This window comes from Acinetobacter qingfengensis, assembly GCF_008693185.1.
GTDB classification, from domain to species: domain Bacteria; phylum Pseudomonadota; class Gammaproteobacteria; order Pseudomonadales; family Moraxellaceae; genus Acinetobacter; species Acinetobacter qingfengensis.
In genome coordinates, this window is sequence record NZ_VXKN01000009.1 from 1 (window position 1) to 57671 (window position 57671).

Genomic DNA, 57671 nt, shown 5'->3' on the forward strand with positions numbered 1-57671 from the left:
ATTTTTTATTGGCACGATTTATATTATGTCACTGGAAACCGATACATTTGAAGCGCTTAAAGTCAGTCCAATCTGGTTTATTATTCTGATTATTGGATATTTTGGCTTCTATAAACCTAGATTGAAAGCAGTGGTAGACTCAAAAATTTAATGGATTAATTGGCAATTTAAAAGGCCCAGTTTATATGGTACTGGGCTTTTTTATTTAACGATGAAATATGCGTGCTTTATCACGTTGCCAGTCTCGATCTTTCTCGGTTTGACGTTTATCGTGTAACTGTTTACCTTTAACCAGTGCAATTTCCAGTTTGGCTAAATGACCTTTCCAGTAGCAGGCTAAAGGCACACAGGAATAACCTTTTTGATTAACAGCTCCTAGCAAGGTGTCGATTTGGCGACGATTGAGTAGCAACTTTCGGGTACGATTGGCTTCGGCAACCACATGTGTTGATGCAGAGAGTAGGGGCTGAATTTGTGCGCCAAACAAAAAAGCCTCATTATTTTTAAAAATAATATAACTTTCGACTAGACTCATGCGTCCTGCTCGCAGGGATTTTATTTCCCAGCCTTGTAATGAAAGTCCGGCTTCAAATTTTTCTTCAATAAAATAGTCATGACGGGCCCGTTTGTTTTGAGCAATTGTGCCACCATTATTTTTTTTAACGACTTTCACATTGGACATAAAAACAATTTCTTCCGCAAAAATAAACCTGAATCATTTGAAATGACAATGAATCATCAGTGTATTGACCAAACATTGTTTTTCATCATATAACAAAACAATGCGGACTTTAGATAAAAAATCAAGTTTTTGCTAGAATAAACAGGATTTTTTAATGAGCACTCTAGTAATGGTTAAAACCAGAGTTATTTATCCAGGGACTTTTGATCCAATTACCAATGGCCATATCGATCTCGTTAGCCGTGCTGCCAGGATGTTCGATGAAGTGGTGGTTGGAATTGCCATTGGGCACCATAAAAAACCATTATTCAGTCTGGAAGAACGTGTAGAGCTTGCCAAACAATCGCTTAGTCATTTGTCCAATGTTGAATTTGTGGGATTTGATGGGTTACTGGTTAATTTTTTTCAGGAACAGCAGGCAACAGCGGTATTACGCGGTTTACGAGCCATGTCTGACTTTGAGTATGAATTTCAGCTTGCCAACATGAATCGCCAACTGGATAATCGTTTTGAAGCGGTATTTTTGACACCTTCTGAGCAATATTCTTTTATTTCTTCAACGTTAATTCGTGAAATTGCGCGTTTACAAGGAGATGTCAGTAAATTTGTCCCAAAAGTTGTCAGTGATGCTTTTGAGCAAAAACGTCAACAAGGCTGGTAAATTATGGCATTAAAAATTACAGAGGAATGCATCAACTGTGATGTTTGTGAACCTGTATGTCCAAATGAAGCCATTTATATGGGTGAGGAAATTTACGAAATTAATCCGGATTTATGCACAGAATGCGTCGGGCATTTTGATGAACCACAATGTTCAATGTATTGTCCGGTAGACTGTATACCACATGATCCGGATCATCCGGAATCTGAACAGCAGTTATTGCAAAAATATCAACGTATCATTGCAACGAAAAATTTAAGCAATTCCTGAAAATTTTTGTTAAGATGTGCGCCGAAGTGAGCCAGACGGTCGCTGCTATGAAGGTCTTCGTGACTGAAGTAGGAGAGGAAAGTCCGGGCTTCAAAGGGTAAGGTGCCAGATAACGTCTGGGCGGCGTGAGCCGACGGCTAGTGCAGCAGAGAGTAGACCGCCTCCCATTTTTGTGGGCGGTAAGGGTGAAAGGGTGCGGTAAGAGCGCACCGCATGTCTGGTAACAGTTCATGGCTTGGTAAACCCCACCTGAAGCAAGACCAAATAGGGATCCTGAGGCGTGACCCGCGCTGGATCCGGGTAGGTTGCTTGAGCATGTGAGTAATTGCATGCCTAGAGGAATGATCGTCTTCGACAGAACCCGGCTTATCGGCTCACTTCACAGATTTTTTGAAATTTTGGTGTAGATTTTTCTTGACGAAAGTTTTGGAAATCAAGATAATGCGCCAACAGTTTTTGGCTATGTAGCTCAGTTGGTTAGAGCACAGCACTCATAATGCTGGGGTCACAGGTTCAAGTCCAGTCATAGCCACCATTTAATAGATCATGCACCTGCATGATCTTTTTTTATGTGCAAAAAATGAAGCAAAATTACTTCATCGTAAGGGCATTCAACAGCATGTAATATTTCCAGAATGAATGCCCCTAATTTTGCTGTAGTTTAAATTGTTTTGTTAGGGAGTGTTCACAATACAATTATTGTGGATGTGATGGTGCATGTGTTGTATTGCTGTCAGTGGAACCTTGAGATGTGTCACCACTTGCAGGTTGCGCAGTTGCTATAGGAGCTTCAGAAGTATTAACGATAGTACCTTGCTGATCTGCTGCTTGAGAAGCATCGGTTGTCTGTGATTGAGCAAAAGTAGCAAAAGAAGTTGCAGAAAGTGCAGTGATTAATAAAGCATGAGTAAGTTTCATAATGGCATCCTTAAATTTCATTGTATAAAAATGAGTCAAACTCCAAATTGGCATAAATTGGAAATAAAGACTCTTTTGATATTCAGCGATTTTTGGCATCAACGCTGAATACGTTGCAAATGCTATAAAAGATACAGGAAATGATGAATACTTTTGACATGGGATTAACATAAAGGCATTGTAAAAATACAAAATACCCTGATTTGTTTTTTTACTGTGAAAAAATCATGATAATGTTTCCTTAAGTTTGTTAGTAAATATAACGATATGTTGAAAAAATAATCTTTTGTTTTACTAATGGATTACATTTTGCTTAAAAATCCATGTAACTTAATTTATCTTGTTTTGTGTATTTGTAAAAAGCAAGTGATCAAAATCACAAAAGCTATAGAGAATAATGATTTTTGTAGAGTGCTAAAATATGCTTAAATGTATTTTTTAAAATGTTTAGTATTCAAGACGAGTCACTTAAGGGAAATCTTATGCGTGCCTATAATTTCTGTGCAGGACCTGCTGCATTACCTACCGCCGTATTGGAAAAAGCGCAACAAGAGTTGCTAGATTGGCATGGTAAAGGCCTTTCCATTATGGAAATGAGTCATCGCAGTAAAGATTTTGTCGCTGTGGCAGAAAAAGCTGAAACTGATCTACGCCAATTACTGCATATTCCAGAAAATTATAAAATTCTATTTTTACAAGGTGGAGCTTCATTACAATTTTCAGCAATTCCATTAAATTTGCTAGGTAAAAATAATAAGGCAGATTATATTCATACTGGTATTTGGTCTGAAAAGGCTTTAAAAGAAGCCAGGCGTTATGGCGAAATTAATGTGATTGAAGCCGGTACTGATGTTGATGGTAAAAAAGCCATTACATCTCCAGAAACTTGGGCTTTATCAGATAATGCTGCTTATGTGCATTATGCCGAAAACGAAACGATTGGTGGTATACAATTTCCATTTATTCCAGATGTTCAGGCACCTTTAGTTGCAGATTTATCTTCAAGTATTTTATCTGCACCATTGGATATTTCTAGATTTGGTTTAATTTATGCGGGCGCACAAAAGAATATTGGTCCAGCAGGTTTAACCATTGTGATTGTCCGTGAGGATTTACTTGACCAAAGTAAGTTGGAAATTCCAAGTATCCTAAAATATGCAGATCAGGCAAAAAATGGTTCTATGGTCAATACGCCTGCAACTTATTCCTGGTATTTATCTGGTCTGGTTTTTGAATGGTTACTAGAACAAGGCGGTGTTGATGCTATTCATAAAATTAATCAGCAAAAAGCCGAATTACTTTATGGTTATATTGATCAAAGTGAGTTTTATCAAAATCCAATTGCGTTAGATTACCGCTCAATTATGAATGTGCCATTTACTTTGGCTGATGCAGCACTTGAAAAAACCTTTCTTGTTGAAGCAGAAAAACATCATTTACTTAATTTGGCAGGGCATCGTTCTGTTGGTGGTATGCGAGCAAGTATTTATAATGCTGTATCTTTAGACGGTGTACAAGCATTGGTTGATTTTATGCAGGATTTCGCTCGTCAACATGGTTAATTAAAAATTCTTTTGAAAAAATATCTATGCATTAAATTCCTTCTTATTAGTGGGGGAATTTAATGGATTTTACAAAGATGATAAATTATATCTGTAAAAAAAAATCGGCATATTGCCGATTTTTTATGTTTGCTGTTGATATAGAGTTTAAAAAATAAACTGATGTAAAAACCATGCACATAAAATACTACCTAAAATAAAAAATAAAACAGAAAACTTATCCAGTTTTAGATCAGATAGAAGTAGCGAAGTCATATTGCTCTGTGGCTGTTGGACATTACTTTTCATTGTTATGCCTTTTTTAATTGCCTAAAAAGTGTGCTTAGTTTTCAATTTTGTCATATATTTTAAATTGAATCCAGATATTCCCACGAATATATTGCCCAATTTTAAATTGATTTTTCGCTTCTGGATAAGCAAGGCGTAAAATAACAGGTTGACTATTTTCTTCTCGCATAATGGCAACATCATATAAGATAAATTTTTTATCCATAAAGACGCTTGAAGTTTTACCAACAATATCACCCTGAAACCAAGCTTCATCTTCCTGTCCAATACTTTCACCATATAAATAGGCGACCATTTTGGATATATCCAGTGTGACAGGCATTTCATCTTCAGGACAACTAGGTTGCCATGCTGCCAATTGGTCCTGTAAATCATCCGGTGTTTCACCATGATTTTTGGACAAAATATCATTGAGCGCACGATGATGGCGAATAGCGGCAGGATCTTCGATCAGCATAGTTTCTTTATCGGGCACTTGTTCCAGATTATATGCCCAAGCATTAACCTCGATATTATATGAGATGTTGCGTTGATATTGTTTTTGATTAACCGCATATAAGGCATCATAACCATAAATAACGCTGCCATTGTCCAATTCCAGTCTTAATACTGCTTCACAATTTTCAGGACAAGATAGTATTCTGGAAATTTTCGCACTTAATCGATAAGGACTTTGTAATACTGGAAATGCGGTAATTAAATGTTTAGGTTTATGATTTTTTACTGCAATTAGCTGAGTGATTTGAATGGTGTCTTGCGGCCCCTGTAACAGCCAGATATTTTGTGGTAAATCTTGCTCATCCTGACATAGTCCGAAAGGAAAATTGGCTGCATCCAATGCAGTGTGAAGCCATAAACCAACATCCTGATCAGGTTGTGATGTGAGAATTTTCCAGTGCTCTGCATGACCACCAAAATTATCACATTTAATTTCGATCATTTCTGGTTGTTGCTTTATGTTCATAATGGTCCAGTTTAAATAACTTGTTATATTTTATATAAAATAAGGAAAAGTCTGTTTTTTTCAAGGGGCAAAGCGTAATTTAAATGCTTGACTAATTTAAAAATAAAATAAAGTACTTAAAAAATTAGCTTTTGGGGTTGATGAGTAAAGGTCTGAATACTGAAATTCAGCTATAATATAACCTGCCAACCGTAATAGAAAACAATGATGTCCCTTTCCCCCGCGTTTCAATTATGGGTAGATGCTGATGCTCTGCCAAATCTACTTAAAGATATTATTTTGCGTGCTTCTGATCGTTTTCAGCTTAACGTGGTTTTTGTCGCCAATCAGACCCTAAATATTCAAAGATCCCAGCGTATTCAGTGTTTACAGGTTATGGCTGGTGCAGATGAAGCAGATAAAGCTATTGTGGAAAAAATGCAAGCTGAAGATATTGTGGTGACTCAAGATATTCCGCTTGCAGCACAGGTCATTGAAAAAGGTGGAATCGCAATTCATCCTCGTGGAGAGATTTTTACCCAGTTCAATATTAAAGCTCGATTACATTTAAGGGATTTTATGGATACGTTGCGTGGTGCAGGTGTGCAGACTGGTGGTCCTGCGGCAATGAATGAGCGAGATAAACGGGAGTTTTCCAACGCACTGGAACAAACGATTCGTAAACAATTACAAAAACAAAAAAATTCTCGGAATTTTTCATGCAAATGAGTCAACGTAATGCCATTGTTACCTATGGTTTACTGATTTTAATCTGGTCTTCTACACCACTGGCGATTGTCTGGAGTACAGAAACGATTCCTGCTTTATGGGCAATGGTGATCCGTTTTTTTCTGGCAGCACCTTTGGCAATGCTATTATTGTTGATTTTTAAAACACCAATTCAACTTGATAAACAAGCATGTCTAAGTTATCTCGCTGGTAGTTTAAGTTTGATTGGATCGCAATTTTTTACCTATCTTGCCACGGAATATTTATCTTCTGGCATGATTGCATTAATGTTTGGTTTATCTCCGATGATTGCGGGCTTAATCGGGGTCATTTGGTTTAATATACATCTATCAGGATTACAGTGGTTTGGCATGTTGGTATCTCTGATCGGGCTGGCGAGTGTATGTTTACTAGCACAACAATCCATGCATTTTAGTATTTTTGGCATTATTTTAATGTTGCTGAGTGTATCGGTATATTGCTCTTCAATTTATTTTGTTAAAAAAATTGCCGCAGATGTAAAACCGTTTGTGCAGGCAACAGGCTCAATTGTTTGTTCATCATTATTGGCTTTGTTGTTGATTCCTTTTATCTGGCATGATCTACCCGTTACTTTGCCATCATTTAAATCCATGTTTGCAGTGGCTTATACCGTCATTATTGCCTCTTTGCTGGCTATGTTTTGTTATTTCAAACTAGTACAAAATATTTCGGCAACTACAATTTCTTTAACCAATGTACTTACACCAATTTTGGCATTGGTCGTGGGGGTGACTCTGAATCATGAACATTTATCGGTGTCAGTATATTTTGGAGTAGCGGTGATTTTCTTTGGACTAGCTCTATATTTCTGGCGAGATATTCAGATGATGTTAAGACAGCGACTGGATCGTAGCAGCATCAAAAATTAATTCAACATGGTCGATGGCAAATCGTGAATGATGAATTTGTTTAAATTGTGCAAGTATGGGGAAATCTCATGCTAACATGCTGCTCAATGCGTATGCTGTGGTTTTTTAAACAATAATGACCACATTATGAAAGACGATAAGCCTTGCAGTGTCATGTCAGTTGCACTGCAAGAACATTTGATTATTTCGGATAAGGTCGTATGTTTAAACCGATCTCATTATTTATAGGGTTACGTTATACACGGGCTCGAAAAAGCAATCACTTCCTGTCTTTTTTTGCAGTGGTGTCAACCATTGGTTTGATGCTGGGTGTTGCCGTCCTGATTACAGTGTTATCTGTGATGAATGGTTTTGATCGCGAATTAAAAAATCGTATTTTGGGTATGGTGCCACAGGTAACGATTTCATCTAATCAGATCATCACGGATTGGCAGCAACAAATTCCACAATTGGAAAAATATTCACATGTGGTTGCTGCTGCACCATTTACACAATTGCAGGGTATGATCACCGCACAGGGACAGGTTGCCGGAATGGTGATCAATGGTATTGATCCCAAATATGAACCTAAAGTTTCAGTCATTCAAAACTTTATGGCACAAGGTTCCCTTAATGATCTTAAGCAAGGTGAATTTGGGATTGTGCTGGGTAAAAAAATGGCAGATGCCATGGGTTTACAGCAAGGTGACAAGGTGACGGTTGTTTTACCGGAAGCCACGCCAACACCTGCCGGTGTTGTACCACGATTCAAGCGATTTACGATTGTCGGAATTTTTGATACTGGTGCTGAAGTAGATGGCATGATGGCTTATGTCGATTTAAATGATGCTGCCGCCTTATTACGTTTACCAAATGGTGCGCAAAGTATTCGTTTAAAGCTGGATGATATTTTTGCTGCCCCAGAAGTCGTACAGGATGTACTAAAAGACAGACCAGCTTCTTACTATGGTTCTGATTGGACCTATACACATGGTAGCTTGTTTAGTGCTATTCAAATGGAAAAAGCCATGATTGGCTTATTACTGTTTATGATTGTATTGGTTGCAGTATTTAATATTGTGTCCTCTCTGGTTATGACAGTTGCCGATAAAAAAGCTGATATTGCCATTTTGCGAACATTAGGTGCATCACCCTCAACTATTGTTAAAATTTTTATGGTACAAGGCACTGTAATTGGTGCGATTGGAACGTTATCCGGTGCAGTATTGGGTGTTATTTTGGGATCATCCATCAGTGCCATTTTAGGCTGGGTGAATAATGCTTTTGGTTTAAACTTATTTGCGGCTTATTTTATTAATTATTTACCTTCACAAGTTGAAGTATCAGATGTATTAACGATTGTTGTTGCTTCTTTATTATTGAGTTTTGTTGCAACAATTTATCCAGCAATGCGTGCAGCAAAAATTCAGCCAGCGGAGGCCTTACGCTATGAGTAACATTGTACTGGAAGGTCAAAATTTGCATCGTAGCTTTGATGATGGACGTAATAAAGTTGATGTCTTGCGTGGTATTCAGTTACAGGTACATCGTGGTGAATTTGTTGCGGTGATTGGTGCCAGTGGTTCTGGAAAAAGCACTTTACTGCATGTACTTGGTGGGCTGGATAGTCCGACAGAAGGGCAGGTTTTCTTGAATGGTCAGCGTTTTGATCATTTGGATGAAACTACACGGGGAAATTTACGTAATCAGCATTTAGGTTTTGTTTATCAATTTCATCATCTTTTACCGGAATTTACTGCACTGGAAAATGTGGCAATGCCTTTAATGTTACGTGCCGATAGCCAGTTTAAACAGGTCAAGCTCAAGGCAGAAAAGTTATTGGAACAGGTGGGTTTGTCACATCGTATGGATCATAAACCCGGTGAATTATCAGGTGGTGAACGACAACGTGTGGCATTGGCTCGTGCATTGGTAACAGATCCTGATCTTGTACTGGCAGATGAGCCAACAGGTAATCTGGATGTAGATACGGCAAAAGGAATTTTTGATTTATTACGTGATTTACAGAAACAGCGTAATATGGCCATGCTGATTGTGACTCATGATCAATCACTAGCGCATTCAGCTGATCGAATTCTACAAATGCGTGACGGTGTTTGGGATACGCTGTAAAAAGTCATATAAAACACTGAAAAAATTGGGTTAATCTTGTTTCATTCAGGATTAACCTTTATAACATCAAATAACGTGGAAAAAATAATAAAGATGTTCAATGATCAGATGCTTTTTACTGGCCTGGATTCTGGGGATCAGTGCAATTGGTTTAACGGATGAAAGCTTAAATCGTTTAACATCCGTTTGGTGGTGGCCTGTTGCAATTCTGACCGGATGTGGTTATTACTTCTTGTGGTGTAAAAGCTTGCTTCAGCCACATGCCATGTTACGTATTATGTTACAGATGATTATGATTTGTAGTGTATTTCTGGCAGGGTGGAGTTATGCCGATCAGCAGCTAAAACAATATTTAGCTTCAGAGATAAAACAAAAACAACAGATTGAAGGCATTGTTTATATTCAACAGTTAAGTGAAGGCAAGCTTCAGCAGCAACGGCAAGTTGCACAATTATTGATTCCACAACAACAGCGCAGCTTAAAGATATTACTTTATCCAAAACAAATTTATGATGAGCAAGGTGAATTACAAGGAACAACAACTGAAAATCTACAAATTGGACAGTTTTATCAGGTGACCGTGGAATTAAGGCCACCACAGGGTAATGTTAATCCGGGCGGTTTTGATACAGAACGTTGGTTATTACAGCAAAATATTCAAGGAACAGCCAGCGTACGCTTTAGTCAGCCCATCAGTGTCAGTGAAATTGAACAGCGAGGATGGTATCAATTTGTACAACAACAAAAAAGATTATTACCTCGTTGGCAATTATGGATTGAACGATTACGTCTGGACTATCGTAATTATTTGACATTAAACCAGCAGGATCAGGAACGAGCCTTGTTATTGGGGCTATTAACAGGTGACCGTATTGGAATAAATAAAGATACGACACAATTATATCAAACTATGGGGATTAGCCATTTATTGGCCATTTCCGGCCCACATGTGTTGCTATTGGCAGCGATGTTAAGCTGGGTTTTATTACAAGGGCTACAAGTATTGATGCGTTTGGGGCATTTACAAAAATTGTATCTGAAGGTTCCCAAACAATGGGTCTATTTACCAGTTTTTTTGTTAACCATTAGTTTTTATGTAGCATTTACCGGCTTTGAAATTCCTGCAATCCGTACATGGTTGATGGCGACTATTTGTAGTTTGGCGTTATTGTTAAATATTCATATTTCCCGATTTACTTTACTGTTATTTGCTGCATCGTGTGTATTGTTGTGGGACAGTTTTGCCATATTGTCGGCTGCATTCTGGTTATCATTTGGAGCCTCGGCAGTGATGCTGTTTATTTATCAGGGATTGCAGCAGCCTTCTATTATGTATTCATGGTGGGAAAAATGCATACAAGCTTTGCTGATTTTATGGCAATCACAATGGCGAATTTTTTTGGCTTTATTACCGATTGTATTATGGCAATTTAAAGCAGTATCACTGGTTTCTCCTTTAATTAATTTAATTGCTATTCCGTTTTTAACACTTGTAATTGTGCCTTTGGATATTGTGGCTGCATGTGTCTGGCAAATCTGGCCGGGACTGGCAAGCTTGGTCTGGTCATGTGCTGCGTTGGCATTGTATGTTTTTAATATGCTATTAACGTTATTTGAACCAGTTGCCAAATATCTATATTTAAGCAGTTTTCTAACATTTAATAGTTTGCTGAGTCTAAGCATGGCATTACTATTGATTTGTTTACCTTCAGGTTTAATTCCACGCTATTGGGCTATTTTATTTTTGATTCCGATTTTATTTCAGCAACAAGCACGACCAATGCTACAACTGGATGTGTTAGATGTTGGACAAGGTCAGGCGGTATTATTACGTACACAACGACATCAAATGTTGATTGATACAGCTAAAGGTAATCGTTCATCTGCAATGGCTTCAATGGCGCAACAACAAATTGTCCCTTTTTTGCGAGGTCAGGGTATTTATCGTTTGCATGAAGTGTTGTTGTCGCATTTGGATGATGATCATAGCGGTGGGCTCGCAACTGTCGTTGAGCAGATGAAAGTACAGCGTATTCGTGCCAATGTTGCCAATCCAGAGATTACCGATTTCCCTGGGATTCCGTTTAGTCAATGTTATCAAGGACAAAACTGGCAATGGGAGCAAGTGAAAATTGATATTTTGCATCCTTCTACCGATGATTCACGTCAAGATCAGAACGAATCTTCCTGTGTCGTATTGATTAGCGTACCTATGCAGCAAACACTATTTCGGATTTTAATTATGGGCGATGCTGGCTGGGAAAGTGAATATAAACTGCTGCAAAGATATCCTGATTTACAAGTAGATTTAATTGTACTTGGGCATCATGGTAGTAAATACAGTTCAGCCTATGAATTTTTGCAGGCACTTAATCCTAAAATGGCCATGATTTCTGTCGGTGCAGAAAATCGTTATGGTCATCCAACAGCGGAAGTCTTGGCAAGATTACAGGATTTAGACATTTATATGGTAGATACGATTAATGCTGGTGCAATCCATATTCAGTTGAACGATCCACAACATATCTGGCAATGGTCTGCTGCACGTGATGAAAAGCAATGGTTATTGCCCTGACAGGTAATGGTTGTCTGCCTGCATTTTTCGAATAATTGTAATGGCTTGCTCGTAAGGTAGATCGTAAATTCTGCGTAAGTCAGGATTTGCCTTAAAACGTTTATAGCTCCAATGGTAATGTTCAGGATAACGGTGGATTAAATTCTCCATCGCTTCATGGATCAAAGCTGTACCATTAGTCTGACGATCTTGAATTTGTTCAGGCAACGATTCAATAAACATGTCAAACCCACCGTTGTCATTACGAAAAGCATAAAGCAATAACGCAGAGGCTTTGGTTTTTTGTACCATTTTTGCAATTAAATGGCTGGAATATAACGGTATACCAAACCAGTTGGTAAAATCACCTTCAAAATCCGGACTATGATCTGGCAAAATTGCTGTTGTACCACCTTGTTTTAAAGTTTTAAAAACCTGTTTGACACCGGTTTCGTCCGTCGGCACTAGATTTGCTTTTTGACGACTACGCGCTTCTCGTACAAATTGATCAACAGCAGTATTTTTTAATGGCTTATACATGATGGTCATGGGTGTATATTGACTTACCCATGCATTCATGACTTCCCATGTACCAAAATGTGGAATGACCAGTACAACACCATGACCTTTTTCTATTGCATCACGCAGATACTTCTCACCTTCAACATAATGAATTCGATCAATATTTTGCTGGGTAGAACTGCCCCAAATTTTAAAAAATTCAAAATAAGCGGTCATTTCATTAATGGCAGCCTGCTTTCGCAGTTGTTCATTTTTTTGTGCAGAAATATCTGGAAAAGCAATATCCAGATTCAGGCGGGCAGCATGAAGTGTTTTTGCTTTGGTCAGATTAATCAGTGTATAGGTCAGTCCCTTGGCAATACCCTGCAAAAAACGAATCGGTAATTTGCTTACAGTTTTAATTAAGGTGACAAGCCCTGGCGGTTGTTTGTGCATAACAAAAATAAAATTAAACAAGTCAGAAAAATAAATATGTGTTGGGTATTATATGCTGTAATGTGACAGATATAAAATATGTACGTGTATAGCATTGTATCGATTAACATATCTGTCAACAATTAAGCACATTGATTAAATCAGGATCATTTTATGTCTGAATGGCCACCCAAACCTCCCGTGGACTCACAAAAATCAACAGAAACATCACAACCTACTGGGCAAGAATGGAAAATTCTGGAAAAAGCGGTTCTTTCTTCTGTTGAAGAGCAGCGCCGCGCCCGCCGTTGGGGAATTTTCTTTAAGTTATTGACTTTTATTTATTTATTGGTGATGGTGGTATTGCTGGGGAGAGGGTGTAGTACAACAACTGAGGAAAATAGCTCGGGAGTGACTGCTGCACACATTGCCGTGGTTGATATTCAGGGTACTATTGGTAGCGATAAAAATAGTGTAAATAGTGAAGATACCAATCGTGCCTTAAAGCGTGCTTTTAGTGCTTTAGGTAGTCAGGCGATTGTTCTTAATATTAATTCTCCTGGTGGTTCTCCTGTACAGTCAGATGAAATTTGGCAAGAAATACGTTATCAAAAACAACAATATCCGGATAAAAAAGTATATGCCGTGATCAGTGATATGGGGGCATCGGGTGCGTATTACATCGCATCAGCGGCTGATCAAATTTATGTCAATCCATCCAGTATTGTTGGTTCAATTGGCGTAATCATGCCAAATTATGGTGTTTCAGAACTGGCTAAAAAATTAGGTGTAGAGGATCGAACCTTGACTTCTGGTGAGCATAAAGCCGTATTGAGTATGACCAAACCGATTAACCCTGATGAAAAAGCACATGTACAGGCTTTGCTGGACAATGTACATCAACATTTTATTGATGCGGTTAAAGCTGGGCGTGGAAGTCGTCTGAAAACTAATACACCAGATTTATTTTCAGGTCTATTCTGGACAGGTGATCAAGCCATCAAACTTGGACTGGCGGATAAAACGGGTAATCTCACCACTTTATCCCGTGAATTGAAACTCAATAAAAAAGTTGACTATACAGTACAACGTAATCCGCTAGAGGCAATTTTAGGTAAAATGGGAACAGCTGTTGGACAGGGAATCGGTCAATCGATTAGCCAGCAGGTTGAAGCACAATCTCAGGTCACTTTACAATGAAACCAGTCATTCACTTTGCGCATGCCAATGGTATTCCATCGCAGACTTATCAACCTCTATTTGATGCATTATCTGATCAATACGAGGTAATTTATGTGCCATTACTGGGGATTAATGAGTTGTATCCAGTGGATGACCAATGGAAATTATTGACGCAGCAAGTGATTGACAGTATTGAGTTACAAAATCAGGGACAGCAGGTCATTGCTGTCGGTCATTCTCTGGGTGCCTTGTTAAGTTATCAGGCAGCACAGTTACGTCCTGATTTGATAAAGCAAGTGATTATGCTTGATCCGCCATTAATTATGGGAACAGCTTCTCTGGCATTACATTTGGCTAAATATGCTGGAAGTGGATTTATGGATAAGTTTACACCGGCTGGCTTGTCCGCTCGCCGGCGAGATCACTGGCAAAATCGTGAAGATGCAGCTATAAGACTACGTCAGCGTGGCTTCTTTAAAGAGTTTGATCAGGATTGTTTCGATGCCTATATCCGTTATGGATTATGTGATGATTTACATCAAGGTGGAGTGACCCTGACCATTCCTAAACGGGTAGAAGTCGAAATTTTTCGTAAGATGCCATCTTTATGGTGGTTACCTGGGATAGTATCGAGTAAAGTAACGGTAGATCAAGTGGTGGGAAATCAAAGTCCTTTTCTAAAGCAAAAAAATCCACAAAAAGCACAGAAGAAACTTGGGATCACATACCATCTTGTTGAAGGTGGGCACATGTTTCCTCTGCAATATCCCAAACAAACAGTACAAACAATTAAGCAGTTAATTAAATAAAAATTATTTTTAATGCATTAAAGATTGTTGAGAATTAATTACATATTAAATTTAATGCTCGAATAAAAAATTTTACCTTTTATTTTGTCTGAAAATGGCTAAATGGGGAGGGGCTGCGTTAACCAGCTCCAATATGCTCATATTGGTTTCACTGCTTGCTTTGCCTAAGGGATAATTTTTCTCCTTTTTCATTGTAAAGATCAAATTGCAGCAAATCCTGATTTGTTTATTTTTATATTGTAATATTCATGACCATGACACAATTCTGTCATGGTTTTTTCTTTTTTATGTTATGGTGAAATTTAAACAGGTATAACTTAAAAATCGAATGATGAATAAGGTCATCAAAAATTTATATTAAAATTTTAGCAATCAAGGAGATGATGTGCTTGCAGTTGTCCTTCAATTAAGCGGTGGTATTGGTTTATTTTTATTGGGTATGACTTTATTGACCGATAGTTTAAAGGCATTGGCTGGGGATAGCCTGCGTCAATGGTTGGCTCGATTTACAGGATCTTCCTTTAAAGCGATGCTTTCCGGTATTGGTTTTACACTGGTGGTACAATCTTCCACAGCCACTACATTAGCAACAATTGGCTTTGTTAGTGCTGGCGTGCTTAGTTTTAGCCAAGCAATTGGTATTATTATTGGCGCTAATATCGGTACAACCAGTACAGGTTGGTTGGTTGCTTTTCTGGGATTAAAATTTTCCATTGCAAATATTGCATTACCCTTAGTGGCATTGGGTGCCATGCTTAAATTATTGGGACGAGATCAATTGGCCTTGTCCGGTCTGGCCTTGGCTGGTTTTGCGTTGTTATTTATGGGAATTGATCAGTTACAAGTTGCTATGGCCGGTTTTGCTGAGCAAGTAAATTTATCACAATGGTCCAATGATGGTTTTGCAACACGATTAATTTTGATTCTGATTGGACTGGTAATGACCATTTTATTACAGTCTTCCAGTGCAGCTGTGACAGCTACTCTTGCAGCGTTAGCAAGCCAAGCCATTGATTTACCACAAGCAATGGCACTGGTGATTGGACAGAATATTGGTACAGTGGCCACCGCAGTATTGGCGGCAGTTGGTGCAACTACCAGTGCAAAACGTACTGCTGCGGTACATGTGGTTTTCAATATAGTGACAGCTATTTTTGCTTTATTTGTATTAATGCCTGTTATGTTGTGGTTGTTTCAGCATACTGTGCTGGCAGATTGGGATCATGTGGTGATGCTTGCAGCATTTCATACGGCATTTAGCTTAATGGGTGCATTATTGTTTATGCCATTTATTCCACAATTTCAGCAATTGATCATTAAATTAATTCCTGAGAAAAATCAAAATAATACACGTTATCTAGATGAAACTTTATTTGCAGTGCCAGCATTGGCAATTTCTGCAACAGAGCAGGCGATTCGCGATAGTTTGGCAGATTATTACCGTATGATTGTCAAGGCCTTGCAAGGGCAAGTTTTGGCTGTAATGATGAGCAATCGTGAGCTTGACCGGGTTCTGACTACAGTAGAACAGTATCTGCAAAAAATGCCTGTTCCTCAGGCACAAGTTGATCAGCAGCACCTTACAACTTTATTGCGCTTGATTATGTATAGCAAAGTATTGCGAGATGATTTTCAATATCTTGAATATGTTGATGTTTTACCAAAATACTTGAAACCAGAAGTTCTACAACCCTTGATTATTCATCTACAAAGTATGGTGCTTGGTCTAAAACAGCAGCCGATGGAAAAAATGAATAGTGTTGATCTGATTGCTTGGCAAAATCTGGTACAACAGCTAAAACAACAACAACCACAATATCGCCAACATATTGTTGAAAATTCGGTACATGCACAATTAAATGCGGCTGAAGCATTAGATGCCATGATTGCAGAACGTTGGTTAGAGCGTTTACTGGAGCATAGCATCAAAATTGCTTATTTATTACAGCATCAGGATGAAGTCATGAGCTAATCAAGGATGTAATTGATGTCTGGCATGTTTCAGTGCGGTGCGTAAACCTTCTTCCATTGTAGGATGATAAAACGGTTTATCCAGACAATCTGTCAATGTCACTTGTTCAGTGATCATCCAATTTAATAAATGTGCAAAATGTTCTGCTTGATGAACAAATAACTCTGCTCCCAGAATTTTTTCGGATTGTCGATCTACGTAAATTTCTACAGCGCCCTGATTTTTGCCTAAAACCAATGCACGACCTTGTTTTTCAAAAGATACAAAACCTGTGACAAAATCAGTTTTATCTTGCTTAAGCTGTTGATAATTGCGTCCAACACTGGCCATTTCTGGAGAGCAAAATACAATGGCAAGTGGTGTTAGGGTTTTTACAGCCTGAATCTGTGGATAATTTAGGCAGTTATCCACGAGTTTTTTGCCTTCATGTGCTGCTTCATGTTGTATTGGTGTGTTGGTATATGCATCTCCTGCAACAAAAATTGGCAATTGTCCCAACTGCTTGGTTTTTGAATCAATGGGTAAATCTTTTATATCTTTAAACCTAGAATCTATTTGATAAAGTTTTAAACTTTCCAGTAATGAATGACGTCCAGTCGCAACCAGTAGATAATCGACTAGCAGATCTTGTGGTTTATTCTGAGCATCTTTAAAACTTAACTGCACCTGTTGATCTTTTCGTTGTACTTGGTACGGTAAAGTCTCAAAGCGAATATCCAGTTCCTTGGTTAAAATATGCTGTGCCAAGCCTTGTAATTGTGGTGAGCTAAGAGAACCGACTTTTTTACTCCGGGCAAAAATGCTGACTTGAACGCCTAATCGATGCAACGCTTGCGCCAACTCAATCGCAATCACACCGCTACCAATCACAGCGATACGTTCTGGAAGTTGTGGTAATTCAAAAATCTGATCTGTGGTGATCAAACGATCACCTAATTGTTTTTTCCATTGCTGATCATAATTCGGTGTAGAGCCTACAGCCAGAATAAAACTTCTTGCCTGATAAGATTGTCCATTCACTTCTATGGTATTCGCATCTACAAAATGAGCTTTACCAGAAACCTTATGCTTTGCCGGCCAGTTTTCCACATCTTTGAGTGTGGCAGCAGTAAAACGATCGCGTAATTGCCGTACATGCGACATAACTTTTGATGTATCTGCATTGAGTTCAATGTCAAGACCTACAGCGTTTGCGGTCTTGGCATCATGTAAACGATTTGCTGTAGAAATCAGCACCTTGCTCGGCATACAGCCAACACGGGCACAAGTGGTGTCCCAAGGACCGTCATTAATAATGAGTATATTTTGCGTATCACGAACAGCTTGTTTATATGCATTAATTCCCGCAGTGCCCGCACCAATAATAATCAAGTCATACATATTGTTATCCAGTAAAGTTATTGTCTATGTTGTTTTAAATATAACTAAAGACAGAGAAAGACATTGCTGACTTTATCAATATAATTGTAATAAATTGATATCTGGATCAATTAAATCGTATTAAAAAACAAAATTAATGATTTTTATGTTCCCATCATGATGGTTGCTGTAGGGCGTATCGGCATAGATTGACATGCACTTAAACAAAAAATAAACATGATGATCAATAAAATATTTTTCCTCATTAAAAACTCCTATGAATGAATAAAAGCCATAGTTAAACTAAAAGAATTCACTATGGCCATTGGGGGTATTTTAGAAATTAATAGAGTCTAAGCATTAGTCATCAAGCAAATCCATTTGTTTTGCAAGTTGATAAAGATTGTTGGAACGATTGCCTGTTCTACAAAACATTAGGATAGGTTTTGGTAATTCGTTAAAATGATTAGCAAAAGTGCGCACATCAATTTCACTAATTTGTCCGGAAATGACAGGTTGATAAACATAGTCCAGACCTGCTGCACGGGCAGCCTCTTCAATTTGTGCAGAGGTCGGTTGTTCAGCGCCACCTTCCAAGTCAGGACGATTATTAATAACCGATTTAAACCCTTTTTCAACCACCTGAGAAATTTGTTCCGGAGAAATTTGACCTGCGAAACCAACGTGTTGATCCATAACGATTTCCTATTGCTTTGATCGGGATACCATCATCATACCACTCTGATTAACTTTATAAAGTAAACTTTAGCAATGCAATGATCTGACAACAGAAATGCGCAGTAGAAACATAGTCAAGTATGGCATGAAAGCGTTACAATCTTTTTTCATGGAACAATCAGGTTGAGGGCTGAAAAATGATCATTGTTTGTCCAGCATGTATGAAAAAAAATAATTTACCCACAGATATTCCTGTGGCTGAAGCGCAATGTGGGCAGTGTGATCATGATTTATGGTCTGCCAAACCGATTAACTTAAATGATGATAACTTTATGCAATTTGTACCCAATACTGAAATTCCAGTATTTGTGGATTTTTGGGCTGAATGGTGTGGACCATGTAAATCTATGGCACCACATTTTGAACAATTAGCACAACATTATCCTCAGTTACAATTTGCAAAGGTGAATACTGAGGCTGCGCCAAGATTAAGTGCATTCTTTCAGATCCGTAGTATTCCCAGTCTGATTTTATTTAAACAAACCACACAACTGGCACGAGCTGCCGGTGCAATGAATACATCGCAATTGCAGGCATGGCTTGCACAACATGGAATAAGGAATTAGGAGTTATTATGGTTGCTGAACCAAGAGGTAATTTATCATTACAAACCATTGCTATGCCATCAGATACCAACTGGAGTGGTGATATTTTTGGTGGCTGGCTGGTTTCACAAATGGATATTGCCGGCGCAATTCACTGTGAACAAATTACCCGTGGACGTTGTGCGACCATCTCAATTCATGAGATGACCTTTTTGGTGCCGGTAAAAATTGGTGATGTAGTGTCTTGTTATACCGATGTGTTAAAAATTGGTAACACTTCCATTCAGGTTCATATTGAAGTCTGGACAAAAAGCAATCGGGTGGATAGTCCAGTACGTGTAACGCATGGAATTTTTACTTTCGTTGCGGTGGATGTTGATGGTCATAAGCGTAAAATTCCTGAGGATGTCAAAAATCAATATCGTATTGATTGATCAATCATGAAAAAAAAACGCCTCATTTCTGAAGCGTTTTTATTTATTTCTTCTTTTTAGGCAGCCATGCCCAGATCATTTGACATTGAATCGGCTGTTCACCGGAGTCATCAATCACCTGAATAGGAATGTCTAGTTCACCTTTTTCAGTATTTTGAATAAACTTCTGTTGTTCAGCCGAAAGCGTTGCAGTTGCAGTCAAACCGCCTTTAACGATTTTTAAATAATCTACATTTAAAGTTTTGATCAATAAAATATGATCATCAGGTACATTTAAACCGGTTACAAAACCAGTTGCAGTTTCTGCCAGCAATGCCATTGCAGCAGCATGTAAGCCTTTGATATGATTTTGTATATTACGCTGATTGTCCAGTCGAACCACAACCTTTGATTGGCTCACCTCGAGATAACGAATATTTGCTGTTCCTACCATTGGCACAATTCTGCCAAATGCCTTTGACCATAACGTACTACGCAATGATTTGGGCAATTTATATGTCGCCTGTACTACTTTAAATAAACGATTACTTTTTGCCATACCGACCTCAAAAGTGTTCAATCACTGGATGATGTCATACAGGATATATCAGCATATTTAGTCTTTAAAGTTGTTAAATTGCAACGGTAAACCAAACTGCTGTTCTTTTAAAAATGCCATGATCGTTTGCAAGGTATCTCGTTTTTTATCGGTTACTCGAATTTTATCTCCCTGAATAGAAGACTGAACCTTAATTCCACTTTCCTTAATGGCTTTATTAATTTTTTTAGCACTGTCAGAATCCAGACCATCTTTAAGTTTAATGACCTGTACAATATGTTTACCGGAAGCAGCCGCTTTTTGTGGATCTAAAGCCTGTACATCAATTTTTCGTTTGTAAAAATGATTTTCCAGCATGTTATACACTTGCTCACACTGAAAGTCACTTTCGGTACTGATTTTGATTTCCTTGGATTTTTCATTTAATTCAATAGAAACATCCTGACCACGGAAATCAAAACGTGTGGCAATTTCTTTCTGTGTGTTTTGTACAGCATGATTTACTTCAAAAAGCTCAAGTTCTGACACAATATCAAACGATGGCATAAGATTAGACCTTTACATTATGATTTAATATTGAGATGCTAAGGGGGTTTTCTTTTTTTGCCAAGTGCTGTTTTTATCAAAGGAGTGCATAATGATCCGCAAGCAAGAAATCACCACCTTTGAATTCCCTGAAGGTGCTGTAATTTGGGATGTCCGTGATCCGAAATCGTATCAACAAGGTCATATTCAAGGTGCAATTAATTATCCGATTGATACGCTGGATGACCAGAAATTACAACAGGTGCAGACGGGCGAACCGATTTATATTCTTTGTGGTGGCGGCAGTAAAGCACCACGCGCAGCGGAGTTGCTTAATACATTTGATGATCGGCGTGAATACGTGATTCTCATGGGGGGAACACGTGCAGCACGTGATGCAGGCTTACCAATGATTTCGGAGTAAGTAGATTGAGGCATCATTATGAATATGGTGCCTTAATTTAAAGGAGAGAAATGTCATTGTGCTTAAATTAATCGCAGAAGATTTTATTAAAAATGATCAGATTGATCAGGTTTTACCTCTCTATCAAGAGCTAATTGAAAAAACCAGACAAGAATCTGGTTGTATAGCTTATGATTTATATCATGATTTGCGCAATACAGGGCATTTTGTTTTTATTGAAGAATGGCAAGATCGGGCTGCACTGGATTTGCATATTCAATCTGAACATTTCCAAAGACTGGTTCCATTGATTGAACAATATCAACGGGAAGATAATATTTTTACACATATGCAGCATTTTCAGGATATTGTTACACAATATCAAAATAAAAAATAAATAGTATGTATTTTCTAGAAGATACACTCTTAAATTAAACATATTCTGAGATGTATTTAAAATATAAAATCTTATTCATGGATTAAATTTTTTTCTGCTGATTACTATAACCATTTTGTTTTATATATTTATAAAATAAGAAAAATTGCATATTCTTCAGAGAAAATACAAAATTAAACTATCTCACCATTCTATGAAAGATATTAAAAAACAGCCTGATGTTGAGATAAAAATACAGGCTGCTAATTAAAAAAAATTAAAGCTGTTTAACTTTTTTCTTAAAGCGTTGAACACGTAATCGTTGTGCCAGCACAGATGGGATAGGTAAGGCTTCCCCCAAAATTTGTGCTGCAATAATTTCACTACACAATGGTGAAAATAAAAAACCTTTAGAACCTAATCCTGCTAAAGCATGACAGCATGGCTGTTCAGGTGTAATCTGTCCAACCAGTGGTAAATAATCGGGACTTTGTGCCCGTAACGATGCTCGACCTTGCCAGTTTTTTATATTGGTTAATTGTGTAGCCAGTTCAGGCAAAGCATGTTGCATCAATTCAAAATTATGTTGATGATCAGCAATGCGTACATCGGTTTCAGTTTGATTTTGTAAAAACGATGCGCCAAAAATCAATGTATTGGCATTATATGGAATTGCATATCCACCATAACTAAATCCTGTAGTCAGGTGTTGATCCGATAAAGGCGTCTTTAAATCTGTCCAGGATATCTGTCCACGAATGGGTTTAAGTTGAACCGTTTCGGGAAACAGCTGTTGAAGTGATAGGGCATTACAGGCGATTAAATGGTCAGCAGTATAACCTTGTTGCGTGTCATGTAGCGTAACATGGTTCTCTGTAGAGGTAATAGATTGAATTTCTGTAATTTTTAAATCAATTAAAGGATGGGCTAAAACTTGTTGTGCAAATTTATGAGGAAATAATCCTCCGGCGAAATGTAATAAACTGGCAGGAAGTACACTGAGATCCGTAGATTGCCATGCATAAATATCTTGTGGATAGTCATTCACCATTTGTTCTATCTGCTCAATATTTTTGTCGTGTAACTGATACACTTGTAGTGAGCGAAAAGCTTGAAAATTTTTATAAAAATTGATGGCATATTGCCAGCTAACACTCATTAAATGTGTGGCAATATTGTCAATTGAACCCAGCTTGGGATTGAGTAAAGCAAGAGGATTGCCCGAACCGCCAGCCAATGGTTGTGTCTTTTCAAAAATTGTGACTTGAATTCCACGTTGTGCAAATGCCCATGCACAATTTAAACCTGCAATACCTGCACCAATAATGGCAATATTTTGCGGAACTTTAACAGTATTTACCGGTGTTATTTGAACAGGAGAATCTTCAGTCGCATGTTGCCAGACGGCTTTCAGCATTTCCCGTTTGTGTCCAAAACCCTTGGGACGCGTAATTTTTACACCATAACTACGTAAAGCACGTTTAAGCACACCGGCAACACTAAAGGATGCAAAGGTTGTTCCTTCGGCAGATAAACGCATGATGTGTTGGAAAATTTGTTCCTGCCATAATTCAGGGTTACATGAGGGTGCAAAGCCATCCAGAAACCAAGCATGAACAGGTTGGGTACTTTGAATAAGTGGAAAACAATGAGCCGCATCGCCCAGCCACAAATCCACTGAAATCCGTTCATCAGGAAAATTTAGGCGATGGCAACCGGCCAGTGGAAGAGGGTAGTGTTCGATGAGTTGGTCGGCAAGTGGCTTTAATTCATTCCATACCGTTAAAGCGCGTTTTAAATCCTGTAAACTTAGTGGATATTTTTCTACAGAAATAAAGTGCAAATGACTTTGATTGTCTGGTCGTACCTGTTGCCACAATTGCCATAATGCCAGAAAATTAAGTCCTGTGCCAAATCCAGTCTCGCCTACGGAAAAATATTGTTGAGGTTGTAAATTGGCTAGCCGTTCGGATAAGTCATTACCATTTAAAAATACATGTCGTGTTTCCAGCAAGCCATTGGCTTTAGAAAAATAAACATCGCCGAATTGTCTGGAAACAGGAATTTCAACCTCATCTACAGTTTGCCACTCCGGATCGGCAAGGGTAATGGCTGGAAATTTTAAATTTATCATGATGAAAAAACTGCATTAGTCACCATTTACGGCGACGGCGAGTGTAAAGTAAGTGGTAAATAATAATCCCAATAAATACACCAATAGCGATGGTTGCTGCACCATACAAAAACATTTGTGCGCTACGTTCGCTTTGTAACACCTGTACTTGAACGGTAAGATTATCGTTTTTTAGTTGCAATGTTTGATTCTGTGCCAGTGCTTGTTGATTGGCCTGTTCGAGTTGTTGCAAACGTTTTTGCTGTTGTACCAATTCCTGTTTATGCATTTGCTGCATTTTGCTGATTGCAGTGGGAATATCTGTAATTGGTGCAGCCGTACCGGGTTGACGTAAGGGTGGATTTTGTTGTGGTGCAGGTGAAGTAGTAGGGGTTGCTGCTGTGGCAGGCTGCTGAGCAGTAGGTACTGCCCAGATTGAAGTCATCATAAGCCCTGTACACAGTGCAAGGCTGATGCGATGATTTAACATGCCTTATTCGTCCTTTGGAAAAACTTTAACAAAAGGCTTTACATCTACCTGTTTATATACACCAGCATGCACATAAGGTTCATCAGCCAGCCATTGATCTAGTGCTTCGCGGGAATCAAATTCAACGATGATGGTACTGCCATAAAAACCTTTAGCAGGATCATTGATATCTTTAGGTATTGGGCCGGCAGCCAATATGTGCCCTTGTTCATGCAAGGTCTGCAATCTGGCAAGGTGTGCAGGACGGGCATCCAGACGTTTTTGTAGAACATCATCGTGATCGATACATTGAACAACAAAGAATGGCATGATCGTACTCTCTTGATTTAGATGAACATATATAAAATTTAAGCTGAAAATTTTTGTGTATTCAGGATACTTAATTTTCAGGTGTTTTAAAGTGTTTACGCAGAATGACAAGCTGAATAATGATAAACGAAAACATGACAATCATATCGCCAAAGGCAGTGAATTCACCCCAATATTTGCCATTCATAAAAATAAAAGCAAAAAAGGTATGTAAACCAGCCATCACCACAAACAGACCTACCCATGCATAGTTCAGTTTTTTCCATCCACTTCGGCTAAGTTCCATAAATGGACTAAACATTCGTTGGATTAATGGAATCTTTTCTTTACCAAACAATGGACTGAGTAAAAATGCCAGACCAAAGCCCAGATTGAGTAAAATGGCTTTATATTTAATGTAATCAATATCGCTAAAAGCCAGCGTCAAACCACCAAATATAATGGTGCTGGCAACAATAAACCATTGTTGTTTTTCCAGTTTAAACTTCTGAAAAATAAATAGACAGCCATAAACAATCAGGGTCGCAATTAATAAGGCGCAAGTGGCCACCAGAATATTATTCTGATCAGTATTGCCATCACTACCAACTAACTGTAACAATGGATGATGATTATCTTTTGGGTCTGTAGTTTTATAAAAATAGAAGAAGATAATCAGTGGAAGATAATCTAATAACGCTTTCATGATACAGTAGCACGGTGAATTGAGAGAGATAGCATAATACAAACCATGATCGGTGTCGATTTACATACACATAGTTCTTTTTCAGATGGTGAATTATCACCAGAATTTCTGCTGCAAAAAGCTGCTGAACATAATATTCGGATGCTTGCCCTGACAGATCACGATACCATGCAGGGCAATGATATCGCAGCACAACATGCTAAAGCCTATGATATTGATTTTATACAGGGTGTCGAAATCTCAAGTTGGTGGCATCGTCCTAATACCAGAAAAACTTATTCAGTACATATTGTGGCATTAAATATGCAGAATTTGCTGCCAATGCAGAAATTACTGATCAAGCAAAAACAATTGCGGGCAGAGCGTGCGTTATTAATTTGTGAAAAATTACAAAAAATTTTAAAAACAGATTTTTTACCTGATGTCCGAGCTTTAGTTGATGGACATGATGATCGAATTACCCGTAGTCATATTGCCAAAACATTACTCAAGCACAGGGTCGTGAGCCGTATGCAACAGGCTTTTGACCGTTTTTTAAAAGAAGGGAAAGCAGCTTATGTGCCATTTATGGGGGTGGAGCTGCCAGAAGCGATTGAAATTATTCATCAAAGTCAGGGTGTTGCAGTATTGGCACACCCTACCAAATATGATTTATCGGCAACCAATATTCGTTATTTGATCGAATTGTTTGCCCAAGCTAACGGAGATGCTGTGGAATTACCTCCTGTAAATGAAGCAATATCTAGTCGTCAGATGATTGATCGGGAAGTGGAAAAGTTTGGATTAAAGGTATCGATTGGCAGTGATTTTCATGGGAGTCATATGCCATGGTTGACATTAGGTAAAGTTCCTCAATTAAAAGCAGGACAACAAGGGATCTGGGAAAGTTTTCGCTTGGATGGATGAAGTAGAATGTATTGGCGAGAGCAACGAGTTTATTAGAAGGTATCAAAATTTTCTTGTTTGGTATGCTACGAGAGAATTTCGACTGTTTTAATTAAGCCAAAATAAGGGATAAGTTTAGGCTTATCCCTCTTGCTATTTAGGCAACATTGACTTTCGGTTGCGTAACATGAAACTGATCTGGACTGAGAACAGTATCCCGAAGTTCATGGGCAGTTTCTGGATAATCCAGCGTATAGTGTAAACCACGAGATTCTTTACGTTGTAAGGCACAGCGTACAATCATTTCAGAAACCAGTACCAGATTACGTAATTCAATCAAATTCTTACTGACTTTATAATTCTGATAATAAGCATCAATTTCAGATTTTAACATTTCTATGCGGTGTAGTGCACGTTCCAAACGTTTAGTTGTTCGGACAATACCAACATAGTTCCACATACAGGTGCGTAATTCATCCCAGTTTTGTAGGATGACCACATCTTCGTCAGAATCTTCAACTTCAGAAGCATCCCAGTGCGGGACAGCGGGAAGTCTGGATTGTTGTGCATAATGGCGTTGGATATGTTTTGCAGCACTCATGCCATAAACAAAACACTCCAGTAAAGAATTGCTGGCCATACGATTGGCACCATGTAGTCCAGTACACGATGTTTCACCAATAGCATATAAACCTTGAACATCGGTTTGACTAAATTGATCAACCACAACACCACCACAAGTATAATGTGCAGCAGGAACAACCGGAATTTTATCTTTTGTGATGTCAATGCCCAGTTCCAATAGGCGGGTGTACAAAGTAGGAAAATGCGATTTAATAAACGTTTCAGATTGATGTGTGATGTCTAGCCAAACATGACGTAATCCTAGACGTTTCATTTCAAAGTCAATTGCTCGTGCAACAACATCACGTGGTGCAAGTTCGGCTCGTTCATCAAAGCGCAGCATAAAACGTTCGCCATCCGGTAGACGTAAATGTGCACCTTCACCGCGCATGGCCTCGGTAATTAAAAAAGACCTTGCCTGTGGATGATAGAGACATGTGGGATGAAACTGATTAAATTCCATGTTGGCAACACGGCAGCCAGCTCTCCATGCCATGGCAATACCATCACCTGTAGCAATATCTGGATTGGAAGTGTAGAGATAGGCTTTCATGGCTCCCCCGCAAGCCAAAGCAGTAAAAGGGGCTAGAAAAGTTTCAACTTCATTGTTGCATTGGTTTAAGGCATAAACTCCCAATGCACGTTGTTTTTGATCCGTTAAACCGATTTTGTCACTGGTAATCACATCAATTGCGACGTAATTTTCAAAAATATGAATATTATTTTTTTCTTTGACACGTTGTACCAGTGTTGTGGAAATCGCTTGGCCGGTTGCATCAGCAGCATGAATGATGCGTCGCTGAGAATGGCCACCTTCGCGAGTTAAATGCAGTTGATTGTCTTCATCAAGAGTAAATTGCACGCCTTGTTTAAGTAGAAAATCTACAGCCTCCTGACCTCCTTCAACAGTAAATTGTACAGCGTTAAGATGACAAAGCTGTCCACCGGCAATCATGGTGTCCTGTACGTGTAACTGATGGGAGTCTTGTTGATCCAGTACTGCTGCAACACCACCCTGTGCAAAATAAGTACTGGCATCATGAACACTGGATTTGGCCAAAATTGCGATTTGATAATGTTCTGGTAATGATAATGCAAGTGTTAATCCGGCACCGCCACTTCCTATGATTAAGACATCGAATGGATGTGCTGTGTTTTGATGATGTTCCATGATTATTTTATCAATCAAAAAATAATCTAATTAAAATACTCCAAAATAAATTGTTTTGCACGAATTGCATTTGATAAACATGTTGTGGATAGGATGAATTGTTAGATTATTTTTGCAGGGTAATCAATTCATATATGGATGGTTGTTTTTATCTTATTGAAATATTTAATTAAAAGTACCAAATTGACTAATTTGATACTTTTAAATGAGAAATTTTTACGCTGTGGCTTGAATGAGTGCGCTGATTTCAGCAACTTTATCCTGTACACGTTGCGCTGCATTTTCGCCTTGTGCTTCAATATTTAAACGTAATAGAGGTTCTGTATTTGATGCGCGAATGTTGAAACGCCACAAATCAAACTCACAGGAAATGCCATCCATTTTGTCCAAGCGAGGTTGTTGATCCTGATATTGTGACAGTACGTGCTGGATAGTGGCTTGAGTATCTTTGACTTTGAAGTTGATTTCCCCGCTACATGGATATTTTTGAATCATATCGTTGACCAGTGTTGATAGTGATTGTTGTTTTTTTGATAGTAAATCAATGACAAGTAACCATGGAATCATGCCACTGTCGCAATAACCAAAATCCCTGAAATAATGGTGTGCAGACATTTCGCCACCATAAATGGCATTTTCTGCGCGCATAACTTCTTTAATAAACGCATGTCCAGATTTGGATTGTACAGTTGTTCCTTGATATTGTTGTACAACATCAATGGTATTCCATGTCAGACGTGGATCGTGAACGACTTTTTCCTGACCAGATTTATTTAGGAATGCAGCAGCAAGTAAACCAACAATGTAATATCCTTCGATAAATTGACCAGTTTCATCAAATAGGAAGCAGCGGTCAAAATCACCATCCCATGCAATGCCTAGATCTGCTTGATGTTGTAATACGGCATCATGAGTTACACCCTGATTCTCTAATAAAATAGGATTAGGAATACCATTTGGGAAGTTTCCATCAGCTTCGTTGTGTAATTTAATGAATGTCACAGGAATTTGATGCTGTTTAAAGCGGGCTTCAATGGCATCAATCACATGTCCTGCAGCACCGTTTCCGGCATTTACTAGAAGCTTTAGCGGACGTAACGTATTGATATCAATATAGGAAAAAAGATGGTCTACATATTCATCAAGGATGTTATAAGATTTTGTTGTGCCTTTTTGTAACGGTGTTTTAAAATCTCCAGATTCAGCAATGTGTTGGATATCGCGTAAACCTGTTTCAATGCTGATCGGTTTGGCATTTTCTCGTACCAGTTTCATGCCATTATAATTCATTGGATTGTGGCTAGCCGTGATTTCAATCCCCCCCTGAACATCCAGATGAAATGCTGCAAAATATACTTCTTCAGTACCTGTCATGCCTAAATCTAGAACATTGACTCCAGCATCATTTAAGCCCTGAATGGTGGCTTGTTTTAGTGCTTCGCTTGATAGACGGATATCACAACCTACGGCAACCGTTTGAGGCTGATAGAGATCACCATAAGCCCGGCCAATACGATACGCAACATCTTCGTTTAATTCGGTACCCAGTTCACCACGAATATCATAGGCTTTCACACAATTAATTTTCATTCAATATCCTTGAGTTTTGATGGCGTTGTTAATAAAACAATAAGTATATCTAATCTTATGTATACCTTGTGTAAAGAAGATGAATCTATCACTATGAATGGTTATTTTTCTTGAAAGGTTATTTTGTTAGGATATAAATAATTTCTTAGTCTAACAATCGTGAAAATATGATGAATGTAAAAAAAGCAATTTTGCCTGTTGCCGGTTTTGGTACTCGTTTGTTACCAGCAAGTAAATCTATCCCAAAAGAAATGATTACTGTAGTTGACCGTCCAGCAATTGACTACGTTGTTCAGGAAGCAGTAGCCGCAGGCATTGATACCATTATTTTAGTGACTCACCCGGCAAAGCATTCTATTGAAAATTATTTTGACCGTAATAAGGAATTGGAAGCATTACTTGAGCAAAAAAAGAAAGATAAAATTCTTGATGAAGTCCGTCGCATTATTCCAGATCATGTGAGTGTGATTGCTGTACGTCAGCCTGAACCACTAGGTTTGGGACATGCAGTATTATGTGCAGAAAAAATTATTAACAACGAACCGTTTGCTGTTCTTCTTCCGGATGTTTTGGTTGATTCAACAGACAAAAACAACTTACAGCAAATGATTGAACAATTTGACGCAAGTCAGGCATCACAAATTATGGTTGAAGATGTGGAACCTTCCCGTGTCGACCAATATGGTATTGTGGCGCTGGAACAAAATGCAGGTCAGCCAACAAATAATATTGTTGCATTGGTTGAAAAACCTGCTGTAGATCAAGCTCCATCAACTTTAGCTGTGGTCGGACGTTATATTTTTACGCCGGAAATCTTTACTTATTTGCATCAAACCCAAGCAGATAAGTCTGGTGAAATTCAGTTGACAGATGCAATGGCTAAATTACTGGAGATACAAAAAATTCAAGCCTTTACATTAAAAGGTTATACTTATGATTGTGGTAGTAAAATTGGTTATCTAAAAGCAGTTGTTCATTACGCATTGAAACGTAGTGATCTTAATCAGCAATTTTCTGAGTTTTTAGCCACGATTAATCACAAGTAGATATATTCATGCATATTCAAGTTTTAGGTGCGTCGATCAATGCCGCTGTTATGGCATATCATTTGTCAGAGGTTGGGCACAGTATTGTGTGGTTACCTCAAGACGAAAGTTTATTTAAAAAATTGGACAGCCGCCGAACTATTTTTGATGATCTTAGATTGACGTCAGTTCTTCATGATCAACTTGATGCTGGCCGTATTACGTTGTCACCTAGCGAAACGCAAGTCAGTGATATTTGTATTTTAGCTTTTACTGCAGAACAATACATGTTGTTTGAATGTCAGCAAGATAATGATCTTTCTGAATTTAAACTGATTATTAATTATTCTCATGTGGGTCTGGGTAAAACTAATCTTTTAAAAAGTTTAACCAAAAATGCGAATGTTGTTTATATTCCTGATTTTTTACAGGAAGGTAATTTAATCCGTAGTTTTGTTTCGTCAAATCTGATTGTCGGATGTGAATCGGGTAAAGCTGTAGAAGCATTGGTACAGGAAGCATTTAGACCGATTTTTCCATTGGAAAGTCAATATAATTTCATGTCAATTCTTTCCGCAGAATTTACAAAACTCTCCATATCTGGTTTTTTGGCAACCAAAGTCAGTTTTATGAATGACTTATCTAATGCGGCAGAAGCATTAGGGGTTGATATTGAGGAAGTACGGATTGCCATGGCAACTGATCCAAGAATCGGTAAACAATATTTATATCCGGGATGTGGGTTTGGTGGCGGAAATTTGACACGGGACGTTTTAACATTAAAACAAGTGGTACAGCAAACAGGTAATACTACTGGCCTACTGGAAAAAATCTGGGATATTAATGAGTATCAGAAAGAAATTATTTTCAGGAAATTATGGAATTTATTTCATTGCCAGTTAAAAGATAAAGTTATTGCATTTTGGGGTGCTGCATTTAAACCCAATACAGCCAGTCTGGCACAGGCACCTATCCTTAAAATTCTTGAAGCATGCTGGGCACAGGGTGCGATTACACGAGTACATGATCCACGTGCTTTAACAACTTTAAAAGAACTGTATCCTGATCAGCCATTATTACAGTTGTGTACAGATCAGTATGAAACCGTGATTGATGCAGATGCATTATGTCTGGTGACAGAGTGGAAACAATATTGGAGTCCGGATTTTAATGAACTTAGACGACGTATGCGGCAATTACATTTAATTGACGGACGTAATATTTATCGTCCTGAATATGTTGAACAACAAGGCTTTTCCTATCAGGGGATTGGGCGTACAGGGGTGCGTAAACAATGAATGTAGAACAACAATTAAAAGCACTTGCAGTACGGTATCAAACTGTACACATCCATGATTTATTTAAGAATAACCCAAAGCGATTTGAGCAATTGCATCGCAAGCAGGATGGTATCGTTTTTGATTTTAGTAAACAGCGTCTGGATCAGGATGTACTGGATCAATTAATTGCTTTGGCCAAAGAAAAAAAGCTTGATCAATGGATCAAAACTTTGTTTTCTCAAAGTGAAGTTAATCATACCGAACATCGTAGTGCCATGCACTGGGCATTAAGAATGCCGCCGATCACTAATTTGGATGATCCGAATTATGCAGTCAACCATCTGGTACATAGCCAACTGGAAAAAATGTCTGCAATTGTGGAAAAAATTCAGAAAGGGCAATTTCGTGGTGTGACAGGTGAGAAAATTACCAATATTGTCAATATTGGTGTTGGTGGTTCTGATCTTGGACCATTGATGGTCTGTCATGCCTTGGCACCTTATCAACTAGATTTGAATGTTAAAGTCCATTTTGCATCAACAATGGACGGAAGTCAGTTGAGTCAGATTGCAGAAAATCTTAATCCTGCGTCTACATTGTTTATTATTTCCTCTAAGTCATTTACTACAATTGATACCTTACTTAATGCACAAACTGCAAGAAAGTGGTTAACAGATGCATTGGGTGATCATCAGTCAGTGATTGATTGCCATTTTATTGGTGTATCGACCAATATTACAAAAATGAATGAGTGGGGTATTTCTCCCGATTTGCAGTTAAATTTATGGGAATGGGTGGGTGGTCGTTATTCGCTATGGTCTGCGATCGGCTTACCTATAGCGATTTCAATAGGTATGGACCGGTTTAAAAACTTTTTGGCTGGGGCGTATGCAATTGATCAGCATTTTCAACATACTGATTGGTTGGATAATTTACCGGTATTGCTTGGTCTGATTGGTGTCTGGAATAATAATTATCTCGATATTCATACACATGCAATTCTACCGTATGATGGTCGTCTAGAATATTTCACTTCTTATTTGCAACAATTGGAAATGGAATCAAATGGTAAATCGGTGAAACGTGATGATTTACCAGTTTCAGGACAAACCTGTCCAATTATTTGGGGTGAAGTAGGGCCTAATGCTCAGCATGCTTTTTACCAATTACTTCATCAGGGAACAGCAACAGTATCTAGCGATTTTATCATTGCTCAAAGTCGTTACCGAGGTGTAGTAGAGCCTAAAGTCGGAAAACCATTTGAAGCCTTTCAGCAACAGCATCGTTTATCCGTTGCTAACTGTCTGGCACAATCCCGTTTGTTGGCTTTTGGTAGTTATGCTGTTGAGGGGAGTGAGACATTACCGATTTATCGCCAATATCAGGGTAATAAACCGAGTACTACCATGATTATTCCAAAACTTGATCCATTTTATCTCGGTGCATTGATCGCAATGTATGAGCACAAAGTTTTTGTACAATCAGTAATCTGGGATATTAATCCATTTGACCAATGGGGTGTGGAAATGGGTAAAACCATTGCTAAAGAGTTATTACCCGTGCTTGAAGGTCAAACATTGGAACAGCAATTTGATGTTTCTACTCAAGGGTTGCTCAATGAGTTTTTGAATTAATCAACAGTTTTATCAATCTGGGTAAATAAATATGAGCCAGTTATTTCAGCGTAATATTTCTGTTGAAGCACAGCATATTGATCAGTTGGGACATGTAAATAATCTGGCCTATATGCAGTGGATGCAGGAAATTGCACTGGCACATACTGAACACTTGGGACTGGGATTAAATGATTACCTTCAAATGAAGCATGCTATGGTCGCTAGCGAACATCATGTGAAGTATCGTAAAGCCTGTGTGCTTGGAGATAAACTTATCTTGCGCACATGGCTGGGTGAGCTATCAGGTTTTTCCTCTGTTCGACATTATTTATTTTACCGTCCTCAAGATGATGCAGTGGTATTTCAGGGAACCACATTATGGGTGTGTGTAGAATTGGCCACAGGACGAGCAAAACGACTGTCACCAACATTTAGCCAAACCTATCAACCTTTGAATGCTGACATTGATCCGACTGACTTTAGGATTGAAATCGTTTAGATACAGTATCAATTAGTATTGAATTTGATTATACTGCTGTCAATTTTATACAACAGAAATTTAATCCTTTGTTGTACATTTCACCGCATTAAAATGTATTAAGGTCATTCATGGCAGCAGCTAAAAAATCTACGCCGATTAGTAACATTCGTAACTTTTCCATTATTGCCCACATTGATCATGGTAAATCTACCCTTGCTGATCGTTTTATTCAAATGTGTGGTGGCTTGCAGGATCGTGAAATGCAGGAACAGGTTCTCGATTCCATGGAATTGGAACGTGAACGTGGCATTACCATTAAAGCAGCCTCTGTGACCTTATACTATACACACCCGAATGGACAGGAATATCAACTTAACTTTATTGATACGCCAGGACACGTGGATTTCTCCTATGAAGTGTCTCGCTCTTTGGCCGCCTGTGAAGGTGCCTTGTTGGTTGTAGATGCAGCGCAAGGAGTTGAAGCTCAATCTGTTGCCAATTGTTATACTGCTATTGAGCAGGATCTGGAAGTTTTACCTGTATTGAATAAAATTGACTTGCCACAGGCAGAACCTGAGCGAGTTATTCATGAAATTGAAGAAATTATTGGTATTGAAGCAGTTGATGCACCAACTTGTTCAGCAAAAACTGGTTTGGGTGTGGATAGTGTTTTAGAGCGTCTGGTTGATGTGATTCCAGCACCAAAAGGTGATCGTGATGCACCATTACAAGCCTTGATTGTCGATTCGTGGTTTGATAATTATCTGGGCGTGGTTTCACTTGTGCGCATTAAACAGGGACGTATCCGTAAAGGCGATAAAATGCTGGTGAAATCTACTGGACAAACTCATCCGGTGACCTCAGTTGGTGTATTTAATCCTAAACATACCGAAACCGATATGTTAGAGGCGGGTGAAGTTGGTTTTGTGATTGCTGGAATTAAGGATATTTTTGGCGCACCGGTTGGAGATACGATTACTTTGTCTGCAACGCCAGAAGTCACGGCATTACCAGGATTTAAAAAAGTAAAACCACAAGTTTATGCGGGTTTGTTTCCAATTGACTCCAGTGATTTTGAGCCATTTCGTGAAGCATTGCATAAATTACAAATTAATGATTCTGCATTGTTTTTTGAACCGGAAAGTTCGGATGCACTGGGTTTTGGATTCCGTTGTGGATTTCTTGGTATGTTACACATGGAGATTGTCCAGGAGCGTCTAGAGCGAGAGTACGATCTTGATTTGATTACTTCGGCACCGACAGTGGTGTATGAAGCTGTGACCAAAAAAGGTGAAACGATCTATATTGATAGTCCATCGAAAATGCCGGATGGCAGTACAGTAGAAGATTTGCGTGAACCGATTGCCGAATGTCATATCCTTGTGCCACAAGAGTATTTGGGTAACGTTATGACACTGTGTATAGAGCGTCGTGGCGTGCAAAAAGATATGAAATTCTTAGGAAATCAAGTTTCTATCAGTTTTGAAATCCCAATGGCAGAAGTGGTCATGGATTTTTTTGATCGCTTAAAATCCTGTTCACGTGGTTTCGCATCACTGGATTACAATTTTGTACGATTTGAAAGTTCAAGTTTAGTTAAAGTAGATGTTCTGATTAATAGTGAAAAAGTTGATGCTCTTGCCATGATTTGTCATCGTAATGATGCTAGACATCGTGGTATTGCACTGGTTGAAAAAATGAAAGATCTGATTCCTCGTCAGATGTTTGATGTTGCTATTCAGGCTGCAATTGGGGCACAAGTGATTGCACGTTCCACAGTAAAAGCCATGCGTAAAAATGTTTTGGCTAAATGTTATGGTGGTGACGTAAGTCGTAAGAAAAAATTACTTTCCAAGCAAAAAGAAGGTAAAAAACGTATGAAACAGGTCGGCAGTGTGGAAATTCCACAAGAAGCATTTCTGGCAGTACTCAAAGTAGAACGATAAGCACATAGAGGATCTTATGGATTTTGATTTTAACTGGATACTTGTTCCGGCTACCCTAATTTTCTTTTTTATCTGGTTGCTGGATAAGCTGGTTTTTAAACAGAACACGCAACTGAAACAAAAAAAACAGGCAGTTGTACAGGCTGATCAGCAAGTTATTCAGGCACAACAGCATTTTGAGCAGTTAAAAGCCAAATATCCAGAGAAGGTCATTGCAGATTCTGTTCCACAAGCTGATGATCCTGCCGAAATTATTCAGGCACGTGATCAGCTTGGTCAAATCAAGGTTCGTGCTGCACAGGCGCATAATGATCTTAATGTACACAAAACTAATCCACTAATTAACTGGGCTTATGATTTTTGGCCAGTATTAGCAGTTGTTTTGGTATTACGTTCATTTTTTTATGAGCCTTTTAATATTCCATCAGAATCGATGAATCCGACATTAGAAACAGGAGATTTTATTCTGGTGCAAAAGTATGCTTATGGCATTCGTTTACCTTTGTTAAACAACAAAATTATCCATACCAGCGAACCGGAAAATGGTGATGTAATTGTTTTTCGCTATCCGGAAAATCCAAGTATTAGCTATATCAAGCGAGTTATTGGCGTCCCTGGGGACAAGATTGTTTTCCAAAATGGGGTGTTATACATTAATGGCGAAAAACAACCTTATCAGCTTGGTAGTCAGGTGTCCTTACCTGTGAAACTTGAAAGTGTGTCTGGTCAAGCCGAAAGCATTAATGTTCAAGCACAACAATGGGTGGTTAACATTGGTCAACATCGCTTTTTGACGCAATATATAAAACCTGAACAGACTGCGGTAGATGCACAACAATATATTCAAAACTATCAGGCACAATCTTCTTTACCTTTATCACTGAATCAGAATTGGCAGGTTACTGTTCCACAGGGACAATATTTTGCGATGGGCGATAATCGTGATCAAAGTGCAGATAGCCGTTATTGGGGATTTGTCCCTGAAGCGAATTTGACAGGTAAGGCAACTTATATCTGGATGCATAAAGACCCGGGATTACACTTGCCGTCATTTAAACGCAATGGGAGTATTCCATAAACTGGAGTCATCAATCATGTTAAAAAAACAGCGTGGCGTTTCTTATATCGGGATATTTATTGGTATTTTACTGGCAGCATTGGCACTGAAAATCATGATTGCCATTTGGCCAGCTTATTGGGATGATCGTATCATTAATTCTGAAATAGAAAAATCATTGCAGAATTTATCTAAAACTAAAAATTCTGAAAGATTTAAACAAGATTTAATTAGTCGATTGTCCATTAATAATATTCAGGATATTGATCTGGATAAGGTACTTAATGTTGATGATAGTGATGGTATTACCATAAAAAAAGACTATGAAGTGCGTAAGCACTTTATTGGCAATATTGATTTAGTGCTGACATTTAAGCAGAATTTTTCTACACAAGGCTCAACCTCAGGTGGTCAATAGTAAACAGGTGAAAGACGATCGGTTAATGTTGCGATTGGGATATCAATTTCAACAGCAGGAATTACTTAAACAAGCGCTGACTCACCGTTCGGTAAGTCAGCGTCATAATTATGAGCGATTAGAGTTTCTGGGTGATTCTTTACTTGGTATGATTATCGCAGAATATTTATATTTACGTTTTCCTTTGGAAAAAGAAGGACGTCTGACCCGAATGCGAGCAACACTGGTAAGGCAGGAATCACTGGCAAAAATTGCCAAGGATTTAAAGCTCAGTCATTCTTTGATATTGAGTGTTGGCGAATTGAAATCAGGCGGTCATAATCGTGAGTCTATACTGTCTGATGTGGTAGAAGCGATTATCGGTGCGATTTTCCTTGATTGTCAGCAACTGGAAATTTTAAAGTCAATTGTTCTAAAATGGTATCAGCCTTATCTTGAAGAAATTGAACCGGGCGATCAGTTAAAAGATCCCAAATCCCGCCTGCAGGAATATTTACAGGCAAAAAAATTACCCCTACCGATTTACGATGTGGTCCAGATTCAGGGCGATGCACCGAATCAGCATTTTACCATTCATTGTCAGGTCGAAGGTTTATCTATTGTTAAAGGTGAGGGTGCCAGTCGCCGTTTTGCCGAACAAGCTGCAGCCGCAGAAATTTTAAAGTTATTGGAGCACGTTGAGTGAGTACTCAGGACCATCAGGATCAATCGCAAGAACAGGACGTTATTGGCCAGTTCTTTAACAATGAACAACGTGAAATTCCAAGTGATTTTCGCAGTGGCTTTGTTGCGATTGTTGGACGACCAAATGTGGGCAAATCCACCCTCATGAATCACTTGCTAGGTCAAAAACTTTCAATCACTTCCCGAAAACCACAAACCACTCGACATAAAATTATTGGAATTGATAGCCGTGAAAAAATGCAGGCTGTGTATGTTGATACACCCGGAATGCATAAAAAAGAAGTGCGTGCAATCAATAAAATGATGAATAAAGCAGCTCATTCTGCTTTACGTGATGTTAATCTGGTTTTATTTGTGATCGATAGTCAAAAATGGACACAAAATGATGAGCTTGTTCTGGAAAAACTGCGTAATGCGGAAATGCCAGTAATTTTAGTGATCAATAAAGTTGATACACTGGATGATAAAAAAACAATTTTGCCATTGATTCAAGAACGTACCAAACTCATGAATTTTGCTGAAATTGTTCCAGTTTCAGCATTACGAGGTGCCAATCTTGATCATTTGCGTGGCACCATTACCAATTACTTACCGTTTTCACCACCATTATATGCATTTGATCAGTTGACGGATCGTTCAGAACGCTTTTTGGCAAGTGAAGTCATCCGTGAAAAAATTATGCGTCAGTTAGGTGAAGAATTACCTTATGATTTAACAGTACAAATTGAAAGTTTTAAGACGGAAGATTCAACTGTTCATGCAAAAACTGGAAAAATGAAACCTGCATGTACATACATTGATGCAACAATTTTTGTAGAACGCCCGGGACAAAAAGCAATTGTAATTGGTGATAAAGGTCGTAAGCTTAAACAAATTGGTATGGATGCACGTACAGACATGGAAAAAATGTTTGAGCAAAAAATTATGTTAACACTCTGGGTAAAAGTCAAAGGTGGCTGGTCAGATGATGAGCGTGCATTAAAAAGTTTGGGTTATAGTGATATATAAGTGGTGATAATATGAAAAAAATATTGATTTTATTAAGTTTATCATCAGTATTACTATTACAGGGCTGTATCACTAAAGTTGTAACCGTTCCTGTGAAAGTTGCTTATAAAACCACTAAAGGTGTAGTGAAGGGTACTGCCGCGGTCGTAGGTGCTGTAATTCCTGATGGTGACGAAGAGAAAAAAGAAGAAAATCAAGAACGGGATCAAGACTAGACATATTTATGCGCCATCAGGCTTTAACTGGTTTTGCACTGCATCAACGCCGTTATCGTGAGCGCAGTCACATTTTGCATTTTTTTAGCCTTGAGTTTGGACGGGTGGATGGCGTAATTCGTCAGACACCGCCTTCGCTTTATCACTTTGCAACATTACAAGCCAATGGTAAATCAGAACTAAAAAATTTTAGCCAACTTGATGTACAGGGTCAGCCTTTTTATTTACAACAAAAAGCTTTATTTGCTGGATTTTATCTCAATGAAATTTTATTGAGATTGTTGCCTTTGGAAGAAGCTATGCCTGCTACCTATGCAGCATATATATTGGCTTTGGAGCATTTGAAAATCTTGGCAAGTGATGATCCGCATGATTTTCAATTGAAATTAATTTTGCGACAGTTTGAACATACCTTTTTAAATGAATTGGGTTATGCCGTGGATTATTTTCAAGATAGTTTTGGGCAAGCGATTCAACCAGAAAGTTATTATCAATTTATTCCACAGGATGGTTTTCAGCCGCAGATCACGCCACAGGGTTTTTTAGGGCAGGATTTAATTCAAATGGGGCAGAGTACCGAAATCAATTCGGCAAATATCACATTACTTGCTAAACTATATCGTATTATTCTAACTGAGCTGTTAGGCAACAAACCACTAAAAAGCCGACAACTTTGGGTCAGCCAACAGCAACGAACATAAGGCTATTCATCATGTCTGCATTATTAGGTGTAAATATTGATCATGTTGCAACATTGCGTCAAGCGCGAGGGACCTGTTACCCCGATCCTGTGAATGCTGCATTGATTTGTGAACAGGCAGGTGCTGAAGGCATTACCTTACATTTACGTGAAGACCGCCGACATATTCAGGATGCAGATGTTTATCGTATGCGCCCATTACTCAAAACCCAGATGAATTTGGAAATGGCCGTTACTGAAGAAATGGTTAAAATTGCATTGGAAGTGAAACCACAACACGTCTGTCTGGTTCCTGAACGGCGGCAGGAAGTCACTACTGAAGGTGGGCTGGATGTGCTGACTCATTTTGAAAAAGTGAAGGCAGCAACACAACAACTCGTCAATGCAGGTATTGACGTATCTTTATTTATTGATCCTGATGCCAGACAAATTGATGCAGCATTAGCTTGTGGTGCGCCAACCATCGAAATTCACACAGGTGCTTATGCAGATGCTCAAGATGATAGACAGGTCGATGAATTAAAAAGAATTATTGATGCAGTAGAATATGCTCACGGACGATTAGTCATTAATGCTGGACATGGTTTAAATCTGGATAATGTTACGGCTATTGCTGTTTTGCCGCAAATTCATGAATTAAATATCGGACATTCAATTATTGCAGACAGTATATTTGTTGGCTTGGCACAGGCTGTTCAACAAATGAAAGCCGTTATTCATGCAGCAAGATAAGGTTGTTTAATAATGCGTGATGATTTAAACCAGTTAATGCAACCTGTATATGATTTTTTAGGATGCCAGACACCGCAGGCGTGGCTTAATGCTGCACAGGAAAACTTAGAGTTGTTAATGCAGGATCATGCCAATTGCGAAAAAAAAGCAGCAGGTACAGCCATGAATCTGATGTTTAGATACAGTTTTTTCACCGATTTACAGGTGAAACTGGCACAATTGGTGCGGGAAGAGATGCTGCACTATGAACAGGTATTGGAATTTATGGCAAAACGCGGACAGCAATGGAAAGCTGTGAGTGCAGGGCGTTATGCAAGTGAATTGCGTAAAGAAATTCGGACTTATGAACCTGAAGCACTGGTGGATGTGCTGATTATTGGTGCATTTGTAGAAGCTCGTTCCTGCGAACGTTTTGCAGCATTGTCACCAATTGTTGATGAAGAACTTGGAAAATACTATCGATATCTACTTAAGTCTGAATCTCGGCATTTTGAGGATTATTTGGCTTTGGCCAAAGATGTGGCTACTACAGCAAAAATGAAGAACCCTGAGGAAGAGATTGAAAATCGGATTGAACATATTCAGGAAGTTGAAAAAAATCTGATTTTGATGCCTGATTCAGTATTTCGTTTCCATAGTGGTACACCGGTTTAAAGAAATAGAAAAATTAATATTCGCTTGACGATCAAAAGAAAAGTACGAAAAAACACCATGTCTATCAGTGTTTTTTTATTTTGGTCACAATAAGCTGCTCCAAAATGAATCACGCTAGTCTTTTTATCATATAATTCGCGCCTTAAAATTTAACATAAGGTTGATGTGTTAATGACAATTCAAGAGCAAATGTTGCAATGGGTGAATTTTTTTAATAACCCATTATGGAGCTTTTTGGTCTATTTCCTATTGGCCGTAGGTTTATTTTTTACTTTGATGACAGGCTTTATTCAGGTTCGATGGTTTTTTCATTCTATCGCCATCATGAAAGGAAGTCGTAAAAAAGGAAATGATGAACATGGCATTACTCCATTTCAGGCATTTGTGACAGGATTGGCAAGTCGGGTTGGTGTGGGAAATATTGGTGGTGTGGCGATTGCTATTGCCATTGGTGGTCCAGGTGCCGTGTTCTGGATGTGGGTAACGGCAATTTTAGGCATGAGTTCTGCCTTTGCAGAATCAACACTTGCTCAATTATTTAAAATTCGTGATCCAAAAAGTAAACAGTTTCGTGGTGGGCCTGCGTACTATATTACCAATGGCCTAAAAAATAAGACCTTTGGTGTGGTATTCGCTTTGGCAATGATTCTGGCTTACGGTTTTGTATTTAATTCTGTACAGGCCAATGCAATGATCAAGGCATCTTCACATGCCTGGGGATGGGATAAAGCTAATTTGATTATTCCATTAGGCCATCTCAATTTTGTAGTTTCTTGGGTTGGTCTAGTATTAGTGTTGATCACTGCCATTGCAATTTTTGGTGGAATTAAACGAATTGCAAAATTTGCCGAAATGTTTGTACCTTTAAAAGCGGGAATTTATCTTGGATTGGCATTGTTTATTGCCTTAATTAATTATGAAAAAGTTCCACATATTTTTTATTTGATCTTTACTGAAGCTTTTAAGGTTGATGCAGCAGCAGGCGGCTTAATTGGTGGTTTAATTTCTATTGCTATGATGCAGGGTATTAAGCGAGGACTATTTTCTAATGAAGCAGGTATGGGATCTGCACCGAACGCCGCTGCTGCATCTGATGTGCCGCATCCAGTTAATCAGGGTTTGGTACAAATGCTTGGCGTATTTGTAGATACCTTTATCGTCTGTACTTCAACGGCCATGATTATTCTTATTTCAGGTGCTTATACCCAGTCTGGTTTTGAAGGTGTAGAGTTGACTCAGCATGCACTTGAAACTCAATTAGGAAATTGGGGCGGTGATGTATTGGCAATTTTATTATTCTTGTTTTGTTATTCTGCCATTTTGGGTAACTATGCTTATGCGGAAGGTAATATGCAGTTTTTACACAGTAGTAAGATCTCTATGTTTATTTTCCGTTTATGTGTATTAGCAATGGTTTATTTTGGTGCCGTTACTAGCGTTCAATTGGTATGGAATATGGCTGATTTGTCTATGGGAATTATGGCAACCATCAACCTTGTGGCGATTGTATTATTATCCCCTTATGTTTTTAAACTTATCAAAGATTATTCCAGACAGAAAAAAGCAGGTAAAGAGCCAGAATTTAAATTGTCTGAGCATCCGGATTTACAGAAGAAAATACAGTCTGATATTTGGTAATGACATAGTTTAATTTATCAAAAGATCGCTAAGGCGATCTTTTTTATTTTTTCGAAAATTTTTTTTATACTTATACCTCAGCATACATCATTAGATTTTGCCATGTTATATTTGATACAAATTAAAAATAGCAGGAAGATGACAATGAAAAGTATCACTATCACTGTGGCTGTTCTGGCTGGAACTTTATTATCTGTGCAGATATATGCAGAAGGTTTATATTTTCAGCATAAAGATTGGGAGCTGGCTTGTGACAACACTGGCACATGTCGTGCCGCAGGCTATCAAACTGAAGATAATATGGATTCGCTGGCAAGCATTTTATTTACCAGAAAGGCGGGTGCATCTACACCAGTTACAGCTCAGGCTGCATTAATGATGTTTAAAGATGATGATGTCTACGAGATTAAAGGAAAAATCAAATTATTTATTAATGGAAAAGATTACGGCGTAATAAATTATTCTTCAAGCCAATCTAGTTATATTCTTAGTCAAACACAAACTCAGGCAATATTAAGGCATGCTGAAGGTTCACAAAATATAGAATTTCGTCATGCCTCAGGGATCAATACAGTATCGGATCAGGGATTAACCGCTATACTATTGAAAATGGACGAGTATCAACATCGTTTAGATACATCAGGTGCCTTGATTCGTAAAGGTAATGTTTCTGAAAAAAATGTATTGACAGCAAAACCATTAACTGTGATTTATGCAAAAAAATTACCAGATCAGGACAATCAAAGCTTTGAGCCTCACAGTCAAATTTATCAGAAATTAAAAATCAAATTATTGGCAGCTATATCAGATAAACAAGATTGTCCAGTACTGCTCGATGCAGATCGCTCTTTTGCAAGTGATAAAAAAATATATGTGTATGATTTGACGCCGAAAAAGGCATTAATTGAAAGTGTTTGCTGGACTGGTGCATATAATACAGGTTTTGGTTATTGGATAATCAATAAAGACTGGACAGGAGCAGCACAATTGGTTACTACAGATGCCAGTGGGTTGACAGATATAAGCGTGACATCTGCGCAAAAAGGTCGTGGTATTGGCGATTGCTGGAGTCAGGATGAATGGGTATGGAATGGTAAAAGTTTTATCCATGGCAGTAGTGCAACAACAGGTATGTGCCGAGGTTTTCCAGGAGGTGCATGGAAACTTAACACCATTTCAAGCGATATCAAATAGTCACTAAATTTACAAGTTTGTTTACAAATTAAACAAATTTTACTCAGTGTCATAAAATACTATGAATGACATCGTAAGATTCTAAATGTAGTGCTAAAAATTGATGTTAAACAGCCTAAAAGGAATACATGATGTCTGCAAGTTATGAAGTGACTCAGGCCAGCGATGGTCAATATAAATTTGTATTAAAAGCTGGAAATGGTGAAGTTATTTTATCCAGTGAATTGTATAAGGCCAAGGCTTCGGCGATGAATGGTATCGCTTCTGTACAAAATAATAGCAGCGATGACCATCGTTATGAGCGTTTGATTGCAAAAAATGGCAAACCTTATTTTAACCTAAAAGCAGCTAATCATCAGATTATCGGGACAAGTCAATTATATTCCAGTGAATCGGCTCGCGACAAAGGCGTTGAATCGGTAAAAAATAATGGTAAAACTGAAACTATTAAGGATTTAACGCTCTAAGTTTTATATCGCATAATATAAGTTCCAAACCAAATTCAGAATAAAACAGCAATATTTTCTGAATGATATATTGTGTTTTATTGACGAAATATTTAGTTATGACAAAGTTGATAATTACTCAGGGTCACCTAGACCCTGAGTAATCTGTATTATATGGAAAATAATAATTTTTTTCAGATTCTATCCATGTTATCTGCTTGATTGTGTAGACATGAAAACTTAAACTTGGCTTTTAATTTTTTAATTTTTAATTTGAGTTTTTTAAAATGTCTGAACAATTACCTGCATGTCCAAAATGCCAATCAGAATATACTTATCAGGATGCAGAAATGTTTATTTGCCCTGAGTGTGCACATGAGTGGGCAGAAGGCGAGAATCAATTGGAAGATGAACAAGTAAATATTCAGGATGCACATGGCAATATACTGAATGATGGTGATAGTGTAACGGTGATTAAAGATCTAAAAATTAAAGGATCATCACAGGTGGTAAAAGTGGGTACAAAAGTAAAAACTATCCGTCTATTGGCTGATGCAAGTGATGGTCATAATATTGATTGTAAAATTGATGGTATTGGCGCCATAAAACTTAAATCTGAATACGTTAAAAAGGCCTAAGAAATATTTATGTCTGCTGCTCCTCAGGTGCTGATTGATGCACAACAACAAATTCAAAATGATTTACAAGACACTTTAAATCATTTTGATCTTCCTTCTCCATTAAAAGAAGCAGTTTACCATGCCGTTATGCTTGGGGGAAAACGTATTCGTCCGGCACTATGTTATGGCGCAGCACAATTAAAATATTCTGTTATTCCCGCTGCCGCCAGACGTGCAGCAGTTGCTGTAGAACTAATCCATTGTTACTCCCTTACCCATGACGATTTGCCATGTATGGATGATGATGAATTACGCCGTGGACAGCCTACCTGTCATGTGCAATATGGGCAGGCTACGGCCTTGCTCGCCGGAGATATTTTGCAATCTATGGCATTTGAAGTATTAGGAAGCCGCTTATTTGCACATGGTGATGTTGCTGACCAAGCAATTACATTAAGACAAATGCAAATTTTAGCCACCGCCAGTTCTAAAATGGTGTGTGGTCAGGTGTTAGATCTTCAAGCAGAAGGCCGACAAATTAATCAGCAAGCATTAGAAAATGTTCACCGTAATAAAACTGGCGCATTAATTCAGGCAGCAATTATGCTTGGCGCAGTTACAGCTTATCCTGTCGGTGATCTGATTTTTACGCAGTTACGTCAATATGGACAGGCATTAGGTCTGGCCTTTCAAGTCCAGGACGATATTCTTGATATCACGTCAGAAACAGCAGTATTAGGCAAAACTGCAGGTAAAGATCAACAGGTGCAAAAATCAACTTATCCAGCATTAATGGGACTGCAATCGGCGCAGGATTATGCAACGCAATTACATCAGCAGGCTGAATCTGCTTTGGCGAGTATGCCAGCCAATACTCAAACTTTGGCACAGGTTACCGACTTTTTGTTACATCGCCAGAATTAAAAGCAATTTAACCGGTTTGATCAATCCGTGTACCAATTGTTTCCAGATGTAGTGGAAAGTCATTGGTTTTGCGATCTTTAAAATAATGTTCTAACGTTTTTTTCACGCTAGGAAATGCCAAATCTTCCCATGGAACATCTTGTTCCGTAAATAAGTGACATTCAATGGTTTCTTCACCAGCACCAAATTGACCATCAATCAAGTCAGCCTTAAATAACACGTAAATTTGCCCAATACGTGGAATGTTATACATGCAGTACAGTTGCCCAATGGCAATTTCTGCTTCGGCTTCTTCCCAGGTTTCTCTTGCAGCTCCTTCCTGCATGGTTTCAAATAACTCCATGTATCCTGCTGGCAGTGTCCATAGTCCATAGCGAGGTTCTATGGCACGACGACACAATAAAACCTTATCCTCCCAAATGACCAATGCGCCACAAATCACTTTGGGATTGACGTAATGAATCGTATTACACACTGTACATACTTCACGAGGAAGACTGTCGCCTAAAGGAATTTTGGTTTCGGTAGGATGACCACAATTGCTGCAAAAAGACATGAGATAAGATGAATTCGCTTGATCAAATTATAAGAGAGCATAGCGCAAAAAACTTTTCACTGCATCAGTAACTATGCTATAGAGTATATGTAGATGAAAAAATATGCAGAGGTAACAATGTCACTATTGTTGCAACCAGTACACATGCTTGGTGCATTACAGCAAAATTTATCTTTTCATCAGCAATGGCAGTTTGCTGATGCTGCTGTATTACTGGCAATTACTCAGGAAGAAAATCCACAAATTTTATTGACCAGACGTACTGCCCAAATGAGATTACATGCAGGAGAAGTTTCCTTACCGGGTGGAAAGCGTGAAATGAGTGATGAAAATAATATCGCGGTGGCTTTGCGTGAAGCACAGGAAGAAACTGCTTTAAATCCTAATGATGTGCAATTGTTGGGTGAATTACCGACACAAAAATCTCGTTCCGGAATACGGGTAAAACCGATCGTTGGCATTATTCCACCACGACTGGCATTAGTGCCACAACCCAGTGAAATTGATCGCATTTTTTTTATGCCTTTACAACAATTTATGCTTGCAGCTCCTGAGGCTTATCTCGTCAAGCATCAACAACAGGAATTTTATTTTCCCAGTATACATTTTGACAATGAAATTGTATGGGGATTAACGGCGCGTATTTTGGTATCTTTACTGGATCAAGGCTTGTGTTATCAAAAAGAATGGCCTTTTTTACTGAATACGCCTGAAACTTAAACCATACAGATAAGATTGAATGGCACGACATCAGTTAAAGTTATCGTGGGACATCATAAAAGTAAGGAGAAGAACATGTTATATCAATTAGGAAATTTTAAACCCAAAGCAAAGCATTGGCCATGGGAAGGTTGGGTTGCAGAAACTGCAACAGTTATTGGACATGTTGAATTGGGACAGGAAATCAGTGTCTGGTTTGGTGCTGTGATTCGTGCAGATAATGCTAAAATTAGTCTGGGTAACTATACGAATGTACAAGAAAATGCTGTATTACATACCGATGCAGGGATAGAAATGCAAATCGGTGATTATGTGACCATTGGTCATCAGGCAACATTGCATGGTTGCACGATTGGAAATAATACCCTGATTGGAATTAATGCAGTGATATTGAATCATGCGGTGATCGGTAAAAACTGTATTATTGGCGCCAATACCTTGATTCCTGAAGGCAAGATCATTCCAGACAATTCAGTGGTTATGGGAACACCAGGTAAAGTCGTCAAAGCGGTTGATGACGCCACCGTGGAAAAAATTAAACAAAGTGCAGCGCATTATGCAGCACACTACAAGCAGTTTAAAACTCAGCTAAAAGTTCACTATCTCGGCTAAAATTACTGTTAGTTTGGGTAGAGTAAGGTATGATAACGAGCTTGACGTTAACCTCCTGTAAATAACCTTATTCTGCCCATGTATATCCTTGCTTTAGAAACAGCAAATGAGCAATGTTCTGTTGCCATTACTGACGCTACTAAAACTTTATTGATTGAACAGCATCATGAAGCCCGCGCTCAAACACAACAAATCTTGCCAATGATCCAGCGAGCGATGCAGCAGACTGGTTTAAACTGGCAGCAAATCAGTGCGATTGCTTTTAGCCGAGGGCCGGGAGCGTTTAGTGGTGTCCGAATTAATGCAGCAGTCACGCAAGCGCTGGCATGGGCAAATGATTTACCAGTTATTGCTGTATCAACATTGCAGGCATTGGCACAACATGCTTATCGTGAAGCAGGTTTGACACAAGTAAGCGCAGTGATTGATGCACGTATGAATGAAGTCTATCTCGGTAATTTTACTTATACTGATGGAATCATGCAGGCTGTCACTGATGAGCAGTTACTGGATTATACAAATGCAAGCCAGCATGCCATATATCATGCTGTGGGTACGGGAGCAAAACTGATTCATCACGATTCAGATACAAAATTATGCTATGCGAATGCGCAAGATATTGCTGAAATTGCGCGAGTTGAATTTTCAAAAGGGGCAGTTGTCAGTCCAGAGCAGGCGTTACCTGTTTATTTACGTGACAATGCTTGGAAAAAAATCAGCGAACAAGGTAAATCTTAATTTTTTAGGCAGTTATTATGGATTTTTTACTCCTGCTCAAAGCCGTCATCATGGGGATTGTTGAGGGTATTACTGAGTTTCTCCCAATTTCCAGTACTGGCCATCTTATCTTGGCATCAGAATTGATGAATTTCTGGACAGCAGAAAAAAGTGCAGTATTTGTGGTTGCAATCCAGATGGGGGCAATTGCGGCAGTTATTTATGAATATTGGGCACGCTTATGGGGAGCAGCAACCGGCTTGTTTACTGGTGAAGCAAATGGTCGCAGACTGGCATTTAATCTAATTGTAGCATCCATTCCGATTGTGTTGGTCGGTGTTACTCTCGGTCAGCAAGTTAAGGAATTACTGTTTAATGATGTAGCCGTTGCATTAGGTCTGATCATTGGTGGTTTTATTATCATTTGGGTGGAGAAAAATCCACCCAAAGTCAATGCACAGGAAGTTGAAAATATCAGTTTTAAAGAAGCCATTTACATTGGTTTTATTCAGGTACTTTCCCTTATTCCTGGAACATCTCGTTCCGGAGCAACAATTATTGGTGCCATGATGTTGGGCATCTCACGTAAAGCAGCCACAGAATTTTCGTTCTTTTTAGGTATTCCGGTTATTATTGGGGCGGGTTTACTGGATTTGTGGCAAAGCCGCGAAGTCTTGCAAACCAGTCATGATTGGTTAGTTGTTGCAGTTGGTTTAATTACATCTTTTATTTCGGCATTAATTTTAATCCGTATATTAGTAGCTTATGTAGCCAAACGTGATTTTATGGTTTTTGCTTATTATCGTATTATTTCTGGTTTATTGATTTTACTGTTTGCCTTTACTGGCTGGAAACTGTGGTAAATGAGTGATCCTGAATTTAGCCTGTATGCCATACCACAACATGGTGTACTGGCTGAGCAATGGCACACACGATTAACTGAACTGAATATTCGGGTAGATTATCGGCAAGTTGATCAACTCAATGCACGTTTTTTACGATTAAATCCACAACTTTGTTTGCTGGTTGACGAGCTGGGATTATGGTTAGCTGCCAATGGCATGAAAATGCAACCGGCGTGGCATGAAGAAACACACCGCTTAAAACGTGCAAGTTTAAAAACTGAAATGATTGCCAGAGCCTGTCAAATTGGTAAAACAGTACATATCCTTGATGCTACAGCAGGTTTGGGACATGATGCTTTATTACTTGCATCAATGGGCGCAAATGTCACCATGCTGGAGCGACACCCAATTCTATTTTCCCTGTTACAATCAGCATTGCAACAAGCGTTACAACATCCATTTTTAGCAAGTATTGCGCAGCGAATATCACTGATTCAGGCTGATGCATCAGAATATCTACGTACCTTGTCAGATGAGCAATTTGATGTGATTTATCTCGATCCTATGTTTCCTACACGAGATGCCAATCAAAAACAGGAAAAAAAGCAGGCTCAAGTCAAAAAACAAATGCAACTATTACATCTATTATTACCTGAGGATGGGGTAATGGATCTTGGTGATCAATTATTGCCACTGGCACAAGGTAAAGCCACTCGGGTTGTGGTAAAACGTCCAAAACATGCAGTTTTTTTAAATCATCAACAACCTCAGCATCAATGGCAAGGCGAGGCATGTCGTTTTGATGCTTATTTTTAACTATTTTTTACAGTAGTTAATCGGAATTTTCATTATTAATTTGTTATTTGTGTCGTATTTCTCATTGTCAAAAAAATTAATACTTTTACACTATATAAGATTTTTGAACGACTAGTTTCATTTTTTATGATCGAGATTAAAGCCACGCCATCTTTCTGGCGAAATTTAAAAAATAACCAGATTGCTGGGATGTGGTTGTTTGTTGGATCTCGGCGTAGCTTAAAATGGGTTGCACCAACAGCATTGCAGCTCATTGTCTGGGTCATCGCAGGTTGTTTGGCCAATACTTTATTTAGCTGGCTGGTTTCAGGCGCACAAGGACATTTTAATGCACAAGGCTTGGTTAGCTATTTACTTTGGCCATTTCTGGCATTAATTGCAGGGGTATTTTTATCCCAGCGTATGGATCTACAGCGTGTGACGCTAGTACCGGCTTTACTTTGGGTCATTTTGGATGTGCATGTTGCTTTATTACAAAGCTTTTTGCAGTATTTAGGGACGATTGATCTACTGCCTGATTTTGCTTATAACATTTTGCCGAATTTATTTATGGTGTTGTTTGTCTGGCAAAGTGGTGCAGTCGTTTGGGTATTTTCCCGTGAGTTAAACTGGCCTTGGTGGGAGCGTGTGCTGATTCTGCTTACCACGTTGATTACTTTGGTCGTTTGGCAGGGCGTGGTTAAAAGTCAGCCGATCTGGAAGATTGAGGAGGTTCAGCCTACAATCACAGAAAAAGCCCTTTATGCGCAATCCGATTTACTTAACAGGGATCTACAGGCATTACAACCCAGTAATTTTATTGATACACAGTGGTATTTTCTGGGAATTGCCGGTGCAAGTTATCAAGATGTTTTCCGTTCGGAAGTAGAGCGCATTAAAGATCAGTTTGATATGCGTTTTGGTACAATTGGTCACTCAATGGCATTGATTAATAATGATGCCACATCCGAAACTTTACCAATGGCTACACATATCAGTATTGAGCGCTCATTAAAACGTATTGGTAGTTTAATCAATCGTGAGAATGATGTTGCCTTTATTTATATGACATCACATGGTTTACCGAATCAATTTGAACTTTCTGATGATCCTGTAGCGATGGATCCGATTGATCCAAAATGGTTAAGACAAACCTTGGATGCTGCTGGAATTCGCTGGCGTGTCATTGTCATCTCCTCCTGTTATTCAGGTAGTTTTATTCCCGTACTCAAATCTCCTGATACGCTGATTATTACTGCCTCAGCCGCAGATCGCAGTTCTTTTGGATGCAGTAATGAAGCTGACTATACCTATTTTGGACGCGCATTTTTTGATGAAGCCATGCGGGAAAATAATACGCTGGAAACCGCATTTCTACAGGCACAAAAAACTGTAGCGAAGTGGGAAAAAGCTCAAGGATTTGAGCCATCAGAACCTCAATGGGTGATTGGTGAAAATATGAAATTGATGTTGCCACAATTAGAACGCCAATTATTTCCACAAAAAACATTGGCCGTACCTGAATCCCCCTCTGTTTTTCTAGATACAGGGAAAAATACTGCGGCAGCATCTCAGCCCGTCAGTATAAAAGTGGCATTAGGAAACTAGGGGTTTCTGTTATAATCATACAAATTTTTGAAACAGCCAGGTGATTCATGTCCAAGCCTTATTTAATTGCACCATCTATTTTATCTGCTGATTTTGCCCGTTTGGGTGAGGAAGTTGAGAACGTCCTGGCGGCAGGGGCAGATGTTGTGCATTTTGATGTGATGGACAATCATTATGTACCGAATTTAACATTTGGTGCAGGGGTATGTAAGGCTCTAAAAAAATATGGGATTCAGGCGCCGATTGATGTGCATTTAATGGTCTCACCAGTTGATCGTTTAATTGGCGATTTTTTGGAAGCGGGTGCAGATATTATTACGTTCCATCCCGAAGCTTCTGAGCATATTGACCGCTCCTTACAACTGATTAAATCTGGTGGAGCAAAAGCAGGATTGGTATTTAATCCGGCAACACCATTGCATTATCTGGATTATGTCTTAGACAAAGTTGATCAAATTTTATTAATGAGTGTAAACCCCGGATTTGGTGGACAAAAATTTATTCCAAAGACATTGGATAAACTACGTGAAGCACGTAAGATTATTGATGCTAGTGGTCTGGATATTCGTCTGGAAGTGGATGGTGGTGTAACACCCGCAAACATTCGTGAAATTGCCGAAGCAGGTGCAGATATGTTTGTGGCAGGTTCAGCAATTTTTGGTAAACCGGACTATCAAGCAGTCATTAACGAAATGCGCAGTGAATTGATAAAAGTGGGTAGCCGTAGCGTTTAAAGCCAGCTTTTAGCAGTTTACTTTTATGGATTTTCGGTTAGTATTTTCAGCAATTTGTTATTTATCATTATGATTACACAGGAACATTATGGCTATTAAATCTGACCGTTGGATTCGGGAAATGAGTGAAAAACACGGCATGATCGAACCTTATGCACCGAATCAAATTCGCTTTAATGAGCATGGTGATAAGATCGTTTCTTATGGCGTATCCAGTTATGGTTATGATGTGCGCTGCGCACCGGAATTTAAGGTATTTACCAATGTGCATTCTGCCATTGTAGACCCAAAACATTTTGATGATAAAAGTTTTATTGATATTGAATCAGATGTTTGTATTATCCCACCTAACTCTTTTGCTTTGGCACGTACAGTTGAATATTTTCGTATTCCACGTAATGTATTAACGGTTTGTTTAGGTAAATCGACGTATGCCCGCTGTGGAATTATTGTCAATGTCACACCACTTGAGCCTGAATGGGAAGGTCATGTGACACTGGAATTCTCTAATACAACCAATTTACCCGCACGAATTTACGCTGGTGAAGGTGTGGCACAGATGCTATTTTTTGAATCTGATGAAGTATGTGAAACATCATATAAAGATCGAGGCGGAAAATATCAGGGACAAACTGGTGTAACCTTACCAAAAACCTGATGAAAACAGGTCTTAGATTATTAGATAAAATACAAAACGGATAAAGTGACCGAATCAGGTCACTTTTCTACATTAAAAAATGATAAAACCATACTTGATAAAAATTAAGCTATATTTAATCAATAGCAATATTAGCGAGAAAAATTGATATGTCTCATAGCAAAATTATCAAATTTATTTATATCATTTTAGGCAGTCTATGGGTTTATCAAGGCATTTTTCCTAAATTGATTTTCACCAGTCCAGATGAAATTGCAATTTGGCAGTGGGTTGGATTATCTGAATATCATGCCAAATTGGCAGGTCAGACTGGCGGTGTAATTGAGATTATTTTTGGTTTATTTTTAATCTTTTACCCGTTGAAAATTTTACATTATTTGAATATTTTGGGATTGTTGTTTCTACTGGTTTTGATGAGCTTGGTTATGCCTGATACGTTAATTCGTGCATTTAATCCAGTGGTGATGAATGTTGCCATGATCAGTTTATCTTGTATCGCCTTAATGCTATATCATGCAAAACAAAATAATTATTCCGAATAAATTTAGGTAATTTATGTAAAGATGGTTTTGTCTAGCAGATGATTTCAGGGTTTTTTATGAATTCAATACAACAAAAATGTGTGGTTATCACAGGAAGTACACGTGGTATTGGTTTAGGCTTGGCAAAAGCTTTTTTGAATCTGGGCTGGTCAGTGGTGATTTCTGCACGTAACTCAGAACGGTTGCAGCACACTATGGCACAACTTGCTGCACAATTTGATGATCGTATATTGGCTGGATATTGTTGCGATATGACACAAAAGTCGCAAGTACAGCAATTATGGAATACATCTGTACAGCAATTTGGACATATTGATGTGTGGATTAATAATGCAGGCAGTTGTCATCCCACTACGGCATTTGCTGATCTGTCTTCAGAAGAATTGTATCAGGTAATCAATACCAATATTTTAGGAACGATGTTAGGTTCTCAAGTTGCACTACAGGGAATGTTGCAACAAGGTTATGGACAAATTTTTAATATGGAAGGTTGGGGCAGTCGAGGAGAATGGAGTGCTGGTATGACAGCTTATTCCACAACTAAAAGGGCCGTGAGTTATTTCAGTCAGGGGCTATATAAAGAAAATAAACACGGGAAAATTTTAATCGGTACTTTAAGTCCCGGTATGGTAGCAACGGATTTATTAATTTCTTCGTGGAAAAATGGCAATCATGAAAATTGGCGTAGAATGAAGCGATTATTTAATTTTGTGATTGATCCTCCTGATGTGGTATGTACGTATTTGGCTCAACAAATTCATCATAATCAAAAAAATAATCGGCGCATTGTCTGGATGACGCCATGGCGATTATTGTTGAGATTTTTTCAACCTTATTACTGGCGTAGGAACGCTGTTAAAGGTACAGCATTGGATGATCTATAAATCAGTTGAATACAAAATTGGCTGTACACACAAGCATACAGCCAATCAAGATTTTAATGAAGCTTTGTAGATATTTTAGTTAAAACATCTTAATCAGGCATGAAATGAAGGTAATGGTTATTAGCAGCAAGTTCACTAAGCATTAATTTTTGCCAATAATTCGGTTTTATTGAGATGGCTTGCTTCGGTATCACGGCGACCTTTATATTCAAAAGTACCGGCATCGAGACCTTTCTCACCAATGACAATACGATGTGGAATACCTGTTAGTTCCAGATCAGAGAATTTGACACCGGGACGTTCATTCCGGTCATCCAGTAAGACATCGTAGCCTAATCCCTGTAGTTCAGCATATAAGTTTTCCGCAGCTTCAAGGGTACGTGGAGATTTGTGCGCATTCATTGGTACAATAGCAACATGGAAAGGGGCAATGGTTTTAGGCCAGATAATGCCTTTCTCGTCATAGTTTTGTTCAATGGCTGCAGCAACAACACGGGTTACACCAATGCCATAGCATCCCATAGTCACTGTAAGTGGTTTGCCGTCCTCTCCTAGTACAGTGCAACCAAGTGCTTCGGAGTATTTTTGTCCTAACTGGAAGATATGACCAACTTCGATACCTCGTTTGATTTGTAGAGTACCTTTGCCATCTGGAGATGGATCGCCTTCAACTACATTACGGAGATCATATACTTCGCTGAATTGAGCATCACGTTGCCAATTCACCCCTGTAGCATGTTTTTCAGCTTCATTTGCACCTGCAATAAAGTCTGATAATACTGCGGCTGCACGATCGACAATAACGGTTAAGCCTTTTTCAAGCAGTCCTTGTGGGCCAATATAGCCAGGATTTAAACCATAAGTTGCCAGTTGTTCTTCTGTTGCAAAGTTTAATGGTGCGGCAATTTGAGGGTGTTTTTCTGCCTTGATTTCATTAAGTTCGTGGTCACCACGTAGGAATAACGCAATGACAGGGATTTGACCGTCTTCAGTTGCAATGCCTTGTACCAGAAGTGCTTTGACCGATTGCTCAGCATTTACTTTTAAATAAGTACATACATCGGCAATGGTTTTGCAGTTTGGTGTATTCACAAGTTGTAAATCTTGTGTTGGAGCAATACGTTCACCAACTTGTACAGCTTCTGCCATTTCTACATTGGCGGCGTAATCGGATTCTGTTGAGAATGCAATATCATCTTCGCCACTGGATGCCAATACATGAAACTCATGTGAACCAGAACCGCCGATTGAACCCGTATCGGCTTGTACTGGACGAAAATCTAAGCCCAGACGATTAAAAATATTGCTATAGGTTTGATACATGACATCATAAGTTTCCTGCAATGATTGTTGATTTGCATGGAAAGAGTAGGCGTCTTTCATGATAAATTCACGAGAACGCATAACGCCAAAACGTGGGCGTACTTCATCACGGAATTTGGTTTGAATTTGATAAAAATTAACAGGTAATTGTTTATAACTTTTTAATTCATTACGTGCCAGATCAGTGATGACTTCTTCATGAGTCGGGCCAAGAACAAAAGGATTATCATGGCGATCTTTAAAACGTAGAAGTTCTGGACCATAGTGTTGATAACGGCCAGATTCTTCCCAGAGCGCGGCAGGTTGTGTAACTGGCATAAATACTTCCAGTGCGCCAGACTTATTCATTTCTTCGCGAACAATCGCTTCAACTTTATTTAAAACACGAACACCCATGGGTAACCAAGTGTATAAACCTGAAGCAAGTTTACGAATCATACCTGCCCGTAACATGAGCTGATGTGAAATAACTTCAGCATCGTTTGGCGTTTCTCTTAACGTTGCAAATAAAAAACGGCTCGCACGCATGGAAAGTGTCCTAATACAAAAATTTAAAAACAGGAATTTCCACATTTATAAACAGTGTGGAAAAAGATAAATGCTGCTTATGATAAGACTTTTCGCATAAGCCTTAAACCAAAATTTTTAAAATCATCCAAATATGTAAATACTACTGGCACCACAATCAACGTTAACAGGGTAGAAGTGATTACTCCACCGATAACAGCATGTGCCATAGGAGCACTTTGTTCACCACTATCCCCAAGACCCAAAGCCAGAGGAACCATTCCCATAACCATAGCACTGCTCGTCATCAGGATTGGACGTAAGCGATTTTTTCCTGCCTGTAAAATTGCATCTTGCCGGGAAATTCCTTGTTCCATAGCTTTTTTAATAAAATCAATCAGTAAAATGGCATTTTTGGTGACTAATCCCATCAACATAATAATGCCAATAATGGAAAAGAGGTTAAGGGTGCTACGAAATAAAAATAATGCCAGAAATACACCGATCAGGGATAAAGGTAAAGAGGCCATAATCGCAGCCGGGTGGATAAAACTGTTAAATTGTGAACCTAAAACAATATAAATAAAAATAATGGATAACCCAATCGCAACAAGGGCATAGCCTGCGGATTCAGCCATGTCGGCATTGGCCCCTTGTGTTGAAAAACTATATCCAGCAGGTAACTTGAAGTTTTGTTGTAATTTTTCAATATCCTGACCAATATCACCTGCTGGTCGTCCAGAAGTGTTGGCTTCAATTAGGATTTCCCGGGTAAGATCACGGCGGTTAATCTGAGACGCACTCATGGTTTGTTGCATATTGGCAACGGCAGAGATTGGAATGAGTCCAATATCGGATGATGTTGGTGTGGTACCATTAAAATATAGTGCATTTAAATCTGCTGGAGACACCCGATCTTTGGCAGCCAGACGGACATTAACATCATAATTTTCACCTTGTTCATCTTCCCATGAAGTGACATTATCGCCAGCAATTAAAGCACGTAAACTGGTGGCAATTTGATTGACTGATAAACCTAATGCATTGGCAAGTTGTCGATCAATTTCCAAGCTTAAAGTTGGTCTTGGTTTACCCAGTGAACTTTCCAAATCAACCAGACCTTTAATGGCGTGCATCTCCTGCATTAAACGATCAGAAATTTTTTGTAATTCATCTAGATCCGGACCTTTGATGGAAATCATGATGGGTTTCATGCCA

63 protein-coding genes, 1 tRNA gene, 1 other RNA gene and 1 pseudogene (1 of these 66 running past the window's edge) are annotated in these 57671 nt (G+C 38.6%); 48 read left to right on the forward strand and 18 right to left on the reverse strand.

The window, feature by feature from the left end:
• The coding region (locus tag F4V57_RS14950) for a hypothetical protein (RefSeq protein WP_228268231.1) at positions 1 to 151 on the forward strand (151 nt) is incomplete at its 5' end.
• A 54-nt stretch (positions 152 to 205) separates the two neighbouring features.
• On the opposite strand, the gene smpB is transcribed toward F4V57_RS14950, so the two are convergent.
• Entirely contained in the window at positions 206 to 682 is a 477-nt protein-coding gene (smpB, locus tag F4V57_RS11190) for an SsrA-binding protein SmpB (protein WP_070068447.1), read from the reverse strand.
• 169 nt (positions 683 to 851) lie between these two features.
• On the opposite strand from smpB, the gene coaD reads away from it, so the two are divergent.
• From coaD to F4V57_RS11210, 4 genes are all read left to right on the forward strand, one after another.
• Positions 852 to 1343, forward strand: coding sequence for a pantetheine-phosphate adenylyltransferase (gene coaD / locus F4V57_RS11195; RefSeq protein WP_070068597.1), 492 nt, complete (start codon positions 852 to 854; stop codon positions 1341 to 1343).
• 3 nt (positions 1344 to 1346) lie between these two features.
• Positions 1347 to 1613 (forward strand): YfhL family 4Fe-4S dicluster ferredoxin, encoded by a 267-nt coding sequence (locus F4V57_RS11200; RefSeq protein WP_070068446.1) that lies wholly within the window; start codon positions 1347 to 1349, stop codon positions 1611 to 1613.
• Between the two features lie 23 nt (positions 1614 to 1636).
• An RNA gene (rnpB, locus tag F4V57_RS11205) (RNase P RNA component class A) lies at positions 1637 to 1998 on the forward strand.
• Between the two features lie 73 nt (positions 1999 to 2071).
• Positions 2072 to 2148, forward strand: a tRNA-Met gene (locus tag F4V57_RS11210).
• A gap of 161 nt (positions 2149 to 2309) precedes the next feature.
• Here F4V57_RS11210 and F4V57_RS11215 read toward each other — a convergent pair.
• Positions 2310 to 2531, reverse strand: a complete 222-nt coding sequence (locus F4V57_RS11215) for a hypothetical protein (protein WP_141729192.1) — start codon at positions 2529 to 2531, stop codon at positions 2310 to 2312.
• A 482-nt stretch (positions 2532 to 3013) separates the two neighbouring features.
• Between F4V57_RS11215 and serC the strand changes: the two genes are divergently transcribed.
• Positions 3014 to 4093: a 3-phosphoserine/phosphohydroxythreonine transaminase gene (serC, locus tag F4V57_RS11220; protein ID WP_070068444.1), complete on the forward strand. Its 1080-nt coding sequence runs from the start codon at positions 3014 to 3016 to the stop codon at positions 4091 to 4093.
• A 147-nt stretch (positions 4094 to 4240) separates the two neighbouring features.
• Here serC and F4V57_RS14785 read toward each other — a convergent pair whose 3' ends face one another.
• Together F4V57_RS14785 and F4V57_RS11225 are read right to left on the reverse strand one after the other, a co-directional pair.
• Positions 4241 to 4381, reverse strand: coding sequence for a hypothetical protein (locus F4V57_RS14785; RefSeq protein WP_171492131.1), 141 nt, complete (start codon positions 4379 to 4381; stop codon positions 4241 to 4243).
• A gap of 34 nt (positions 4382 to 4415) precedes the next feature.
• Entirely contained in the window at positions 4416 to 5345 is a 930-nt protein-coding gene (locus tag F4V57_RS11225) for a hypothetical protein (RefSeq protein WP_070068443.1), read from the reverse strand.
• Positions 5346 to 5552: 207 nt separating this feature from the next.
• Here F4V57_RS11225 and F4V57_RS11230 point away from each other — a divergent pair, with 207 nt between their 5' ends.
• The 5 genes from F4V57_RS11230 to F4V57_RS11250 all read left to right on the forward strand — a co-directional run bounded on the left by F4V57_RS11230 (position 5553) and on the right by F4V57_RS11250 (position 11651).
• Complete coding sequence (locus F4V57_RS11230) at positions 5553 to 6053, forward strand: YaiI/YqxD family protein (protein ID WP_070068442.1); 501 nt, start codon at positions 5553 to 5555, stop codon at positions 6051 to 6053.
• On the forward strand, positions 6050 to 6964 hold the full coding sequence (locus tag F4V57_RS11235; RefSeq protein WP_070068596.1) for a DMT family transporter: 915 nt from the start codon (positions 6050 to 6052) through the stop codon (positions 6962 to 6964). The genes F4V57_RS11230 and F4V57_RS11235 overlap by 4 nt, the downstream gene beginning before the upstream one ends.
• A 200-nt stretch (positions 6965 to 7164) precedes the next feature.
• Entirely contained in the window at positions 7165 to 8400 is a 1236-nt protein-coding gene (locus F4V57_RS11240) for a lipoprotein-releasing ABC transporter permease subunit (protein WP_070068441.1), read from the forward strand.
• Entirely contained in the window at positions 8393 to 9076 is a 684-nt protein-coding gene (gene lolD, locus F4V57_RS11245; protein WP_070068440.1) for a lipoprotein-releasing ABC transporter ATP-binding protein LolD, read from the forward strand. Before F4V57_RS11240 ends, lolD begins: the two co-directional genes overlap by 8 nt.
• Positions 9077 to 9176: 100 nt before the next feature.
• Complete coding sequence (locus F4V57_RS11250) at positions 9177 to 11651, forward strand: DNA internalization-related competence protein ComEC/Rec2 (RefSeq protein ID WP_070068439.1); 2475 nt, start codon at positions 9177 to 9179, stop codon at positions 11649 to 11651.
• Here the strand turns inward: F4V57_RS11250 and F4V57_RS11255 are convergent.
• Positions 11640 to 12587: a lysophospholipid acyltransferase family protein gene (locus F4V57_RS11255; protein WP_070068438.1), complete on the reverse strand. Its 948-nt coding sequence runs from the start codon at positions 12585 to 12587 to the stop codon at positions 11640 to 11642. The genes F4V57_RS11250 and F4V57_RS11255 overlap by 12 nt on opposite strands.
• A 153-nt stretch (positions 12588 to 12740) precedes the next feature.
• On the opposite strand from F4V57_RS11255, the gene sppA reads away from it, so the two are divergent.
• The 3 genes from sppA (at position 12741) to F4V57_RS11270 (ending at position 16529) form a co-directional block, all read left to right on the forward strand.
• The gene (gene sppA / locus F4V57_RS11260; protein ID WP_070068437.1) at positions 12741 to 13766 is read left to right on the forward strand and encodes a signal peptide peptidase SppA; all 1026 of its coding nucleotides are present in this window, start codon (positions 12741 to 12743) and stop codon (positions 13764 to 13766) included.
• A complete protein-coding gene (locus F4V57_RS11265; RefSeq protein ID WP_070068436.1) occupies positions 13763 to 14557 on the forward strand; it encodes an alpha/beta fold hydrolase in 795 nt (264 codons plus the stop codon). The genes sppA and F4V57_RS11265 overlap by 4 nt, the downstream gene beginning before the upstream one ends.
• 385 nt (positions 14558 to 14942) lie before the next feature.
• Entirely contained in the window at positions 14943 to 16529 is a 1587-nt protein-coding gene (locus F4V57_RS11270) for a Na/Pi cotransporter family protein (RefSeq protein ID WP_070068435.1), read from the forward strand.
• Here F4V57_RS11270 and F4V57_RS11275 read toward each other — a convergent pair whose 3' ends face one another.
• Complete coding sequence (locus tag F4V57_RS11275) at positions 16530 to 17909, reverse strand: dihydrolipoyl dehydrogenase (RefSeq protein WP_070068434.1); 1380 nt, start codon at positions 17907 to 17909, stop codon at positions 16530 to 16532.
• Positions 17910 to 18248: 339 nt separating this feature from the next.
• Positions 18249 to 18584: a TIGR01244 family sulfur transferase gene (locus F4V57_RS11280; protein WP_070068433.1), complete on the reverse strand. Its 336-nt coding sequence runs from the start codon at positions 18582 to 18584 to the stop codon at positions 18249 to 18251.
• Between the two features lie 179 nt (positions 18585 to 18763).
• Here F4V57_RS11280 and trxC point away from each other — a divergent pair, with 179 nt between their 5' ends.
• Together trxC and F4V57_RS11290 are read left to right on the forward strand one after the other, a co-directional pair.
• Entirely contained in the window at positions 18764 to 19192 is a 429-nt protein-coding gene (gene trxC, locus F4V57_RS11285) for a thioredoxin TrxC (RefSeq protein WP_070068432.1), read from the forward strand.
• An 8-nt stretch (positions 19193 to 19200) separates the two neighbouring features.
• Complete coding sequence (locus tag F4V57_RS11290; RefSeq protein WP_070068431.1) at positions 19201 to 19605, forward strand: acyl-CoA thioesterase; 405 nt, start codon at positions 19201 to 19203, stop codon at positions 19603 to 19605.
• 43 nt (positions 19606 to 19648) lie between these two features.
• Here the strand turns inward: F4V57_RS11290 and F4V57_RS11295 are convergent, their stop codons facing one another.
• On the reverse strand, positions 19649 to 20143 hold the full coding sequence (locus F4V57_RS11295) for a DUF4442 domain-containing protein (protein ID WP_070068430.1): 495 nt from the start codon (positions 20141 to 20143) through the stop codon (positions 19649 to 19651).
• A gap of 57 nt (positions 20144 to 20200) precedes the next feature.
• Positions 20201 to 20689 (reverse strand): YajQ family cyclic di-GMP-binding protein, encoded by a 489-nt coding sequence (locus tag F4V57_RS11300; RefSeq protein ID WP_070068429.1) that lies wholly within the window; start codon positions 20687 to 20689, stop codon positions 20201 to 20203.
• 91 nt (positions 20690 to 20780) lie between these two features.
• On the opposite strand from F4V57_RS11300, the gene F4V57_RS11305 reads away from it, so the two are divergent.
• Positions 20781 to 21092, forward strand: a complete 312-nt coding sequence (locus F4V57_RS11305) for a rhodanese-like domain-containing protein (protein ID WP_070068428.1) — start codon at positions 20781 to 20783, stop codon at positions 21090 to 21092.
• A 58-nt stretch (positions 21093 to 21150) separates the two neighbouring features.
• Complete coding sequence (locus F4V57_RS11310; RefSeq protein ID WP_070068427.1) at positions 21151 to 21468, forward strand: putative quinol monooxygenase; 318 nt, start codon at positions 21151 to 21153, stop codon at positions 21466 to 21468.
• Between the two features lie 256 nt (positions 21469 to 21724).
• Here the strand turns inward: F4V57_RS11310 and mnmC are convergent, their stop codons facing one another.
• The 4 genes from mnmC to F4V57_RS11330 all read right to left on the reverse strand — a co-directional run bounded on the left by mnmC (position 21725) and on the right by F4V57_RS11330 (position 25044).
• Positions 21725 to 23581, reverse strand: a complete 1857-nt coding sequence (mnmC, locus tag F4V57_RS11315; RefSeq protein WP_141729191.1) for an FAD-dependent 5-carboxymethylaminomethyl-2-thiouridine(34) oxidoreductase MnmC — start codon at positions 23579 to 23581, stop codon at positions 21725 to 21727.
• A gap of 19 nt (positions 23582 to 23600) precedes the next feature.
• Complete coding sequence (locus F4V57_RS11320) at positions 23601 to 24050, reverse strand: hypothetical protein (protein WP_070068426.1); 450 nt, start codon at positions 24048 to 24050, stop codon at positions 23601 to 23603.
• Between the two features lie 3 nt (positions 24051 to 24053).
• Positions 24054 to 24359 carry a YciI family protein gene (locus F4V57_RS11325; protein WP_070068425.1) on the reverse strand — a complete coding sequence of 102 codons (306 nt, stop codon included), beginning with the start codon at positions 24357 to 24359 and terminating at the stop codon, positions 24054 to 24056.
• Positions 24360 to 24429: 70 nt separating this feature from the next.
• Positions 24430 to 25044, reverse strand: a complete 615-nt coding sequence (locus F4V57_RS11330) for an inner membrane-spanning protein YciB (RefSeq protein WP_070068424.1) — start codon at positions 25042 to 25044, stop codon at positions 24430 to 24432.
• A 45-nt stretch (positions 25045 to 25089) separates the two neighbouring features.
• On the opposite strand from F4V57_RS11330, the gene F4V57_RS11335 reads away from it, so the two are divergent.
• Positions 25090 to 25950: a PHP domain-containing protein gene (locus F4V57_RS11335; protein ID WP_070068423.1), complete on the forward strand. Its 861-nt coding sequence runs from the start codon at positions 25090 to 25092 to the stop codon at positions 25948 to 25950.
• Positions 25951 to 26086: 136 nt separating this feature from the next.
• Here F4V57_RS11335 and nadB read toward each other — a convergent pair whose 3' ends face one another.
• Positions 26087 to 27724 carry an L-aspartate oxidase gene (gene nadB, locus F4V57_RS11340; RefSeq protein WP_070068422.1) on the reverse strand — a complete coding sequence of 546 codons (1638 nt, stop codon included), beginning with the start codon at positions 27722 to 27724 and terminating at the stop codon, positions 26087 to 26089.
• Between the two features lie 216 nt (positions 27725 to 27940).
• On the reverse strand, positions 27941 to 29314 hold the full coding sequence (locus tag F4V57_RS11345) for a phosphohexomutase domain-containing protein (RefSeq protein WP_070068421.1): 1374 nt from the start codon (positions 29312 to 29314) through the stop codon (positions 27941 to 27943).
• Between the two features lie 170 nt (positions 29315 to 29484).
• Between F4V57_RS11345 and galU the strand changes: the two genes are divergently transcribed.
• The 19 genes and pseudogenes from galU (at position 29485) to F4V57_RS11435 (ending at position 45952) form a co-directional block, all read left to right on the forward strand.
• Positions 29485 to 30360: a UTP--glucose-1-phosphate uridylyltransferase GalU gene (gene galU / locus F4V57_RS11350; protein ID WP_070068594.1), complete on the forward strand. Its 876-nt coding sequence runs from the start codon at positions 29485 to 29487 to the stop codon at positions 30358 to 30360.
• 8 nt (positions 30361 to 30368) lie between these two features.
• The gene (locus F4V57_RS11355; RefSeq protein ID WP_070068420.1) at positions 30369 to 31637 is read left to right on the forward strand and encodes a UDP binding domain-containing protein; all 1269 of its coding nucleotides are present in this window, start codon (positions 30369 to 30371) and stop codon (positions 31635 to 31637) included.
• Positions 31634 to 33253 carry a glucose-6-phosphate isomerase gene (gene pgi / locus F4V57_RS11360; protein ID WP_070068419.1) on the forward strand — a complete coding sequence of 540 codons (1620 nt, stop codon included), beginning with the start codon at positions 31634 to 31636 and terminating at the stop codon, positions 33251 to 33253. Before F4V57_RS11355 ends, pgi begins: the two co-directional genes overlap by 4 nt.
• 31 nt (positions 33254 to 33284) lie before the next feature.
• A complete protein-coding gene (locus F4V57_RS11365) occupies positions 33285 to 33734 on the forward strand; it encodes an acyl-CoA thioesterase (RefSeq protein WP_070068418.1) in 450 nt (149 codons plus the stop codon).
• A 110-nt stretch (positions 33735 to 33844) separates the two neighbouring features.
• Entirely contained in the window at positions 33845 to 35662 is a 1818-nt protein-coding gene (gene lepA, locus F4V57_RS11370; RefSeq protein WP_070068417.1) for a translation elongation factor 4, read from the forward strand.
• A 16-nt stretch (positions 35663 to 35678) separates the two neighbouring features.
• Positions 35679 to 35765 (forward strand): annotated as a pseudogene (locus tag F4V57_RS14790) (signal peptidase I); the annotation flags it as partial.
• A 177-nt stretch (positions 35766 to 35942) separates the two neighbouring features.
• On the forward strand, positions 35943 to 36740 hold the full coding sequence (lepB, locus tag F4V57_RS11375) for a signal peptidase I (protein ID WP_171492132.1): 798 nt from the start codon (positions 35943 to 35945) through the stop codon (positions 36738 to 36740).
• Positions 36741 to 36756: 16 nt separating this feature from the next.
• Positions 36757 to 37137, forward strand: a complete 381-nt coding sequence (locus F4V57_RS11380; RefSeq protein WP_070068415.1) for a DUF4845 domain-containing protein — start codon at positions 36757 to 36759, stop codon at positions 37135 to 37137.
• Positions 37138 to 37162: 25 nt separating this feature from the next.
• Complete coding sequence (gene rnc / locus F4V57_RS11385) at positions 37163 to 37822, forward strand: ribonuclease III (protein WP_070068414.1); 660 nt, start codon at positions 37163 to 37165, stop codon at positions 37820 to 37822.
• Complete coding sequence (era, locus tag F4V57_RS11390; RefSeq protein WP_070068413.1) at positions 37819 to 38829, forward strand: GTPase Era; 1011 nt, start codon at positions 37819 to 37821, stop codon at positions 38827 to 38829. The genes rnc and era overlap by 4 nt, the downstream gene beginning before the upstream one ends.
• Before the next feature lie 11 nt (positions 38830 to 38840).
• Positions 38841 to 39044, forward strand: a complete 204-nt coding sequence (locus F4V57_RS11395; RefSeq protein WP_070068412.1) for an NF038104 family lipoprotein — start codon at positions 38841 to 38843, stop codon at positions 39042 to 39044.
• A gap of 8 nt (positions 39045 to 39052) precedes the next feature.
• A complete protein-coding gene (gene recO / locus F4V57_RS11400) occupies positions 39053 to 39745 on the forward strand; it encodes a DNA repair protein RecO (RefSeq protein ID WP_070068411.1) in 693 nt (230 codons plus the stop codon).
• A gap of 11 nt (positions 39746 to 39756) precedes the next feature.
• Positions 39757 to 40476 (forward strand): pyridoxine 5'-phosphate synthase, encoded by a 720-nt coding sequence (pdxJ, locus tag F4V57_RS11405; protein WP_081409121.1) that lies wholly within the window; start codon positions 39757 to 39759, stop codon positions 40474 to 40476.
• Between the two features lie 12 nt (positions 40477 to 40488).
• Positions 40489 to 41130, forward strand: a complete 642-nt coding sequence (gene miaE, locus F4V57_RS11410) for a tRNA-(ms[2]io[6]A)-hydroxylase (RefSeq protein WP_070068410.1) — start codon at positions 40489 to 40491, stop codon at positions 41128 to 41130.
• Positions 41131 to 41301: 171 nt separating this feature from the next.
• Entirely contained in the window at positions 41302 to 42768 is a 1467-nt protein-coding gene (locus tag F4V57_RS11415) for an alanine/glycine:cation symporter family protein (protein ID WP_070068409.1), read from the forward strand.
• A 144-nt stretch (positions 42769 to 42912) separates the two neighbouring features.
• Positions 42913 to 43962 carry a DUF1176 domain-containing protein gene (locus tag F4V57_RS11420; protein ID WP_070068408.1) on the forward strand — a complete coding sequence of 350 codons (1050 nt, stop codon included), beginning with the start codon at positions 42913 to 42915 and terminating at the stop codon, positions 43960 to 43962.
• A 131-nt stretch (positions 43963 to 44093) separates the two neighbouring features.
• Positions 44094 to 44429 (forward strand): YegP family protein, encoded by a 336-nt coding sequence (locus F4V57_RS11425; protein WP_070068407.1) that lies wholly within the window; start codon positions 44094 to 44096, stop codon positions 44427 to 44429.
• A 266-nt stretch (positions 44430 to 44695) separates the two neighbouring features.
• Positions 44696 to 45046: a zinc ribbon domain-containing protein YjdM gene (locus F4V57_RS11430; RefSeq protein ID WP_070068406.1), complete on the forward strand. Its 351-nt coding sequence runs from the start codon at positions 44696 to 44698 to the stop codon at positions 45044 to 45046.
• A 9-nt stretch (positions 45047 to 45055) separates the two neighbouring features.
• A complete protein-coding gene (locus F4V57_RS11435) occupies positions 45056 to 45952 on the forward strand; it encodes a polyprenyl synthetase family protein (RefSeq protein ID WP_070068405.1) in 897 nt (298 codons plus the stop codon).
• A 7-nt stretch (positions 45953 to 45959) separates the two neighbouring features.
• Here F4V57_RS11435 and F4V57_RS11440 read toward each other — a convergent pair whose 3' ends face one another.
• Complete coding sequence (locus F4V57_RS11440) at positions 45960 to 46508, reverse strand: NUDIX hydrolase (RefSeq protein ID WP_070068404.1); 549 nt, start codon at positions 46506 to 46508, stop codon at positions 45960 to 45962.
• A 117-nt stretch (positions 46509 to 46625) separates the two neighbouring features.
• Here F4V57_RS11440 and F4V57_RS11445 point away from each other — a divergent pair, with 117 nt between their 5' ends.
• The 10 genes from F4V57_RS11445 to F4V57_RS11490 all read left to right on the forward strand — a co-directional run bounded on the left by F4V57_RS11445 (position 46626) and on the right by F4V57_RS11490 (position 54623).
• A complete protein-coding gene (locus F4V57_RS11445) occupies positions 46626 to 47228 on the forward strand; it encodes a CoA pyrophosphatase (protein ID WP_070068592.1) in 603 nt (200 codons plus the stop codon).
• Positions 47229 to 47303: 75 nt separating this feature from the next.
• The gene (locus F4V57_RS11450) at positions 47304 to 47840 is read left to right on the forward strand and encodes a gamma carbonic anhydrase family protein (RefSeq protein ID WP_070068403.1); all 537 of its coding nucleotides are present in this window, start codon (positions 47304 to 47306) and stop codon (positions 47838 to 47840) included.
• A gap of 78 nt (positions 47841 to 47918) precedes the next feature.
• Entirely contained in the window at positions 47919 to 48578 is a 660-nt protein-coding gene (gene tsaB, locus F4V57_RS11455) for a tRNA (adenosine(37)-N6)-threonylcarbamoyltransferase complex dimerization subunit type 1 TsaB (RefSeq protein WP_070068402.1), read from the forward strand.
• A 17-nt stretch (positions 48579 to 48595) separates the two neighbouring features.
• Positions 48596 to 49420 carry an undecaprenyl-diphosphate phosphatase gene (locus tag F4V57_RS11460; protein ID WP_070068401.1) on the forward strand — a complete coding sequence of 275 codons (825 nt, stop codon included), beginning with the start codon at positions 48596 to 48598 and terminating at the stop codon, positions 49418 to 49420.
• A complete protein-coding gene (locus F4V57_RS11465; RefSeq protein ID WP_070068400.1) occupies positions 49421 to 50218 on the forward strand; it encodes a class I SAM-dependent methyltransferase in 798 nt (265 codons plus the stop codon).
• 126 nt (positions 50219 to 50344) lie between these two features.
• The gene (locus F4V57_RS11470) at positions 50345 to 51805 is read left to right on the forward strand and encodes a C13 family peptidase (protein WP_070068399.1); all 1461 of its coding nucleotides are present in this window, start codon (positions 50345 to 50347) and stop codon (positions 51803 to 51805) included.
• Between the two features lie 47 nt (positions 51806 to 51852).
• Positions 51853 to 52539: a ribulose-phosphate 3-epimerase gene (gene rpe, locus F4V57_RS11475; protein WP_070068398.1), complete on the forward strand. Its 687-nt coding sequence runs from the start codon at positions 51853 to 51855 to the stop codon at positions 52537 to 52539.
• Between the two features lie 88 nt (positions 52540 to 52627).
• Positions 52628 to 53197 (forward strand): dCTP deaminase, encoded by a 570-nt coding sequence (dcd, locus tag F4V57_RS11480; protein ID WP_070068397.1) that lies wholly within the window; start codon positions 52628 to 52630, stop codon positions 53195 to 53197.
• A 149-nt stretch (positions 53198 to 53346) separates the two neighbouring features.
• Positions 53347 to 53739 carry a DoxX-like family protein gene (locus F4V57_RS11485; RefSeq protein WP_070068396.1) on the forward strand — a complete coding sequence of 131 codons (393 nt, stop codon included), beginning with the start codon at positions 53347 to 53349 and terminating at the stop codon, positions 53737 to 53739.
• A 56-nt stretch (positions 53740 to 53795) separates the two neighbouring features.
• Positions 53796 to 54623, forward strand: coding sequence for an SDR family NAD(P)-dependent oxidoreductase (locus F4V57_RS11490; RefSeq protein ID WP_070068395.1), 828 nt, complete (start codon positions 53796 to 53798; stop codon positions 54621 to 54623).
• A 135-nt stretch (positions 54624 to 54758) separates the two neighbouring features.
• Here the strand turns inward: F4V57_RS11490 and F4V57_RS11495 are convergent, their stop codons facing one another.
• Entirely contained in the window at positions 54759 to 56474 is a 1716-nt protein-coding gene (locus F4V57_RS11495; RefSeq protein ID WP_070068394.1) for a proline--tRNA ligase, read from the reverse strand.
• Between the two features lie 77 nt (positions 56475 to 56551).
• Positions 56552 to 57671 carry the 3' portion of an efflux RND transporter permease subunit gene (locus F4V57_RS11500; RefSeq protein ID WP_070068393.1) on the reverse strand. It continues 1982 nt past the right edge of the window, so the window shows 1120 of its 3102 coding nt (coding positions 1983–3102); its start codon lies beyond the right edge, outside the window; it ends in the stop codon at positions 56552 to 56554.

Coding starts and splice junctions, on each gene's coding strand:
- smpB (WP_070068447.1), bottom strand. CDS start 682: ATGTCCAATGTGAAAGTCGTTAAAAAAAATAATGGTGGCACAATTGCT.
- coaD (WP_070068597.1), top strand. CDS start 852: ATGGTTAAAACCAGAGTTATTTATCCAGGGACTTTTGATCCAATTACC.
- F4V57_RS11200 (WP_070068446.1), top strand. CDS start 1,347: ATGGCATTAAAAATTACAGAGGAATGCATCAACTGTGATGTTTGTGAA.
- F4V57_RS11215 (WP_141729192.1), bottom strand. CDS start 2,531: ATGAAACTTACTCATGCTTTATTAATCACTGCACTTTCTGCAACTTCT.
- serC (WP_070068444.1), top strand. CDS start 3,014: ATGCGTGCCTATAATTTCTGTGCAGGACCTGCTGCATTACCTACCGCC.
- F4V57_RS14785 (WP_171492131.1), bottom strand. CDS start 4,381: ATGAAAAGTAATGTCCAACAGCCACAGAGCAATATGACTTCGCTACTT.
- F4V57_RS11225 (WP_070068443.1), bottom strand. CDS start 5,345: ATGAACATAAAGCAACAACCAGAAATGATCGAAATTAAATGTGATAAT.
- F4V57_RS11230 (WP_070068442.1), top strand. CDS start 5,553: ATGTCCCTTTCCCCCGCGTTTCAATTATGGGTAGATGCTGATGCTCTG.
- F4V57_RS11235 (WP_070068596.1), top strand. CDS start 6,050: ATGAGTCAACGTAATGCCATTGTTACCTATGGTTTACTGATTTTAATC.
- F4V57_RS11240 (WP_070068441.1), top strand. CDS start 7,165: ATGTTTAAACCGATCTCATTATTTATAGGGTTACGTTATACACGGGCT.
- lolD (WP_070068440.1), top strand. CDS start 8,393: ATGAGTAACATTGTACTGGAAGGTCAAAATTTGCATCGTAGCTTTGAT.
- F4V57_RS11250 (WP_070068439.1), top strand. CDS start 9,177: ATGATCAGATGCTTTTTACTGGCCTGGATTCTGGGGATCAGTGCAATT.
- F4V57_RS11255 (WP_070068438.1), bottom strand. CDS start 12,587: ATGCACAAACAACCGCCAGGGCTTGTCACCTTAATTAAAACTGTAAGC.
- sppA (WP_070068437.1), top strand. CDS start 12,741: ATGTCTGAATGGCCACCCAAACCTCCCGTGGACTCACAAAAATCAACA.
- F4V57_RS11265 (WP_070068436.1), top strand. CDS start 13,763: ATGAAACCAGTCATTCACTTTGCGCATGCCAATGGTATTCCATCGCAG.
- F4V57_RS11275 (WP_070068434.1), bottom strand. CDS start 17,909: ATGTATGACTTGATTATTATTGGTGCGGGCACTGCGGGAATTAATGCA.
- F4V57_RS11280 (WP_070068433.1), bottom strand. CDS start 18,584: ATGGATCAACACGTTGGTTTCGCAGGTCAAATTTCTCCGGAACAAATT.
- trxC (WP_070068432.1), top strand. CDS start 18,764: ATGATCATTGTTTGTCCAGCATGTATGAAAAAAAATAATTTACCCACA.
- F4V57_RS11290 (WP_070068431.1), top strand. CDS start 19,201: ATGGTTGCTGAACCAAGAGGTAATTTATCATTACAAACCATTGCTATG.
- F4V57_RS11295 (WP_070068430.1), bottom strand. CDS start 20,143: ATGGCAAAAAGTAATCGTTTATTTAAAGTAGTACAGGCGACATATAAA.
- F4V57_RS11300 (WP_070068429.1), bottom strand. CDS start 20,689: ATGCCATCGTTTGATATTGTGTCAGAACTTGAGCTTTTTGAAGTAAAT.
- F4V57_RS11305 (WP_070068428.1), top strand. CDS start 20,781: ATGATCCGCAAGCAAGAAATCACCACCTTTGAATTCCCTGAAGGTGCT.
- mnmC (WP_141729191.1), bottom strand. CDS start 23,581: ATGATAAATTTAAAATTTCCAGCCATTACCCTTGCCGATCCGGAGTGG.
- F4V57_RS11320 (WP_070068426.1), bottom strand. CDS start 24,050: ATGTTAAATCATCGCATCAGCCTTGCACTGTGTACAGGGCTTATGATG.
- F4V57_RS11325 (WP_070068425.1), bottom strand. CDS start 24,359: ATGCCATTCTTTGTTGTTCAATGTATCGATCACGATGATGTTCTACAA.
- F4V57_RS11330 (WP_070068424.1), bottom strand. CDS start 25,044: ATGAAAGCGTTATTAGATTATCTTCCACTGATTATCTTCTTCTATTTT.
- F4V57_RS11335 (WP_070068423.1), top strand. CDS start 25,090: ATGATCGGTGTCGATTTACATACACATAGTTCTTTTTCAGATGGTGAA.
- nadB (WP_070068422.1), bottom strand. CDS start 27,724: ATGGAACATCATCAAAACACAGCACATCCATTCGATGTCTTAATCATA.
- F4V57_RS11345 (WP_070068421.1), bottom strand. CDS start 29,314: ATGAAAATTAATTGTGTGAAAGCCTATGATATTCGTGGTGAACTGGGT.
- galU (WP_070068594.1), top strand. CDS start 29,485: ATGAATGTAAAAAAAGCAATTTTGCCTGTTGCCGGTTTTGGTACTCGT.
- F4V57_RS11355 (WP_070068420.1), top strand. CDS start 30,369: ATGCATATTCAAGTTTTAGGTGCGTCGATCAATGCCGCTGTTATGGCA.
- pgi (WP_070068419.1), top strand. CDS start 31,634: ATGAATGTAGAACAACAATTAAAAGCACTTGCAGTACGGTATCAAACT.
- F4V57_RS11365 (WP_070068418.1), top strand. CDS start 33,285: ATGAGCCAGTTATTTCAGCGTAATATTTCTGTTGAAGCACAGCATATT.
- lepA (WP_070068417.1), top strand. CDS start 33,845: ATGGCAGCAGCTAAAAAATCTACGCCGATTAGTAACATTCGTAACTTT.
- F4V57_RS11380 (WP_070068415.1), top strand. CDS start 36,757: ATGTTAAAAAAACAGCGTGGCGTTTCTTATATCGGGATATTTATTGGT.
- rnc (WP_070068414.1), top strand. CDS start 37,163: ATGTTGCGATTGGGATATCAATTTCAACAGCAGGAATTACTTAAACAA.
- F4V57_RS11395 (WP_070068412.1), top strand. CDS start 38,841: ATGAAAAAAATATTGATTTTATTAAGTTTATCATCAGTATTACTATTA.
- recO (WP_070068411.1), top strand. CDS start 39,053: ATGCGCCATCAGGCTTTAACTGGTTTTGCACTGCATCAACGCCGTTAT.
- pdxJ (WP_081409121.1), top strand. CDS start 39,757: ATGTCTGCATTATTAGGTGTAAATATTGATCATGTTGCAACATTGCGT.
- miaE (WP_070068410.1), top strand. CDS start 40,489: ATGCGTGATGATTTAAACCAGTTAATGCAACCTGTATATGATTTTTTA.
- F4V57_RS11415 (WP_070068409.1), top strand. CDS start 41,302: ATGACAATTCAAGAGCAAATGTTGCAATGGGTGAATTTTTTTAATAAC.
- F4V57_RS11420 (WP_070068408.1), top strand. CDS start 42,913: ATGAAAAGTATCACTATCACTGTGGCTGTTCTGGCTGGAACTTTATTA.
- F4V57_RS11425 (WP_070068407.1), top strand. CDS start 44,094: ATGTCTGCAAGTTATGAAGTGACTCAGGCCAGCGATGGTCAATATAAA.
- F4V57_RS11430 (WP_070068406.1), top strand. CDS start 44,696: ATGTCTGAACAATTACCTGCATGTCCAAAATGCCAATCAGAATATACT.
- F4V57_RS11435 (WP_070068405.1), top strand. CDS start 45,056: ATGTCTGCTGCTCCTCAGGTGCTGATTGATGCACAACAACAAATTCAA.
- F4V57_RS11440 (WP_070068404.1), bottom strand. CDS start 46,508: ATGTCTTTTTGCAGCAATTGTGGTCATCCTACCGAAACCAAAATTCCT.
- F4V57_RS11445 (WP_070068592.1), top strand. CDS start 46,626: ATGTCACTATTGTTGCAACCAGTACACATGCTTGGTGCATTACAGCAA.
- F4V57_RS11450 (WP_070068403.1), top strand. CDS start 47,304: ATGTTATATCAATTAGGAAATTTTAAACCCAAAGCAAAGCATTGGCCA.
- tsaB (WP_070068402.1), top strand. CDS start 47,919: ATGTATATCCTTGCTTTAGAAACAGCAAATGAGCAATGTTCTGTTGCC.
- F4V57_RS11460 (WP_070068401.1), top strand. CDS start 48,596: ATGGATTTTTTACTCCTGCTCAAAGCCGTCATCATGGGGATTGTTGAG.
- F4V57_RS11465 (WP_070068400.1), top strand. CDS start 49,421: ATGAGTGATCCTGAATTTAGCCTGTATGCCATACCACAACATGGTGTA.
- F4V57_RS11470 (WP_070068399.1), top strand. CDS start 50,345: ATGATCGAGATTAAAGCCACGCCATCTTTCTGGCGAAATTTAAAAAAT.
- rpe (WP_070068398.1), top strand. CDS start 51,853: ATGTCCAAGCCTTATTTAATTGCACCATCTATTTTATCTGCTGATTTT.
- dcd (WP_070068397.1), top strand. CDS start 52,628: ATGGCTATTAAATCTGACCGTTGGATTCGGGAAATGAGTGAAAAACAC.
- F4V57_RS11485 (WP_070068396.1), top strand. CDS start 53,347: ATGTCTCATAGCAAAATTATCAAATTTATTTATATCATTTTAGGCAGT.
- F4V57_RS11490 (WP_070068395.1), top strand. CDS start 53,796: ATGAATTCAATACAACAAAAATGTGTGGTTATCACAGGAAGTACACGT.
- F4V57_RS11495 (WP_070068394.1), bottom strand. CDS start 56,474: ATGCGTGCGAGCCGTTTTTTATTTGCAACGTTAAGAGAAACGCCAAAC.